This window comes from Pelorhabdus sp. sgz311002, assembly GCF_056134285.1.
Genome location: NZ_JBWBCL010000010.1, coordinates 1 through 57,671 on the forward strand (window position 1 = coordinate 1; position 57,671 = coordinate 57,671).

Consider the following 57,671-nt stretch of genomic DNA (forward strand, 5'->3'; position numbering starts at 1 on the left):
TTGTTACTTATCCATCGTTTAGTTTTCAGAGAGCCGCTACCGAAGCAGCTTAGATAGTTTATCATCTTTCGAACCAGTTTGTCAAGCACTTTTTTCAAAGTTTCTTTTTTAACCGTTTCGCCTTCTTTTCAGAAGCGATGATTCTTTTCTGTTTTCGTGCCGCCCATCGGCGACTTGTTTATAATAACATAGGGGTAAACTTATGTCAACACTTTTTGTGAAACTTTTTATTTTTATTGACTTTGGAGACTCTTGGCGTATTTACAATAATCGTTCTTATAAAAAAAACATGCTCTACTCTTAGAAAATCAATTGACACTTTTTCTATTTCGCATCTATAATAATCATAAACAATCATATTCAATCATATTCAATCAATTAAACTCATTATTTTGAAATAAATCGACCAAAAACACGCAACTATTCCATTTTTAAGGAGGTATCTTATGTTTGCCGAAGAGCGCAAAGCGGAAATCTTACAACTTATGAAAATTGGACAGACAGTAAAAGTAATTGAACTGTGCCAACACTTTGATGTATCTGAGTCAACGATTCGCCGCGACCTACAGGAGATGGAAGATGAAGGGTTATTGCAAAGAACCCACGGCGGCGCCATATTGGCGCAATCGGGTTACGAGTTCAGTTTCCACGAAAAAGAAGTACGTCATTTAAATGAAAAACAACAGATTGCAAAATATGCTGCATCGCTCGTCAAAGATGGAGAAACAATTTTGCTTGATGCCGGAACAACGACTTTAGAAATTGCTCACTTCTTACAAAATAGATCTATTACGGTTGGTACAAATAGTATGGATATTGCCCAAAAGTTTGCCGATGACGCTACCGTCGAAGTTCTGCTAATCGGCGGAACCTTTCGTAAGTCCCCTAGATCGCTTGTCGGCTATCTCGCCAATGAATCACTGAAACGTCTACACTTCGATAAGGTTTTCTTAGCTGCTAACGGAGTGGACTTACTAAAAGGCGTAACAACTCCTAACGCAACGGAGGCTGAAACAAAACGCTATATGATGCTAGCCGCAGAAGAGCGGATTTTAGCGGTTGACCATAGTAAGCTGAATCAAAAGAGCTTATGCAAGATTTGCGACTTAGCTGAACTCAGCTTTATGATTACAGATCAAACGGTAAAAGCAGAAGTACTAAAACAATATGAAGGAAAAGTCAAAATTCATCTAGCTAAAGAGGCCTAACAGTAAACCCTGCGCAATAAAGGCTCCTCACCCTTATTACTTTCTATAGAAAGGAGGCTTCTCTAATGGTAGAAACAGCGAATATCATCACGGTCACCTTAAACCCAGCCTTAGATCATTCGATTTATCTCCCTTGTTTTCAAATAGGTAAAGTAAACCGTGTTCAGGAAGAACGCCTGGATCCCGGCGGCAAAGGAATTAATGTTGCGAATGTTATTCGTTCACTCGGCGAAAAGGTAACTGTCACTGGCTTTTTAGGACAAGACAACGTCAAAAAGTTTCAAGATTTCTTCTTAATGAAAGATATTGAAGATCATTTTATTACTTTACAAGGCGCCACGCGTAGCAATATGAAGCTCATTGATCAAACAAGCTGCACTGTCACAGAAGTAAATTTTCCTGGCCTAGCTTTTCAAGCAACTGATTATAAGCGCTTAGAAGAAAAAATCGCCTTTCTGGCCTCACCGAATTCGACATTTATCTTATCAGGCAGCCTGCCGCCGAATGCCCCCTCAAATATTTACGCTCAATTGATTGCTCAAATTAAAACAGCTGGGGGTCGCGCTTTCCTTGATACAAGCGGCGAAGCTTTACAACAAGCCCTGACAGCCAAACCGTATGCCATCAAACCGAACGTAGAAGAACTTAGTCAACTCTACGATCTAGACTTAACAAATCCTAGCAACTTACGAAAGATTATTGATGAACTCCTCCATAGTGGAATCGAACTTGTTGTAGTATCGCTCGGCGCTGATGGCGCAATCTTTGCTAAAGGGAAAGAAAAGCTTTTAGTCAAATCACCTACCATTTCGGTAAATTCTACAGTCGGCGCAGGCGATGCCATGGTAGGCGGAATTGCAGTCGCAACGTTACGAAACTTCTCCTTACAAAATCTAGCACGCTTGGCGACAGCCTCTGCGGCTGCCGCAGTTGCCACAGAAGGAACACAGTCTGGTTCCTTGACGGAAGTCCAAAACTTAGAGCCCCTTGTTCAAATCACAAACTGGGAGGAATCATAAATGAAAATCACAGAATTATTGAACGAAAGCTCCATTCTACTGGATATAAACGCTGTCACAAAAGAAGCTGTTTGGGAACAACTAGCCGATACTTTTCATGCAGCAAATGTCATAACAGATAAAACAGCTTACTTACAAGCTGTAGCCAAACGAGAAGAACTTGGTACAACCGGCGTTGGCTTCGGGGTTGCTATCCCTCACGCTAAATCAGACGCTGTCGCCAAACCGGCGATCGGCTTTGCCCGCATAAACGAGGGAATTGACGTAGCTTCCCTTGACGAAACAAAGGCGGATCTGTTCTTTCTCATCGCCGCACCACAGGCTGGTGACGATATTCACTTGCAAGCTCTATCCCGCTTAGCCAGGATGCTAATGCACGAATCCTTCCTTGCCGAACTCCGCTCCGCTCAAAACAAAGCAGACATCTTTGCTGCAATTCGTTCCCGCGAGGCCTGATCATTTTACCGAAATAAAAATTGAACGATAAGAAGGAGGAATTACCATGAGCAAACTGATTGCTGTTACATCCTGCCCGACCGGAATCGCCCATACCTATATGGCTGCTGAATCGCTTAGCAAGGCAGCTGGAGAAATGGGCCACACGATCAAAGTGGAAACACGCGGTTCCGTAGGAATCGAAAATGCGTTAACGCCGGAAGATATTGCCCAGGCTGACGCTGTCATTATTGCTGCTGATACAGCCATTGACACCACGCCTTTCGCTGGCAAACGTCTATATAAAATAGGCGTAGGCGCCGCCATAAAAAGTGGCAAAGATGTTATCAATGCCGCTTTAGCCTTAGAGACTCCTACAGTGGCTGCTACAAAAGATCAAGATTTTCTCAGCAAAGTGGCTGATGGCAAACAAGAAAAGTCTGCTGCTCGCACCGGCCCTTACAAGCATCTCATGACCGGCGTATCTTATATGATTCCGATGGTAGTCGCTGGCGGTCTTCTCATTGCTCTTTCTTTCGTATTCGGTATTGAAGCGTTCAAAGAAAAAGGAACTCTAGCTGCAGCCCTTATGGATATTGGCGGCGGTGCAGCCTTCGCCCTTATGGTGCCCGTCTTAGCTGGCTTCATCGCTTTTTCCATTGCCGACCGTCCCGGCCTGACACCGGGTCTCATTGGCGGTATGCTTGCTGCCAAAATTGGCGCCGGATTTCTCGGCGGAATCATTGCCGGATTTTTGGCAGGCTATACAGCTCATTGGCTCAAAGAATCGATCCGCCTCCCCAAAGCCTTAGAAGGCCTAAAACCCGTTCTTATCATTCCGCTTTTCGCTAGTGCAATTGTCGGCCTTCTCATGGTTTATGTAATCGGCACTCCTGTAAAAACCATTATGGACCTTATGACCGAAACGCTAAAAAGCATGTCTTCAGCCAACGCCGGAGTCCTGGGACTTCTACTTGGCGCCATGATGGCCTTTGATATGGGCGGCCCCGTTAACAAAGCCGCTTATGCTTTCAGTGTAGGCCTTTTAAGCAGTAACATTTTTGAACCAATGGCTGCAGTCATGGCTGCTGGTATGACGCCGCCCTTAGGCATTGCCTTAGCCACCTACCTTAGCAAGAATAAATTTACGCCAGACGAGCGGGAAGCAGGTAAAGCCGCCGCTGTCCTCGGAATCTCCTTCATTACAGAAGGTGCCATTCCCTTTGCCGCCGCTGACCCCTTCCGTGTCATACCCTCCATCATGGCTGGCTCTGCCGTTACAGGCGCTCTCTCCATGATCTTCGGCTGCACGCTTCGCGCCCCCCACGGCGGCATCTTCGTCCTTCCCATTCCCCATGCGGTTGGCAATCTGGGCATGTATATTGCAGCCATTCTTGCCGGAACAATTATCACCGCTCTCTTGCTTCACATTACCAAACCGGACCTCAGCAAAAAAACGAGCTAAATAGCTGCCTAAATAGTAAAGCCGCTAAGAAAAAAAGCCTGCAATGACTAAGCAGAAATTGCTCAGTCTTGCAGGCTTAAATTTTATCGATTCAATTCACCTATTTACTTTAGCTATCTGATTCGGTTTTCTTCTCGACAGCTGCTAAGGCAATCACTTTATCGTCTTCGCCAGTCTTCATCAGTTTCACGCCTTGCGTGTTGCGACTGATTAAAGAAATGTCTTCAATATCGATTCGAATGACAACGCCATCAATCGTAATGAGCATTAATTCCTGGCCAGGACGAACCACTTTAAGACCCACAACTTCACCAGTCTTATCAGTTACTTTAAAGTTAATGATCCCTTTGCCGCCACGAGTCTGCAAGCGGTAATCTTCAATATCAGTACGCTTGCCATAGCCGTCGGCTGTAACAGTAAGAACTTCACCATTTTTATGCGCCGTATCCATACCGACTACTTCATCATCAGTATTGAGCGAAATGCCTTTTACACCGTGAGCAGTCCGGCCCATCATGCGCACATTGCTTTCAGAAAAATGAATGGCCATGCCGCTACGTGTACCCATAATCATATTTTGCTCACCATTTGTCAGCTTCACGCCGATCAGATCATCGTCTTCATCAAGATTAATGGCGATGAGTCCACCCTTACGGGTTGTATCAAATTCAGTAAGCTCCGTCTTTTTCACGATACCATGCTTCGTTGCCATAAACAAAAAGCGATTTGGCGAGAATTCTCTGAGCGGAATAACTGCCGTAATCTTTTCATTTTGCTCAAGCTGCAGCAAATTAATAATCGCTGTACCTTTCGCCTGACGCGAAGCTTCGGGAATTTCGTAGCCTTTCAGGCGATACACCTTCCCGCGCGAAGTAAAGAACAACAGATTATGATGAGTTGACGTCACGAATAGATGTTCTACGAAATCGGATTCTTTCGTATTCATACCATTCACACCGCGGCCGCCGCGTTTTTGACTGCGGTAGGTGTCAACTGGAAGCCGTTTGATATAGCCGAAATGCGTCAAGGTGATCACAATATCTTCTTCAGCGATCAAGTCGGCAATATCGAGTTTCGACACATCGCTCGTAATCACGGTGCGGCGGTCATCGCCAAAACGACGTTTTACTTCCGTCAGCTCTTCTTTTACGATCTGGTAAACTTTCGCTTCATCAGCCAATACACTTTCTAAGTAAGCAATCGTTTCCAAAATATCTTTGTATTCCTGTTCGATTTTCTCACGTTCTAAGCCTGTTAAGCGTTGAAGGCGCATTTCCAAGATAGCCTGCGCTTGCTTTTCGCTTAGGGAGAAACCTTCCATCAATGCTTTTTTGGCAATATCGACAGTCTGCGATTGACGAATTGTAGTAATAACAGCATCTAAATGATCTAAGGCTATTTTCAAGCCTTCCAAAATATGAGCCCGCGCCTTCGCTTTCTTCAGTTCAAACTGCGTCCGGCGAATAATGACTTCCTTCTGATGCTCTAAATAATGCCATAAGGCCTGTTGCAAATTAAGCACTCGCGGCCGACCATTCACAAGAGCCAGCATATTGACACCGAAGGTTTCCTGCATCTGCGTATGTTTATAAAGCTGATTTAAAATAACGTCAGGATTCACGTCACGGCGCAGTTCAATAACAATCCGCATACCGCTGCGATCACTTTCGTCTCGTAAATCGGTAATACCCTCAATGGCTTTATCGCGCACTAAGTTGGCAATGTTTTCAATCAATCGCGCCTTATTTACCTGATAAGGAATTTCCGTAACTAAAATACGTTGTTTGCCGTTGGCCATATTTTCAACACGAGCCTGCGCTCGCATTTTCACACTGCCTCGGCCAGTGAAATAAGCCTGACGAATTCCTTCACGGCCTAAAATTAAGCCCGCCGTAGGAAAATCAGGGCCTTTTATGGCTGTCATGAGTTCTTCAATCGTCACATTCGGATTCTCAATCATCATGACAAGACCGTCAACGACTTCCCGTAAATTATGAGGCGGAATATTCGTTGCCATACCTACAGCAATCCCGGAAGACCCATTAACCAACAGATTAGGAATCTTAGCAGGAAGCACCGTAGGCTCTTGCAAGGACTCATCATAGTTCGGCGTATAGTCGACTGTATCTTTTTCGATATCTGCCAGCATTTCTTCGGCTATGCGCGACATTCTTACTTCTGTATAACGCATAGCTGCCGCCGAATCGCCGTCAACCGATCCGAAGTTACCATGACCGTCTACCAAAAGATAGCGTGTGGAGAAATCCTGCGCCAAACGAACCGTTGCATCATAAACGGAACTATCACCATGCGGATGATACTTACCGAGCACTTCGCCGACGATACGAGCCGATTTCTTGTATGGCTTGTTCGGCGTCATCCCCGCTTCATGCATTGCGTACAAAATCCGCCGATGCACTGGTTTAAGACCATCTCTAACATCTGGCAAGGCGCGCATGACAATAACGCTCATTGCATAGTCAATATAGGAGTTCTTCATTTCCTCTTCGAGACGAACAGGCAATACCTTACCTATACCTAAATCCACATTCTCACCTCAAAAAACATAAAATCTCGAATTATATACTTTCCCGATCCATGCAAAAAATTCCTGCTTGTCTTTCAAAGAAAAGCAATTTATATGCCAAAACGTCCCGTATGATGGAACGTGCAGACATTTTCCTGCCCCTCTTCAATAGGCTCACCATGAATTCCTAATAAAATCCGACTAATATAATCTACCTCTTGCTTACTAAATACAGGTTCCTTGCCGCCAGTAAAATCAAGGGCTGCCAAAGTTTCTAGTTTTTTCACTGGAACCCCATCGACAAAGAGTGGTAGCTTCAGTTCAATGCTTTCATCCGAAAAAAGCACTACCGAACGAATCGGAATGTATTTATCAAGATGAAAAAGACTAATGACTGATTTAATCGCCGCCTCATGCCCTCTAGCCTGCAGCGTTGGACTATAAAACTGTTTTGTATCATAGCGTTTTTCTTGCGCCCAATATTGTTTATTATCGGTTAGGGAAATACGGCCCTTCACATTTTTCGTTTCAATTAACACAATGCCATAAGGTCCCACAAGCAAATGATCAATCTGGGCTGTCTTTTGATTTGATTGAACTTCCAAATCATTTAAAATAACCCAATCATTCGATAACTCTTTTACTAAAAAGGCGGAAACGCGCCGTTCTCCCTCGGCTCCCGACATACAGGCGCCATAATGCTGCAGAGCCAACCGATTTAAGAGAATACCAATACCAATACCGACTAAGGAGCCATATTTGAGGATAGCAGGAAGATCCCCGTGCATTAGAGTGATGAAATGACAAATTACAAATACTAAGGAAAGCGCAATCCCGCCATTCATTAGGCGCTTTCCTTTCATAGCCTCTTTTTCCAAGAGAGAGTCTGCTTTTAATAAATACGCCATATATTACTCCTTTACTTTACAGCAAGCTTACGTTCTGACCGTTCATTGCGACGCTGTTCATAGAGTTCTAACAATTTTGCTGTATTCTCTGAAGCAAACATGTAAGAGGTATACTCCGGCGCCTCACGGCATTTTTCTATAGCTGCCTTTAAATCATAAAATACGTTCCATTTTGCTGTCACCAAAGGCTTCCCGGACAATCGCAGTAAATAAGCGGGATGAAACGTGGGAATCGCCCAAATTCCTGCTTCTGTTTGAAACCATTTTCCCCGTTCTTTCGTAATCTTTTTATCAGCTCCGTAAAGATATCGCAAAGCCACGCTCCCTAAAGCCACGATCGCCTGCGGCTTTACTAAAGCGATCTCTTTGGCGAGCCACAAGTCCGCGCAAAAACAGCCCTCTTCTATCGTCGGCGTTCGATTTCCTTGAGGTCGGCATTTGACTACATTGGTCGTGTATACCCGGTCCCTAGTCACGCCCACACTCCATAAAGCTTTATCAAGCAATTGACCTGACGGCCCCACCAGCGGCACGCCATACTCATCCTCGACGCCGCCTGGCCCCTCGCCGATAATCATTAAGGGGCTTTTAGCCGTACCAGTATAACTTGTCGGTCCACGATTCGTCGTATTGCACAAGTCACAGCTGCGACATGTTAATAAGCCCGCTTCTAATTCTTCTATTGTTGCATAGTTTTCCACTGTAGCCACCTGCCACAACTTAAGCATTCGCACTTAAGCTTTTCCTTTTATTGTGACATAATTTAAAATAAATGTACAGATTCTTTCATAGCGACACGACTTGTGGATAAACCTTGTGTTTTTTGTGGATAATAGCGCTTTTTCGTGGATAAGTTGTGGAAAATTGCAATAGTCTATTTCCTTATATTGCAGTTTTGTGCACAGCTCTGTGTACAAACTGTTGATAACTCTGTTTATAACTGCGTTTTTTTGTGTATAACACTGTAGATAAGAGAAACTTCGGACATCAGAACTTTTGACTTCCTTGGAATAGTTGTGGACTGGCCCATTAATAAATCTACTGCTAAGAGTTGACAGGGCAAAGAGAGTATGGTTTTATGTACAAAAGACACTTTCTAAAATGACTGAAAGGAGCTTTCTTATGCCAAAACGCTTGCTATTGCTCTTTTTCGCAGCCTTCTTACTCCTAGGAACCCATCCGGTCTTTGCCGCCATCTATATAGATAAGGACAATGCGTTCCAAATGACAACACCGCCAAACTGGACTGTCATGGAGCAATATACAGTAACAGGTAAAACGATCGTGCTCACGCCTTCTGGTTTTGGCACAACGGCAATCATTGCCAGTGTTGCTCCCGTTGACCCGCTGGATGATTCCCATAAAAGCTTTGCCGACTATAACGAGGCTGAACTCACAGAGCTTATTGATGGAATCAAGCAAGAAATTTTTCATACGATTCCCTCTGTCACTTTTGAAAAATCGCAAATCCGCCTGTTCGGAAACAACAAAGCTCTACTGCTGAATTACCGCGATAAAGAAAAAAAATATTGTTTAGCCGAATTTTTGCAACAAGATCGACTCTATATGTTCATTTTTTCGGCACCGCCGCAGGAATACCAAGAAACAGTGCCGCCCTTCTTCCAAATGCTTACAAGTATCCAATTTCTTGCCGAAGCTGGGCCTAACCAGCCTTCCCAAGACATTCCGTTAATTTAAAAGAAGCCTCATAATGCGTTGCGTTTCCCTACTGTTTCTTGTTTTCTTTCTTGCCTCGCCCCCCGTCTTTGCTAACTCTTTAACGGGTACAGCAAGCTACGAGTATACCAAGCAAGCCGGTCAATCAAAGCAGCTGACCCAGGACATTACAGCAAGTATGACGATCAATGCCACCCCCTCGCTTTGGCTTGGCACTACCGTAGAGTCAAATCATACTAATGGACAAAATCCCGTGAATACAGTAAACGATTTTTATCTCCGCTTTCATCCCGCTGACAATGAATATACAATTGGTAAACAAAGCTGTATTTTAGGCAATGGCCTAATCGCCAGCATCAGCGGCGCTACCGGAATTCAAACCTATATTAAAACTGCCGACCACCAAACAATTTCTCTCTTCTATGGTAAAAAAAGTCGACCGTTTACAGCAGTTGAAATTTCCCCTGACATAGCGCAGTCTTTAACCATGGAGCTAAGCTACTTTCGTGAACAAAACAGCTATGTGGGACTTACGGCACAACAACAACTCTCTCCCCGACTATCCCTTACTGTAGATGTAGCCGCAAATCTTACGCAAGGCTCCAAAGGCTATCTTATTACTCTTGCCCAAGGCGATTTACAAGGTCCTGGCAGCACCCTCTTGTCTGTGGAGTATCATAACATTGCCGCAGGCGCCGTATCAGCCTACTGTACTGATTCCACTTATGATAATTCTACTGGCCTGCATCTAGAATTGAATCGCAAAATAGGAGCAAACAGCATCCTAACAATATATCGCGATTTTTCTCGCTCCTTTACAGCTAGCCGCAACGCTAAAACCTATCTTGCTTTATCGAATGTCTTCTAGTTATAAAACGCCGTTGAATCACGCTAAGACAAAAATCCTCTAGAGATTTTGCCATTTGGCAGTATCTCTAGAGGATTTTTATTTTAGATTAATTTCCCGAAGAGGCAATGACAGCACCAATCAAAACAGCAGCTATAATCCGCATTTCTCGTTCATGCCGTTCTCTTTCCTGCTCCTGCCGCCTATGCCATTCTCGTTCGCTTTCATGAGGATGACGCCGCATTTCATGCTCATGTCGTTTCTGCTCTTCCCGCATTCTGCGATCATGTTCACGCTGTCTTTCTTCATGCTCGCGCTCTCGTTCCATGTGATGCCGATCGTCTAATTGAATCACTGAGCGATTCTCCTGAGTGAGCGGCGATGCCTCAAGTACTGAAACGCCCCAGCCGATCTGCATCATGCCAACAAGCGAATAAATCATTATTTTTTTCCCCACTCTTTTCATAAAGTAGCCTCCCCTAAAAATTCCTTGCTTATAAGATAACAGGAACGTATGACAAATTAATGACACCTTAATAGTCCCAAAAGAACCGTCCTTTCAGTAATTTTTCGCTTAAAAGATTCCATTCATCAGCAGGCAAAGTGGTTTTCATTTCAGTAAGCAGCGCCTGTTTATCAAAACGATCATGAACCATTGCAATATGAGCCCCAGATGCATCGGCGTCAAGTTCCAAGAAAGCGCCTTGCTGTTTATTTTTCGGCCACATTTCCCATTGTACGAATCCCGAACTATTAGGGTTGCCTGTATAAAGAAAATTCTTCACATACGCAGCCAAGGCTACACTTAGTTCATCTCTCCCTGGTTTATTGGCCTTGGTATAGTAGATATTCGGAAACAGCTTTTGAAAAGGAAACTCTTCATGCCCTGTATAAAAATCAATGTCAGCAGCATGGGCTGCGCCAAGCAGTTGATTCCACGGCGCAGCAATGGCAGCTTCATTTCTTCCCCAAGCAAAACGATAGACATATATAGGCGGTTGTTTAGCATTCCCCCTTAATAGATCGGCTGCTCGTTCCGACACAAACCCAGAGAACATTTTACCGCCAAATTCGACGCTAGCTTGATACAATTTAAACTTAGCTTCGTCCTGCAAAATACTGCGATCTTTTAGCGCTGCCGCAAAATAAGGCTCAACGACAGTATAGTAGGCAAACTCACGAGCCATGCTACCTAGCACTAGCGGAACTTGATTATAGTTGCCGCTTGTAATAACGGCGGCGCCGTCTTTAGGAATGACATAGCCATCGGCAAACAGATGGGGAAAAGGCGCCATGCGAATATTATCAGGCCTTGGTGGCGTTACTGACGCCATATCAAGACTACGCAGGTAGTTCGCAGTTTCCGTCGCCGAATGTGCAACAAGCCACTTTTCAGCCGCAGCTTCGTCAGCGGCTTCGCCTGTTTTCACTAGAATCTTTTTCACATAAGCCTGACTAAATGCCTCTCCCTGCTCCGGTTTAGCAAAGGTAAAGCCGCCGCTCAAGGCCATGGCTTTTTGAAATAACCCCTTGCCTAAAGGAGAAATCAGAGCCGCCATCACATCGCGCGCACCGGCAGACTGACCGGAAAGAGTTACATTATGGGGATTACCGCCGAAACTTTCAATCGATCCTTGTACCCATTCCAAGGACTTCAAGATATCTAGCAAACCGTAATTCCCCGAGTCATCTAGCGGATCTCCCGTCTTTAGGGCGCTGTAATTTAACCAGCCCAAAGCTCCCAACCGATAATTCACGGAAACAATAATACTATTTGTACGCGTCGCTAAAAGATCGCCTTTAAAGGTCTCACCTGATCCATTGAAATTCCCACCACCATGCACAAAAACAAGGACAGGTAGATTTTGCTCGTTCGTAGCTGGACGCCATATATTGAGATACAAACAATCTTCGCTACCAAGCAATTTTGCTCCCGCAAGCTGCGCACTAGCCTTTGAAAATTTCTTAGTCGACAAAACGCCGCTCCAAGCGTCCACAGTCTGCGGCGCCCGCCAGCGAAGCTCGTCAATTGGCGGTTTCGCATAGGGAACCCCCAGCCAGGCAAAGGTTTTCGTTGTTTGATCTTCGACGCCTTCCACGCTGCCATATTTCGTTGCTTGCAAAACTTTTCCCTGATAGGCCAAAGTACTAGGGCTTGTCTGACCCGCGCCGTAGGCAACCGTACCAAATAGAGCAATGGAAACCATGGTCATCAGCAAAGTGCGGATTTTTTTCATAAGGACCTCCTATTATCACCGAATCAGCAATCTTTTTTTCAGTATAAAATAAGGCTAGGAAATAAGCCACTATTTTTACCTTTTCCCGCCCCCATAAAGGAATTGACTGAAAAAAGCGGAAATAGTAGCAAGAAAGCAAATGGAACCCGTAAGGGAAAAGGAGATGGTGAAAGTATGTTTCGTGGAATTATTACACCAGTCATTACCCCATTAAAAGAAAATCGAGAGCTTGACTTTGCCGGCATGGAAGCCGTCATTGAACATCTAATTGGCGGCGGCATGAACGGCTTGTTATTTTTAGGAAGCCTTGGCGAATTCTTTGCTTTGACAAGCGCCGAGAAAAAAGAACTCATTCGCTTTGTTGTAGCGAAGGTGAATAACCGAATTCCCGTTCTTATCGGCACAGGCGGCACTGTTGTATCGGAAGTAATTGAACTCACCCAATTTGCTAAAGAAGCAGGCGCTGACGGCGCCGTGCTGATTTCTCCTTACTATTTCAGCCTCAACGAAGCAACGATTGCCGCTTATTATGAAGAAATTGCGAAAAACACGAGTTTACCTTTACTTATCTATAATTTTCCTGACCGAACCAGCGTGAATCTCAGCCCGCAGTTAATTGCTAATCTGGCCAAAAACTATCCTCAAATTGTGGGAATGAAGGACACGGTAGATAATATCAGCCATACGCGTGAACTAATTCAAACGGTTAAAACAGTTGCACCGGACTTCTCCATCTTGTCAGGCTTCGACGAATATTTACTTCCTAATCTTATGGCAGGCGGCGACGGTGTCATCTGCGGTCTGACTAATATCGTCCCTGAGCTGTTCAGCGCTCTGTTAATTAACTACCAGCAGGGGAACTTCGCCGCCATCGGCCATGGTCAAGAAAAAATCAATATTCTGATGAATCTTTATAAAGTTTCGCAGCCCTTCATCTCAGGAATCAAAGCAGCAACCGCCCTACGCGGAGTTCCCGTGACTTCTCTCTGCAAGGCGCCATCCTTGCCACTTACGACTGAGCAGGAAACAGAGGTCAAATTGTTGCTGAACAAAGCGCAAATTCTCTAAAGTGGAGGAAGTCTGTTTATGGAGACCACTATAAATGCCTTAATTGTCGATCCGAAAGACAGCGTAGCTGTGGCAGTGACACCCCTTATGGTCGGCGATCAAGCCTGTTTTCTCGTAAATAATAGCAAACAAGAGTTGCCGCTAGTAACGGCGGTTCCCATCTATCACAAATTCAGCCTCATATCCATTGCGAAAGGCGAAAAAATCTATAAATACGGCCAAGTCATTGGCCGAGCTACTTGCGATATTGCGCCAGGCACGCACGTCCACAGTCATAATCTGATGAGTATCAGAGAAACGCTTGCCTCTCAAGAAGGAGGGCAAACCAATTGAACTTTTTAGGTTATAAACGGCCCGATGGAAAAGTAGGCATCCGCAATCTCGTTTTACTTTTGCCTACCTCAGCCTGCTCCAGTGAGACTTGCCGCATGGCCGCCAGTCAAGTTCAGGGAGCGATCAGTATTGTCAACCAAAACGGTTGCGCACAGGTAGAAGGCGATCTAGCAATTACCAAAGAAGTTCTGTCAGGCCTTGCCGCCAATCCAAATGTATATGGAACCATCCTCATCGGCCTCGGCTGTGAAAATGCCCAACCTGATGATATGGAAAAACTGATTCAAAGTAAAACGAACAAACCCTTGCACAAACTTGTGATTCAGCAGGAAGGCGGCACAATTGCTACCATAAAAAAAGCAGTAGAACTTGCTCGGCAGCTTGCCACGGAAGCATCCTGCCTGCAGCGGGAGTCTTTCCCTTTATCAGAATTAATTGTCGGCACAAACTGCGGCGGCTCTGATCCAACGTCAGGGCTGGCAGCAAATCCGGTTGTGGGAAATTTAAGTGACCGCCTTGTTGACCTTGGCTCAACTTCGATTCTCTGTGAGACAACCGAGTTTATCGGCGCCGAACACATTTTAGCGAAACAGGCCGCTACGCCGGAAATCGCCGAGCAAATATATACCATTATCAAACGCTATGAACAACATTTAGCCAACGTAGGAGAAAGCTTGCACAATGGCAACCCTTCCCCAGGCAATAAGGCCGGAGGGATTACTACGTTAGAAGAAAAATCACTTGGCTGTATTCATAAGGGCGGACACCGCCCGATCAGAGAAGTTTTCGACTACGCCCAGCGCCCTACTAAAAAGGGCCTTGTCATTATGGACACGCCGGGCTATGACATCGCTTCAGTAACAGGCGTAGCGGCAGGCGGAGCACAAGTTATGGTCTTTACGACAGGCCGCGGCACGCCAACAGGCAATCCGATTATGCCAGTATTAAAACTCACAGGAAACAAGGATACCTATGAATGTATGAAAGACAACATAGACTTTGACGCCAGTCCAGTTTTTCAAGGCGTAGCAATTGAATCCCTGGGTGAAAAACTTTTGCACGAAGTACTAGCCGTCGCCAATGGAAAAATAGTAAAAGCAGAAGCCTTAGGATTTAATGATATTGCCATCAGCCGCCTCTGTAACTACGTGTAAAAAAAGAGCAAGAGCCGATTGGATTCGTTCCAGTTGACTCTTGCTTTTTCACCATTCCCGAGAAAAAACGACTCAGCTATTAAGAAATCCCTGAAAATAGTCGATATTTACTATATAAATATTATTTTAATTGGAGATGACGAATGAATGGACTTATCAGGAATTTCTTCGTTGACCGGATCTCAGTCGCTAGAAAATCAAATACAAAACAACTCATCGCAAGATGACAGCAGCAACGCTTCCGGCTGGAGATATGTAACGATTCAGGAAGGCAATAAGATTTGTACATATATTATGATTGGCAAAAACATGAAGATTCTCGTCGGCGAAACTGCTGCTAAAGACAAAGACGATGATCCACAGAAAGCAGCAAAAGATAAGCAACAGACCGAAAAAACGGCCGATCAGTCAAAATCCACAGAACAAGCAACTGCCACAAACCAGGCCAAAAGCAAAACAAAAAAAGCAGAAGAAGTAGTGCCTTTTCTTGCTGATACGAGAATGCTTGGCTTAACAGCGTTGCATCAACAACGAATGTGGGAAATAATGGCTAACCTGGGAAACCAGACCGACACTGACAAAGTAGCAAAAACAAGTGAGTCTGATACGAACAGTACCCTTAAATAATCAAGAACAGCCAGATAACGGGTGGAATTATCTTTTCCATCAGCCCCTATAAAGGGGCTTTTTTTTATGCTTTACGCGAACAAGGATCCAGTGTCGTTGCATGATCTTTCACTGTAGTTTTTCGGTCAAAAGACCAGCTTACTAAGGTGATCATTAGTCCCGCAAAAGTAACGGATGCTGCCGCCATTGGAATAGCATTTAGACCCAGGCTGCTATTGATAACAAGCCCACCGAGAAATGCCCCGCCGGCATTGCCAAGATTAAAAGAACTAATATTCAATGCTGCCGCAATACTTGGAGCTGTCTTTGCCACTGCTAATACTCGCATTTGCAATGCTGGCACGATAGCAAAGGCTGCAATTCCCCATAAGAATATGGTAAGAAGCGCCGCCCATTTTTCATGACTAGTAAAGGTGAACCCAGCTAATATGGCAGCTAGTAGTAGTAGCATCCCCGCCAGGGACGGCATCAATTTCCAATCCGATAATTTACCGCCAATCAGATTTCCGATTGTCATTCCCAATCCGAATAAAAGCAAAATGGGAGTAATAGCCGCTTCGCTAAAGCCAGTAATGTCGGTCAATAGGGGAGCGATATAGGTGAATGCGGTAAAGACTCCGCCAAAACCTAGCACGGTCATTAATAAAGCCAGGATTACCTGTTTATTATATAGAACCTGTAGTTCCTGACTCAGACTCGCTGGTTTATCCGGCTCTAAGTGGGGAATGAGCAGGGCAATGCCTCCTAACGAAATACCGCCTAACAAGCTCACAAAACCAAAGGTCATCCGCCAGCCCCAGTTGTGGCCAATATAAGTACCCAGTGGAACGCCTAAAATATTGGCTAACGTGAGGCCAGCAAACATCATTGCTACTGCCCGGGATTGCTGTTCTTGTTTGACTAACCGTGTGGCGACAACAGAACCTACACCGAAAAAGGTGCCGTGAGTAAAAGAAGCGACAATTCGAGCCGCCATAAGTACAGTATAGTTAGGAGCGACTACAGCTAATAAGTTTCCTGCAACAAAGACTAGCATCAATCGGAAAAGCAATTTTTTGCGTGGTAATTGCCTTGTTAAGGACGTAATCACCGGCCCGCCCAGCGCTACTCCAATGGCATAACCGCTAATTAAAAGACCCGCAGCACTAATAGATACTTGTAAATCGGTTGCAACATCTAACAATATCCCCATAATGACGAATTCAGTGGTTCCAATGGAAAAAGCACTGATAAGCAGAGCAACAATTGCCAACGGGATTTTGGGTCCACTTTTATTTTCAATCATAAGAATCTCTCCTTTATTGATGTATTGTTCGTTTGCCGCTATTATAAATCGATTTATTCTTTTTAGGAAGAAGTGATATTTTTTTCATATAATTTCCCGAAGGAAAGTTTAGCAATATTGTTAATAGAGAAACAACAATTTGATGAATTGAAAGGACCGCAGCAAAATAAATAAGCAAGGTCCTTATAACTATCTTTTCGGAAATCATATGAATTTAAATACACTACTTCACAAAATGAAGTTAAACCATTACAATAACCTCAACAGCCCGCAAGGGTATTTAAAGGAGGTTTTTCTAATGTTACAAAGTAAACGAGTTGTTATAATTGGCGGAAGTTCAGGAATTGGTTTAGCAGCAACAAAACTGACTCTAGAACAAGGCGCGGAAGTGGTTATAGCAAGCCGTTCTGCGGAAAAACTGGAAAAGGCAAAAGCAGAACTTGGCGGACAAATCAAAACTTATCGTCTAGATATTAGCAATGAAGATCAGGTGAAATCATTTTTTGAAATTGTCGGTACTATAGATCATCTAGTAGTTACGGCTGCCGAAACATCCGGTGGACCCTTTCTTTATGCAGACACAACAAAGGATCATACGATGTTTGAAAACAAATTTTGGGGACAGTATTATGCAGCAAAGTATGGGGCCTCAGCAATTTCTCCTGGTGGGTCGATTACTTTGTTTTCAGGTATTGTAGCCTATAAAGCCCTGGTTGGCTCAGCTACTCTTAGCGCAATTAATGCAGCAGTGAGTGCGCTGGGGAGAACTCTTGCGTTGGAACTGGCCCCCATTCGCGTCAATGTGATTTCACCGGGAATTATTGATACTCCGTCTCGAAGCAAAATGCCAGAAGCAGCACGTAACCAGTTCTATACAGACCTAGCCGGTAAGCTGCCGCTAAAAAGAGTCGGAGCAGCAGAAGATGTTGCAAAAGGAATTGTTTATTTGCTAAATAACGACTTTGTTACTGGCACGGTATTGCATGTAGATGGTGGCCATAGACTGATTTAAGATAGTGATCGGTCTACTATCTCAAGTGGTATTCACTGAAATATTGGCTATAAAAAAACGTTGGCGTGCTGCCAACGTTTTTTTACTATTCCTCTAGTTATCTCGTTATTAAAGTTTGCACAAAATTTGAGATAGTTCCTGCACGTTCTTTGTTTTCTGCTTAAAAGCTATGACGAATTCCCATATTAATAAGCCATGGTGTTTTCGTTTTGTCGCCAGTAGCCTTCTCTATTTCGATATAGCTACTTGTTTCGCGATTTAATCGATTAGTAAATCCTACAATAAATTCTAACCAAGTTCCCTTGAGATTTTGTTCCAAAGTGACAGGCCTTAGTATCCCATTAGACATCGTAATTCTACTTCCCGCCTGAAACTCTCGCAACACCGATATCTTCCCATAAAAGCTGCTTTGGGCTGTTTGTCGTCCCAGGGCTAACCCCAACCGACCTACTAAAGAATGCAGAACACCATTTTGCACATTTGTCTGATCACTTGTCACATAACTCGCTCGGCCAATCCGTCCCAAAGTCCACTCTGTCTGCGGCTCTATATACCATTGATTCGGCAGTTTTTTGCGATAACCATATTCTACAGACAGACTGCTCGTCCAAGCTGCGCTACTGCCGCTTACCTTCGTATTTGCAAGGTTCTGTAAATAGCTATCATAGTTATTCCGCTCTTTCCCGCCCTTGACTATAATGTCGAGATAATTCCCTTTCCGTCCCAGCCAACTGCCATAAAGACTAAGGCTGCTATTGCTAGCCTTGCCGCTTCCTCTCGCCAGCGTTATATCGGAAGAAAGATATCCGACGGCATAACCGCTATACCAAGCGCCAGCTTTGACCGTATGCTTTGCATCATATCCCCCTTGAATGGCTGTGTAAGTTTGCGTCAAGGACCGTGCTTCATTATCTTTAAGTTCTTGCGCCCCGCGATAGATTCGAGTCCAAATCCCCTGCTTGCCCTGGCTACCGCGTAGTTCTCCCAGGCGTTTTTCCAAGCTGTTCGTTGCTGCTCGCCACAAAACCAGCGAACCAATTCCCATATCGCTAGCTGTATAGAGGGTTTCACTTGGCTTCACTGGTGTAGGCGTTGATGGTTGCCCTGAGCTATCTTGATTACTAACCAAGGCATTAATGCTCCAGGTTGTCCCAGCATTACTAACCGAGAGGCTTGGCGTATAGCGGTAAGCCCCTACATCGGTCGCCACTGCTGTAAATTTCGTTTGGCTGCTTGGCACATCGGCAAAGATAGCGCTCCCTGTAACCGTTTTTCCACTGGCAAAACCAGGATCATAGGCTACCTGGACTGTATTTACATTCGTCCCATTTGCGCTTTGAATCGTAATTCGATCAGACTGCCCCTTCGCTAGATTGGTATTAATAGTAAAAGCCGCATTCCCAGTCAGCTTGCCGATAGTCAGATGATTTCCCACCGTCTGGCCATGGGCTAACTGAATCAGACTGCCTTGATCTACCATAAGATCGTTTACAGTATATGTTCCCGCGCTTCCTGTTAACGCCAATTCTGCTTGCGTTAATGTCGTTGTGCCGCCAAGCACTGTCCCATCCGCTAAATAGATAACTCCACCGGAACTCACCCTAGTGCCGCTGGCTATGCCGCCGCTCGCCAAAGTCATCGTACCGCCTTCTAGCTTAGTGTTGATAGCCGATCCGCCCTGATTCACATTTTGATCGCCGCCACTCTGGACCTGCGTATTACTGGCTGTCCCGCCACTCGTAATAGTTTGTGTCCCCCCACTGACCACTGTCGTCGAATCAGCTTGGCCTGATATGATCTGCGTTCCCGAAATGATCGTGCCAGTAGCTTTGCCGCCAGATGACGCTGTCTGTGTGGCCCCGGAATTGATCGTGCTGCTTGTATCACTACCGCCAGGATCTACAGTCTGCGAACCAGCATTTTGAATTCCAGTAGCGCTACCACCGCTATCGACAGTTTGAACGCCGCAGGGATAAATCGTAATGCCCTCTGCACTGCCGCCGGAGTAAACATGCTGCGTTCCGCCAGCAGAAATCGTAGTGCTTACTGCCCTACCGCCGGAAGACACATTTTGCAAACCACTGCGGTTGATCGTCGTACTCGTTGCCGTGCCGCCCGATGAAATCGTTTGCGTACCGCCACTATTAATGATCGTAGAAGTCACCTTGCCATCACTACCCACTTCTTGGTAGCCGCCCGCAAAAATCGCTGTACTCACCGCCTCCCCGCTAATATATACCTTTTGCCGCCCGCCAGCAGAAATCAGCGTATTTGTCGCAACGCCACAGCTATAGACAATCTGCTGACCACCACTTAGCAGGGTATTCAGCGCACTGCCACTCGTATAAACATACTGCTGACTACCGCTATGAATCGTGGTCCCCATTGCAATGCCATCGCCATATACAGACTGTTGCCCACCGCTCAACAGCGTCGTGTTGATGGCCTGACCACTACTATAAACCACCTGATTGCCATAAGAGATGGTCGTATTTTCGACTGCCCCACCCCTTACCTGCTGCTTACCATTACTGACTATCGTACTCTTTGCATTGCCACCACTACACACGATCTGAGTTCCGCCAAGATCCACTTCTGTACTTGTGGCTATCCCGCCACCAGAAATAACCTGTGTCCCGCCAGCAATAGTTGTACTTCTGGCACTACCGCAGTCATATATGGTCTGACTGCCACCATTATAAATCATCGTATGTATTGCCTGCCCGCCACTCTCTATCGCTTGATCCCCCCCTGCCGATACAGTATGACCGCTAAAGCTATAAACATTACCAATTACTGTGCCGCTGGCTTGACCGCCATTTGAAACAAGCTGCGTACCACCACGCAGCAGCGTGTCCTTTGTTGTGCCATGATCGACACTCTGCGTACCGCTACTTTGAACTGTCGTACTTGTCGCACTGCCGCCATCGTGAATCTTTTGCGTTCCACCACTCACCGTTTCTCCCGAAACCTGCGCCCCTGAACCGCTTACCTCTGCCGTAAAAGCAGCATGTACAGTGCTAAAAAACAAGCTATCGACCACCTCGCCGCCGCGTTCAACCAGATTCGCCATGATATAAGGCTCTTTCTCTGGCACGGCTCCTGCCAAGGGCAACAGAGTTGCTGCATTCACTTGCACACCGTTCACCATAGCTAAAACTATAGATAGGGCTTTTTGCTGCTGCAATGCGCTCTTTCTCTGCTGTTTACGCATTATCTTTGCCTCGATTTTTTGATTTCTTCCAATCTCCTTCTAGTTCATACCAGCAAATTTCTCAATCATATCGTCTGACTACGTTCTGCCCGCTTACCGTTTTGTATCAAGGCTTAGTAAAATAGCCGATCCAAGCATGCTGTCTCAGAATGGCTGGATCCCCCCGCTAAATCAAACTGTAAGCCTGCGTCTAATAATTGGTCCAACATCGCTGGCGATATCGCCGTAAACGCCTCTACCATCACCTCCTCATTAGCAAACCTGCGCATATTCTCCGATGCATCGACGCCGACTACAGAATGTTCCAATGCGACTAAAGGTTTCGCCATTCGCCCCAGTAAGCACTTCCTATCTTCTTATAGTGCAGACTTATTTCAAACCTCAAATAAATTGTTAACATTTGCGACGATTATTCATCATGGAGAAGTAGGGCCTTCTGGACACTTTCTAGTAAAGAACCGTCTTCAAAGGGCTTAATAAGAAAATTGATTGCACCAGCTTTCAAGGCATCAAAAAAAAAGGCTTTCTGTCCCATAGCGCTAACTACAACTATTTTCGCCAAAGGGTCGCGCTCAATAATTTTTTTTCGTAGCCGCAAGTCCGTTCATGGTAGGCATCGTAAAATCCATAAGAACTAGATCCGGTCGATATTGAAAATAAAGCCGAATCGCCGCTTCGCCATCGCCAGCTTCGCCAACAATTTGATACCTGCCGCTTTTCTCAAGAATATTCTTTTCATGCGTACGCACAAACAAAGAATCATCACAAAGTAAAATATGCTTCATGTATAACTCCTCTGCATCATCTTTTTAGCCCTTTACAGAAACTGCCCGTTAAAAACTGCGACGATTGCTTACTAGCGAATTGATACTCCAACTTGGCTCATCGCTACTGTACGATCATCAGCGATTTGCGTACCTCCATGATAGATCGTTGTACTCGTTGCACTGCCTCCATCAAAACGAGTTGCGTGCCGCCATTAACTGTCGTACTATTCGCTCTGCCGCCACCATATACAAACTGCCATCCGCCGCTATTGATCGTCGTACTCGTCGTACTGCCACTATCATGTACACCCTGCACCCCGCTAACTGTCTCTCCCGATACAATAGTCCCTGAACCGCCTACATCTCCCGTATAAGCAGCATGCACAGTGCTGAAAAACAAACTATCGGCCACCTCGCCGCCGGGTTCGACCAGAGTCGCCATGATATAGGGTTCTTTCTCTGGTACGGCTGCTGCCAAGGGCGCTAAAATCGGTGCATTGACCTGCACGCCATTTATCACCGCCAAGGCAATAGATAAAGCTTTTTGCTGCTTCAACGGCTTTTCCTTATGTTTCTTTTTCATAGTATTCATCTCTTTTCTTCTGACATTTTGCTACTTTTTCTATTTGCTTTTTCCCCATTATTCATTCATAATCCAAGCCATAATCACGTCGCAACTTTTCGATCGCACGAATCACCTGCTGAGACGTAATCAGGCGGGTACATTCAAATTGCTGTGGTGTCTCTTGCCAACGGGGACACCAATCAAACTCCTGATTGCTAAACTCAATCTTGCTGTCATTGAAACAACTGTTACAGACATGATAATTGATCACCCGATAGGGTGTATAAAATTCATTAATTGGCAAGGTAAACCCACTGATCATAACCACAGGCTTGCCGACTGACCAGGCCAACCAAGAGAGCCCGCTTGACAGGCCGACAAAAAAATCCGCATAGTACAAAAGATTAACTCTCTCGATCAAGGGACGGTCTCCCGTAAAGTCTTCGGCGCCATAGGGGATCGTGTTCCAGCGGTTTCCTATGCCATGGCTGTTTTCTTTATCGATGCAAAGCACCCGATAGCCCTTAGATTTGAGATAGGCGACAGTTTCCAGCCACCCGGTCGGATTGTTCCAGTATTTCGCCTGACTTGTCGCCTGCGCGGCAATACAGACGTAGGGCTCTGCAATCAATCGTTTTATCGCCGTCGGCGCAATCTCAGTTCGTACTGGCGCGACGTTGAGACCAAGAATAGCGGCAATCGCCTGCTGCAATCCCACGACCCGCCAATCCACTGGATGATAAATACGCTCATTGCAGGGAAAAAAGTAGCCGATGTAATAAGTGGCATAAATTCCATTAGGTCGCTCATCCACGTCGATAAAGTGAATATCCGGATAGCTTGGCTGAAGCAGCGCCGCCAGCTTTCGATCCATAGCGCAGTAAACCTGACAATGATGTAGATATTGAAAAACCTGACCGTAAGCAAAGGCGGCCAAGGTATCGCCGATAATACTTCGCTTCGGATATTGCAGTAGGATTTTCCGTTTCATCGGATTAAAATTATGTTCTAACACGAGTCGGTCATCACGATATATTTCGAGCCGAAAGTTGACATAGTATTTTTTCGTACTTGTTACCATACTGTTATCTACTTTGTCATCATACAGTGTCAATTCGTCATCACGGTCAATGATTTTAACCCGCCAGTTTCCTGGCGGCACCTTAATTCTTGCCCCATGGTTAAAGTCAAATTTCAGACCGTCAATGTCGGTTTTACAAGTGAGCGGTCCATTGTAAAAGATCATATAAGAATTCATTTCGCTTGCGTCACCGCCGCTTCGGCCAAGGCTTTAGCCTGTTCTGGCTGCAAGTGATAGTCCGCCATGAGCTGATCAATGGCTTTTTGCACCTGCACCTCCGTAATAAAGCGCGTACATTCAAATTGCTGATCGGTATTCTTATGACGCGGACACCAGGCAAAATCATGATGTTCAAATTCAATGCTACTATCGTTCCAACAGCCATTGCAAATATGATAATTGATCACGCGATAAGGCGTATAAAACTCGTTAAGCGGCAGCGTAAAGCCGCTAATCATCACAACAGGTTTTCCTACCGCCCAAGCCAGCCAGGAAAGGCCGCTTGATAGCCCTACAAAAAAGTCAGCATGATAAAGAAGGTTGACTCGCTCGGCTAGCGGTCGATCTCCTGTAAAATCTTCCGCGCCATAGGGAATGGTGTTCCAACGGCTACCAGAGCCATGGCTGATTTCCTTGTCAATACAAAGCACCCGATAGCCTTTCTCTTTCAGATAAGCAATCGTTTTCAGCCACCCCATGGGATTATTCCAGTATTTCGCTTGACTCGTCGCCTGCGCGGCAATGCAGACATAAGGCTCGGCGATCCTGCGACTCTGATCGGTTGGCCTAATTTCAGTCGGCACTTCCACTGGATCAAGACCCAAAATGTAGGGGATATTCTTTTGCAAGCCTACAATCCGAAAATCAACTGGCTGATGATGCCTGTCATTACATGGAAAAAAAATCCCCATATAATAGCTGGCATAAAGGCCCTCGGGCCGCTCATCAGGACCGACAAAATGAATTTCAGGATAGCTAGCTTCAAATAGCCCTGCCAATTCTACCGCCATAGAGCAGTAAAGTTCACAGCCGTGGCGCGCCTGAAACAGCCGCGCATAGGGAAACCAGGCGATAATATCGCCAAGCGTCCCCACTGGATATTTTATAAGTACTTTTTTCCCGCGAAGATCTAAATTATGTTCTAAAAAAAGCTTGTCATCTTTATATACTTCAATGCGAAAATTGACGTAGTACTTTTTCGTACTTGTGACAACGACGCCTGACGCTGGAGCTTCATATAAAATAATGGCCGCATCGCGATCCATGATTTTTACTCGCCAATTTCCTGTTGGCACCTTAATTCTCGCTCCATAGTTAAAGTCAAATTCCAACTCAGCAACACCGGTTTTTCCCGTAATCGGCCCGGCATCAAACACCACAGGCGCTGCTTTCTTCCCGCTAGATTCTTGTACCTTACTTGACTGCACTTCGCCATTCGCTAGTTCCGTATTCGCTGCGTCATTCATTGGTTTCGCCCCATTCTATTTATTGTTTTCTAGCCCGTCCAGGCGATCCATTCACGATTTCATCGATTCTAATAGAATTTGGAGCAGTTGTTCCCCCGAAGTAATCGTTTGTTCCTGACAAGAAATCACTGTTGCTCGATCCCGCTCTGCTTCCAAACCAATCAGCTTAATGGCGGGAAATTGCTGCATAATACTTGTAATCACCGTTTGGCTGGCCGATCTATTTTCAAATAAGATGATATGCGGCGATAACATTACAATCTCCCATAGAACTTCCTCTAAGGTATTGCCCAGCCAGCACACTCTGATTCCTTCCTGCTTCTTGAGTACGGCTTCAATTCCCAGTAAAAATACACTGCGGCCATAAACTCCGACCTCTAAATACGGCTTCAACACCCTCGCCTCGCTTTTATCCGACACTTTCGGTTGTATCTCTCTTCTAGACTACCAAAATTTTCTTGTCCTGACCCCTACCTTTGGGATAGTCAAAAAAATAAAAAATATAGCTGAGACTATACTTTCGGATAGTCTCAGCTATATTTTTGCTAAACTCATATTGTTTTATATTTTGTTAGAAACAGACGATGACTTTCGTTCCTTCGCCCGGTTTCGTAGCAACAGTCAGTTCGCCGCCCACTTCTTGGGCGCGTTCCGCCATAATCTGCAGACCAAAACTTTTATCTTTTCGCTGAAGCGCTGCTTGATCAAAACCGCAGCCGTCATCAGCAATGGTCACCATAATTTGGCTGCCGGCTTTCTCAATGGCTACCTTGGCCTTGTGAGCTCTGGCATGCTTGCGAATATTCGTAAGGGCTTCTTGGATGATTCGCAAAAGCTGCAGCTTCACTAAATCACTAAACAAACTATCAAGCGATTCTTCCGGTAAAATCAGCTCTACGGCAATCCCGCGATGCTGTTCATACCAGCTTACATATTCACGAAGTTGCGTCATGAACTGACAACGAGCTGTATTCGTCTTTTTCAGCCCCACAATGGACTCGCGAATATCCGTATTGAGCCCTTTGATGATGTCCCGCAGCCGATCCACCTTTGCCAGTGCCGCTTCGTCCTGACTTGTTATCAGGAGATGTCGCAGATTCTGTAGCTCCAGCCCCAGGAAATTACTAACCTGAGCCTTATCATCATGCAATTCTCGCCCGATCCGATCGCGCTCATTCAGAATTGATAAGGTCTTTTCTTGTTCTAACAGTTTTTTCTGCTGTTCCCTTTGTTCCGTAACATCTTTAAGTACAAGTACGCGCCCAAGCCACCGCTTACGACTTTGTAGCGGCGTCATTGTCAAACGATAATAGCGAAGTCCTTGCGGCTCATGGCGAAACAGCTCCAATGTTTTGACGGCGTTACCAGTGCAGACAGTAGCCAATTCCGGCCAGAGTGAGGTTAATCGCTCAAATTTACCGCCTATTTTTACCGGAACATCTCCGAGAAGGCCTTTCATGGCTGGATTCATATCGGCAATATAACCATACTCATCCACAACGACAAGCCCGTCGATCATATCCCGAACAACCACTTCCTGCCCTAGAGCTAGGACGGTGTAGGTATGCCACCGATAAAAGCCCCACGTAATAAGCAGCGCACTAATCAAAAAGCTTACGGGCAGTGGCGAAAAGGGCGCTCCCTTTGGTAATAACGCGACGATAGAACCGATTGCTGAAAATCCCCCCGCGATGGTAAACCAAAGCGCTTGCCGCCGCCGTAACCCGCCGGTAATCACTACCCACCGGATACTAAAGCCAAAAGCGAGCATACATAATACATAGCTATTCAACCGCGACAACCAAACACCAGGTCCCAACAAAACCTGGAATCGTTCCCCCTGCAAAATCGCTTGCTGCCAAAATAGTCCATGCCATGAATTAGACACAATAGCCGCAACAATACAGCCCGTTAGGGCAATCAGACTATACTGCAGCGTCTGCGGTACCTTATCTTGCTGACGGCTAATTCTTATCACAAAACGAAACCAGAAATACGGCGCAATTGTACTGGCAACTTGTACTACCTGTGCCCAAAAAAGCTTATAAGATGCCCCAGTGCTCACAGTAATCATCACAAGCCCTGACAACCAAATGCCTTTGAAAATTTCGATGTAGACTTGTTCCTTCACGCCTGGAGCTTTGCGAAATTGCCAAGTGTACGTCGCCATAGCAATAAGAGAGCCTACGACTAATAAGTAGAACCAACTATTGGTAATCAGACGATATTCATGAACTGACACTACGAATCATCCCTCGAAAAATACTATAATTGCAGCACAAAACAATGTGAAATTATTAAAAAGATTCGCTGCAAAGAAAAAAGAAACCTTTATTTTCTGAGGGAAGTTCTACGTTGAAACAGCCAGGCTGCCAGCAAAGCGGTCAGCGGAATAGAACAAACCAGACCAATGCTGCCGGTTAAAGCCCGCACTATCTCTGTGGCGATCATATTAAAATTCATCAATTTTTCCATGCTCATATTTTTTTGTACAGAAATAAGTAAGAGCAGCGGTAAAGACGAACCGACATAGGCTAAAATCAATGTGTTGGCCATTGTGCCCATAATATCACGTCCCACATTCATTCCCGCGCGAAATAGCTGCCGAAATGAAGAATCAGGCAGACAGCTTTTAATTTCAGCAACAGCCGATGCGATCGAAATAGTCACATCCATAACCGCGCCTAAAGCTCCGAGCATCATTCCCGCGAAAAGGACTCCCTGAAAATCAACATTCGGCAAAGCTGTCGCTTTCAGCATCATCGCTTCTTCACTTTCAAGGCCCGTCAAATGCATCAAACTGATAGCTATGTGCGCCAAAATTCCGGCAATCGCTACGCCGCCAATAGCCCCTAAGATGGCCGACCGTACTTTCACATTCCAGCCGCTAATAACAGTCTGCGTAAAAAAGACAATGACACTGCACAGCAGAAAAACCAGTAAAATAATGTGATCTTGCCAACTAACAAGCAGGCTTATAAAGACCTTTAAAATCAAGCCACAGGACAAAGCAATGACTAAAAGCGCCTTTAAGCCAATTTTCCCGCCAAACAAAATAAGGGAAAGAGCAAACAATGCCAGCAGCCCATATAAATAGGGTTCTCGTTCGAAATCACTGATATGATAGACTGTCTCGCCCGAATCCTGAGAAACAATAACAACCACCCTGTCGCCCACAGCCACATCAACCGCAGAAAAAACGGAATGCAATGGCAAATGATGCACCGTCGTAACGGTTTCCCCTTGGTGCGGACTTGTTTTCAACTCCAAGGTAACAAGTTCCAACTTTTCTGGGAAAGCTGCCTTTTTTTCCGTTTGCGGCAAAATCATCACTTGTCGTACCACTGCTTTTTCGTACTGCTCAGGTGCGGCTTCCACAGTTTGATAGCTCATTGTAAATAAAACCGCCAACAGCAGCAATATAGCAATTCCTAGTCGCATAAATAGCCCCGCCTTTTTATCATTTGCTAAGTTATGATTTACTAAAAAGCTTCACTGTTCTTTGATTTTGACGATCCACTTTTTCAGGATAAATATAGGCAATCGTCATCCCCGCTGGCATAGTATCTAATTGAAGCTGTTTTTTCTCCAGGTGATCCGCTTCACTCCAAAAACGATATTTCACCTGCTTAGCGTCAGCATTACAAACAACTCCCACTTCCATCACCTGCCCTTGTTGCTTCACTAAAATAATCGCACCCTGTTTTCCTTCGCGCGCCTGAGTTTTTTCAACCCAGCCTTGTCGTGCCGCCTCTAAAAACCACTCCTCCTTATCACCAGACCAATCCACGCCTGGTGCAGGCGCTGTCTTATCAAACTCCTGTGCTGCATAGGCCAGCGCTTTCGTCGCAAAGTGTTTATAATACGTGGCTCCTGCTTCATCACAATCACAAGCAAAACAAGTGAGCGGTGTCAAACAAAACAACCCTATCCATAAACAAACTAACCATTTCAATACTTTCTCCTCCTTACATACCTTCAAATTAACTTAAATCCAAGATTAATAATACAATTTGTAAATAGTAATATTATTATTTACGTGATGAGACAGGAAAACCCTGCTAAAAAGTTGAGTAAAAATAAAAGGTAAAGCTCTGCGGTAAAATCCCGCAAAGCTTTACCTATGAAAGCGTTATTAAGAATGAAATAAAGTATTCTCATTCTGTTGTCCCCATGCTAAAATCGGACGAATTACGTATTGCGCTATTAGAAAACATAAGATCAGCGAGCTAATTGACACGCTGCTATATTTTATCCAGATATTAATATCTAATTTTTGTACCATACAGCTGATTGGAATATAGATACAGGGATGAATGAAATAGATGATATAAGAGTTAGCAGCGAGTCTGCGCCACAAGGAATGATTCTTGTTAAAGTAACGTTGAAATATAGCAATGAGCGCAAAGGTTACAGTTAAGCAGAACGCAGCATGAGTCAGCGCATGACCAGCTTTGAAGAGTGTCGGCACATCTGGCACAAGTGTAAAGGCCACACGATAACTTAGAAAAACAAATAACATAACCATAGCAGCCGTAGCCCAGGGAATCAGACGAGGGTTATAGCCACCAGAGGTAAACCAAGCATGCTTCCAAGCATATACGCCTAGCCCAAAATAACAAAAGTGTAGAATCAACCGTACTGGTTGAACCATGAAGAGAAACTTCACATTAAGCCAAGTATCATTCCAAAAAAATAAATTACTACAAAAAAACGAGACTGCCGTAACTAAAACAAAGGCAACGAAAAAAGACGTCGACGGTGTAGTTTTTACCGTTGCTTTTGCAAGATATCCAGGATTGTTACGATGGAATATTGTGAGTATTAAGAAAAATAAAGCCAAAATTCCCAAGAACCAATAGGGACCTTGCTGGTAGTAAGGACCCCAAAAACCTTCCCGCCAAAATACAAAATAGTTAGGCGGTATCTCCATGCGACTAAAAAAAGTGCTATAGGCAATAAGCGGTGCAAGAAATAGCGTACCACCCAGCCAAGGAATCACGATGCGTCTTACTTTGGCCCGCCAAAAAACGGAGATTCCGTTCTTAATTAATACATGAGGCGCGAAATAGCCCGCAATCATGAACATAATTGGCATAATATATACGTCTGTTTCCAATACAAAATAATCAAAGAACGTACTTTTCTTAATGTCGTTTACGCACCACCATGCTAAGTCCCATGTGGTATAGCACATTCCAATATGAAACACAACTACAAGTAGAATAATAAAAGCCCGTAGATTATCAAAGAAATAGAATCGTTGCTTACCTAGGGGTTGCCCTTCCATGTATTCCACCTCCACTACCATTTTATGTCTTTCTTCACCATCGGTTGAAAAACACCTGCAATAGCTTGGTAAAATATGTATTGCTATTTTACGCAATAAAATTTTGCATTCCCTAATTTATGACCTACACTCAATATTATTAATCCGAATCCATTTATTTTCTTATTGACCTAAATTCTGCGGAAAACCACTCATTATCCCAGCTTAAATCGCAGATACTTAATCTGTAAGGGAGGTTGTAAAATTGAAAAAAATAAAAATGCCAAATAGACCCGCTATGCCTTTTCCGACGGTCCTCGTAGGTGCGGATGTTAACAGCAGACCAAATTATTGCACAGTTGGCGCTTGTGGGGTAGTGAATTTGGAGCCGATGCTGTATGTCTCTTTGAAAGAAACGCATTATACGACTATCGGTGTTAAAGAGAACGGATTTTTTAGCGTAAATCTACCCTCATCGGACTTGGCAAAGAAGACTGATCTCTGTGGCGTAATATCAGGGAAAACAACAGATAAATCCGAATTGTTTACTCCTTTTTACGATGAGGCAGGCAGAGCGCCAATGATACAAGAGTGTCCAATCAATATGCTTTGCAAAGTAAGCCAAACGATTACATTATCAGGATTTGCGATGTTTCTAGGCGAAATAGTGTCCGTTTATGCATCTAAAAATAGCTTAACAAACGGGCAAATCGATCCTGTAAAAGCAAACCCGATGGTCATGATGTTTCCCTCATATTTTGAATTTAGTAAGGTTGTTGGCACGGTATTCAAGGATGGAAGTGATTATAGAAAGACCCTGGACATATGACACGCCAGGTAACCTAAACTTACGCAAGAGGGCCTATCGTGTTTTGTCCTTCTTGCGTGTTTAGGTTATAAAGTCTATTATGATCCTATCAATTTGCGATTCCTTCTTAAATAGAGGATATGTGGAGTCCTAAAGGTTTACAGCTTCAGTGTAAATAGGGTATACTTTAATGTAAATAGTAATTTATTTCAATATACTAGCAATTCCAGTTTAATTGACACACATTTGTCATATATTTGCTGTATACTGAGAAAAAGCTACTAAAATCCCATTCAAGGAGGCGGTCTTATTGATTTTACTGTGTTTCCTCGTTGCAATTCTGTTACTAGATTTTCGCTTTGTCTATAAATAAACTAAACTTCCCAGTATACTGCTAGGATTGCTTCTATAGATTTACTTATGGGTTCAACCAGTTATAAATTGTTGAAAATATAAGTTCGTCTATATGCCCTAAATAATACGGCAAGAGTACGGACAAAGTCTTGACAGCAAAAAAGGGCTGTCGCACTAACAGCAGATTTCCTTCTCTATTGTGCTTGCGTAATACGCAAACTTCACAGTAAAGAACCGAAAAATGCCTCAGTGCGACAGCCCTTTTTGTTACTGACAATCTCAGATCTCAATCAATTCGTACTGCTGCGTACCAAGCCCCAATTTTTCCGCATGTTCCAGGCAGCCTTGCCAGTTGGTCGTCGGGTGCGCATGAGTGAAATGATCGCCAGATTGCAGCTTTTTCGCATCGTCAGCAAGCTTTTCACCTAAGAAGCTTTCCGCGATGACCGGAGCGGCCATGGCTTTATCAGCGCAGGCCATATCCAGCGCTACGGGGTCAAACGAAGCAAACATGCCTACATCAGGGATAATCGCCACATCATTTTCAGCGTGACAGTCACAGAAAGGCGCCACATCAATCACCAAGCTAATATGGAAATGCGGCCGTCCATTTAAAACAGCCCAAGCGTATTCCGCCATTTTCTTGTTCAAAATATCATTGGAAGCATCCCAAGCAGCGCCAATCGCATTGAAATGGCAAGTGCCAATGCAGCGACCGCAACCCACGCATTTGCTATGGTCAATCGAAGCTTTTTTATCGGTTAGCGTAATAGCGCCATGAGCGCAAATCTTCGCACAGCTGCCGCAACCAACACAATCTTTTGCTCTTACACGCGGCTTGCCATCACTGTGCATTTCCATCTTGCCAGCGCGAGAGCCACAGCCCATACCCACATTTTTCAAAGCGCCGCCAAAGCCAGTAAGCTCATGTCCTTTAAAATGAGTTAAACTGATAACAATATCGGCGTCCATAATAGCTCGGCCAATCTTAGCTTCTTTCACATGCTCGCCAGCCGGAACGGGAACATAAGCTTCATCAGTTCCCTTCAGCCCGTCGCCAATAATAACCTGACAGCCTGTCGTAAAGGGATTATAACCGTTTTCATAAGCAGCCTCCATATGTTCGATCGCGTCTTTGCGACGTCCCACATAGAGGGTATTACAGTCTGTCAAAAATACTTTGCCGCCAAGACTTTTTACTACATCAGCAACGACTTTGGAATAGTTTGGCCGAAGATACGCTAGATTACCAGGTTCACCAAAGTGAATTTTAATCGCCGTAATCTTCTTATTAAAATCAATGTTTTCAATGCCCGCCTTGCGAATCAACTTTTCGAGTTTCTGCAACAGATTCATATTCTGCGTTGCCCGCAAGTTCGTAAAATAGACTTTCGACTTTTCCATGTAGAACCTCCTCAATAATATGTGTTGTCATAAAAACAAGAGTGCTTTCCTCAAAATAGCATTCTTCCCTAAGACAGTGTTAACAAGCAATTAATGCTGATTTGTCCATCCATTCTTTGCACCAAGCTTACAGCAAATACCGTTAGAGCTTCCCGCAACCACTTCATCATAATAAGCTAATTTTTGTTTAATGCGGATCAAGCAAGTATTCATGTGAGAAATTTTTTCTTCTACAGCTTCTTTATGATCCACAATAATTTGACGCCGTACTTCTGTTGTTGCGTCCCCTTGGCGATACAGCTCGACATACCGCTTAATTTCCTGCACAGGCATTCCCGTGCTGCGTAAACAGCGAATCAGCGTAAGCCATTCCAGATCTTTTTCGGTAAAAACACGATTGCCCTGGGCGTTTCGATGGAGATCAGGCAAGAGCCCTGCTTTTTCATAATACCGGAGCGTGTAGGCTGTAAGCTCCAATTTTTCTGCAGCCTCTTTAATTGTATAAGGCACTTTTTCATCACCTGCTCACTTTGTAACACTTTGCTCCATCATACACCCTAGAGTAAACTCTAAGGCAAGTCTTTCATCAAATTCTTCAAAAATCACTTATGGTTTTATGGTAAAACAAGATTGTCCTGTTTCTCTACTATAGGGAAATTCAAAAGTTAGAATTCCGAGCGCCCCAGCGCCAAGGCTGTATTTTTGAAAAATAATCCCCACCTTGTTATCGCCAGTAAGATAAAAATCAGGTTGATCGGCTACGCCTTTATAGGGAGAAAAAATATAAAGTTTGCGCGCTTGCACCTGCTCTAGTACTTTTTGGCTAAGCTCTTGTTTCGCCGCATCATTCCAACAAAAAAGATCGCCAAAAGCAAGCTTCTGCCCTGTTGTTAAATCAAAAGTATAGCCAGAGGAATAGGGCGAACCATGAGCCCCACCGGCAAACACGTAAGTATTCAAGGTAAGGCTAAGCAGATTTCCTTCATTACGATACACCTGGTACTGCATCGTTGCTGAAAATGAAAGGCCGCGCGCCAAAGCCTCTTGATTTTGATCAAAGGTATTTTGGGTTTCCGCAATAAACTCGTCTACTTTTGCTTCAATTTGCTGATTGATTTTCGCTTGAACTGCTTGATTTTCCAGCCCGTCAATATGGGGATACTTTAAAGAAAACCAGCCGTCCTTATAATCGTATTGATCCACGATGACGGCTGGCGCCGCCTCAACTTGAGACAAACTCGGCGAAAAACTCCAAAGCGCGCCTAATAGCAAGAAAAACCACACCATAACCATTTTTCTAAGCAAGAAACTCCCTCCCCTTCTATCCGCAAAATGATCTTGTCTATCTTTACTATATACGGAGTTTTTTCGAAAGAAAAGAGTTTTCGCCTATTCTTTAGCTAATTTTTCGGTCGAATTAATAGCGTAAAAAATCCGCCGACAAAACAAAGCAAAGCCATCGTAAAAAACACATCTTGAAAGGAAAGAATCGATGCCTGTCGTGTTACCATCTGACTTAGCATTGCTTTAAGCAAGGTGTACTGCTGCGGTAAAAGTCCGCTGCCTGTCATCCAGCCATGAGTTGCTTTCGCAATCTCGCCGCTTGTCATGCCCTGATCTCCCCATAAAACCTGTAAGATGCGAAAAATATCCTGCGGGGCGCTCACTGCCGCATTTAAATATTCTTTCAGAACAGCCGTATGGTAAATTTCCCGCCGGGTAAGTAAGGTTTCGGCAAAAACAACGCCCATACTGCCGCCGATAATTTTAGACAAATTAAAAATCCCGGCGCCAACGCCAATCTTGTCACGCGGCAACGATGAAACGGCACAGTTACTCAACGGCGACATGGTAAGACCCAGCCCAACGCCGAAAACCATGAGTCGCACAAAAAAATCATTTGTCGCAAAGTTTTCGTTAATCGAGTCAAGCCAGTATAAGGAAAAAGCTACAAGCATAACGCCAATAAAGGCGGGAATCTTTGAGCCAAGTCGATCAGCCAACCGTCCGCCGAGCGGCGAAAAGACCACCATCGTCGCTGTCAACGGAAGCAATACAATCCCTGCCGTAATGGAATTATAATTCAAGATCGATTTAAGAAAAAAGGGCAACAGAAACATGCCGCCATAAAGCGTCACAAAAGTAACAAACCCTACGATATTGGCTGCAACAAAATTGATATCGCGAAACAAATCTACTTGAATCATGGGCTTTTCAACACGAAGCTCCACCACAATAAATAGTACTAACATGGCGAACGCTGCATAGAAGAGCGTAGAGATATAGAGAGAATCCCACCCTTCTTTCTGACCCTGATTTAGGGCGACAAGCAGACAGCTAATACTAGCAATCATAAAACCAGCGCCAATATAATCGACGCTAGCCCCTTTTCTTTGCTGTGAAGCCGGAATGACAACAAGTCCTAAAATAAGGCTTACAATACAGGCAGGCTCCACTGAAAAAAAGACAGATCGCCAATCAAACTTTTCCAGTAAAAGTCCGCCAAGTGTCGGCCCCATAGCACTGCCGGCTGCAGCCATGGCGCTCCAAATTCCCAAAGCCGCACCACGTTCCGCTACAGGAAATGTTTCAGCTACTATGGTCATTGCATTCGGCAGTACCATACCTGCGCCGATGCCTTGTAGAATGCGAAAACAAATCATCATGGATTTACTTGCCGCTATCCCGCAAAGCAACGACGCTGCCGTAAATAAAACAATTCCGAAGAGATAGATTCTTTTCGCGCCAAACCGATCACCTAGTTTACCGGTCAATGGCAGTGTCGAACCATAAGGCAACATATAGGACAGAGATACCCACACAATGGAATCCATATTAAAGTTCAGCGCCGCCATGATATTGGGCAATGCAATATTGACGCAACTGCTTACGTAGGCAGTCAACACAGTGCCCAGGCAAACTGTGCATAATACAGCGTATTTATTCATAAAAGCCCCTTCTGACTACATTCATTCTTAGCGTACCTTGATCGTGATCAGCGCCGACATGCCTGGTTTCAACACGCTATCACTGGCATCTGCTTTGATTTTAATGGGCAAACGCTGCGTCACTTTCGTGAAATTAGCTGAACTGTTTTCCGTTGGTAGTAAAGCAAACTGCGAACCCGCAGCTGGTCCTACTTCGCTTACATGACCGGTAAATTCCTTACCAGGATACGCATCGATGGTAAAATCAACAGCTTGACCGACTTGAACTTTGCCGATATAGGTTTCTTCGATATTGGCCCCAATCCAGACATCAGCAAGATCACTGATGCTAAAAAGCTGCTGACCATACACGATAATTTCACCGTCTTCCACAGATTTCAGCCCAACGACGCCGTCAACAGGGGCTTTAATTTGCGTATCTGCTAACTGAATCTGAGCATTTTTGAGCGCTGCCTGGGCTTGCTTTACTTGTGCTTGCGCCAGCATAATATCTTCTTTTCGCGCGCCTTCGGCGCTTAAGCTATATTGCTCGTTGGCGGCACTATGCTGCGCCTTAGCGACTTCATAAGCAGTTTTGCTAGCGTCGCGCTGTTGCACTGAAATGGCCCCTTGCGCATATAACGCTTCATCACGCTCACTGTTCTTGCGGTAATTTTCCAGACTAGCCAGTGTCTGAAGTACATTAGCATTGGCCTGAGCTACCTCTTGCGGCCGATTTCCGGCTTGCAGCGCTGCAAGTTTCGCCTGTGCCATAGCCAGATTGGCTTCGGCCTGCTCAACTTGCATTTCAAATTCCGCTGTTTCTAAGGAGGCAATTGTTTGCCCAGCTTTCACCGGATCGCCTTCTTTCACAAGCACTTTCGCAATCCGACCATTTACTTTTGCACTGACTGCCACAATCGTTCCTTTCACGCGAGCATCGTCAGTTGCTACAATGCGACTGGACCGCACCCACCACCAAGCACCGCCAATCAATGCAATGACAATAAGCAGACTGGCAACAAAGGCCATCTGCCGATTATTTAGTTTCGTTTTTCCCTCACCCATAAAAATACCTCGTCCTCTACGCAATCATTATTTTGGTTGATTCTCATAGCTAATTTTTATAATTCATTCTTAAGCCCAAGTAGATCTTCCCGTAACAAAGCGATTTTTACCTCAATTTGCTTTAACCGTTCAGCCAGCATCGCTTCAAGCTCTGGGAGTCGTTTTATCCCACCGGCAGTAATCTCATAAATTCGCTTGCTTCTCGTATTGGGATTTTGCCAGTGTCCTGTAACATAGCCCTTCTCTTCCATACTTCGCAGCAACGGGTAAAGAGCATTCGTATTCGGACGATAGGCCCCGCCAGTGCGAATCACAATTTGTTCAGCTAACTGGTTGCCATGCATTTTTTCCTGCTCCAATATTTTCAAAATATACAATCCTAAGACTAGTTTCATATAACTGACATACGCTTGATCTGGCATCAATGATTCCTCGCTTTCCACTTTATAAATGAACGTTCCTAACCATATATTTATCATAAGTATATGTACTACGCTTTTTATATTATAGTTATTATTATTAATAATATCAACTTTTACTTTTGTTTTTTATTCTTTGAATTGCCTGCTTTGAAAAAGCAGGCCTACTTACCCTCTGTTTTTTCAAAGGTTCCCCTTTGTAAAATTTCTCCTTGCGCAATCATTTGCTGACCGCGCGCCCATACTTGTTCAATGGTTAAGTCAGGCGTAACGACTAAAAAATCAGCGTCAGAACCCACTTGAATTTCCCCTTTTTGCGGCCACAGTTTTAAAACTTTTGCTATATTGCTTGTCGCCACCGCTAAGGCCATTGCTAACGGAAGTCCTTCGTTCTGCCATAAATCACGGATCTCTTCCCACAGAGTTTGCGGTGTTGCCACTGCCAAGCTGATGGGAGCGCCTGCTTCATCAAAAACGGGCAAACTGCCATTTCCGTCAGAACTCATGGTAATTCTGTCTAAGGGGACTTTTGCAGCAAGCGCTCGCATGATCGCCTGGCTCGCCCGTAGTGCTTCCCAACAGCCTTCCGACGGATATACGCCTGAAGTCATGTCAATTACCCCGCCAAGTCGGCCCCAACGAAAAGCTTCCTGCAATAAGTAGGGATTACGATTCACATGAGTGGGCACCAGTTGCGTAATTGGAATTTCGCCGCCTTTAATGATCGCAAAAAGTGGCTTGAGCGCTTCATGGCCATCGCCAATATGGCAATGAACAATTCCTGCCTTGCCGCTAAGCAGGCCGCCATTTCTTGCTTCTGCCGCTAATTTCAAAAGCTCCGTTACGGTTGGCTGTGAAGACCGATGATCGGAAATAGCTACTTCGCCAGCACCAAGAACCTTATCGATAAAGAGTAAGTCAGAGCGCACCGAGCCAGTAAGCGTCGGTCCCGGCACTTCATAGGCGCCAGTATACAGATATGCCGATAAGCCCTCTATTTCTAAGGCTCGAACCTTAGCTAACAGCGAACTCATATGACGCATCGTTCCATCTGTGCCAAGACAACCTACGACCGTCGTAATGCCAGCTCGTGTAAGATCAGAGAGAACAACTTCCGGCGTCCGCGTGTGATATCCGCCTTCGCCGCCACCGCCAATCAAATGAATATGACCATCAATTAATCCGGGAACCAGCCACTTGCCTGTTGCATCAATTCGCCGACAATACTTTTCTGGTAAAAAGTTAAGATTTTGTCCAATTGCCGCCACTTTTTCCCCAGCGAGCAACAAATCTTGCCTGCCTAGCTCTTGGGGTGAAAAAATCCGAGCGCCTTGCAGTAACGTGAAAAAGAAAGTTTCCTCTGGCAAAGTGATGCACTCCCTTACCGTTTTTTCTTAGCATGCGCCAAATTGAGTTTTTTATCGATCACATTAAATCTTGTAATGCAGAGTAAACCTGGCTCGCACGCCAGAACGAACGGGGAGACAAATTGCCACCTATCCTGGGAAACAGTATAATAGAGTTAAGTATAATAGAGTTAAATCTACAAGAAAGCAGAGGTGCTAATATGAACTACTTGCCCAAAAGAATTTTTCTCTCTGTGTTGCTCTGTCTATCACTTATCCTTTTCGCGATTCCAGCTCTTGCCCATGAAGGACGAGAAGGCCACGGCGAGGGCTTAAGTTGGGAAACTACGAACGTCCATTTTCGCGGTGATCGCTTAGTTGTCGAAGGCTATTTTCAAAATAATACGGACAGAGAAATTATCGATAATATCAATGAATTCTATGTCAAAGTAAAACTGAAACATCGTGGCGAATGGCGTCAGCATATGTCTGTCCGCTATGACAATATTAACGTCTTTATCCGTCCTGGTGAAAGTCATCCCTTCCGCTTTGTTATTGAAGGTGTAGAACCTCACCGCATTGACGACTATCGCGTCTGGACCACAGGCAGCTATCACTATCATAACCATCATGGTTGGGAATATCACCGCCACGAAATCGATTAAACCCTTCTATAAATGAAACAGCGGCTGCAGGGAAATCCTGTAGCCGCTGTTTCATTTATAAGTTACTCTATGTAATTTTTTCCTGATCGAAAATAGCCCTCTTTATTCGGCTTCCATCGCCTTTAATCGTTTCAAAAGTTGATCATATCGTGTTAAAACGTCAGCCTCTTCTACCTTTACTTTAGAATGATAATATTCAATCTTGCCGCTGCCGTCGCCAACTTTTCCCGTGGCCTGAAGTGTGCGAGCCAAATTTTCCGCAGTCCCGATCCCCCCATCTAAAATGGCCACGTCAGGCGGCAGAACGCTTGCAATGATATCACGAAACAAGGGAAAATGGGTACAGCCAAGCACCAGCGCGCCATACTGACTTAGATCATAGGGAGCTAGCTGCGCTCTCACATAGGGCGCCACCACTTCCGGGCGAAACTCAAAGCGTTCGGCAAACTCAACTAACCCAGGCATTGGCAGTCCGTCTACCATGTGACATTCATCAAGATTTTCTACTAAATGATGATATTTTTCTTCGCGTAGCGTCAAAGCCGTCGCAAAAACCATAACTCGCTTGCTGCAAGGTACACTCTGCAAAATAGCTGGCTTTACCGCCGGTTCAATCCCGATAATAGGAAAATCATACCGTTCACGCAGTTCTTTCGCCGCAGCGCTTGTCGCTGAATTGCAGGCAAGTACAATGGCCTTAACGCCCCGCTTGGCAATAAAATCTATGGCGGAAAAAACAAGCTCACGCACTTCCTCTGTTGACTTTTCGCCATAGGGTACGTGAAGCGTATCAGCAAAATACACATAATCTTCCTTAGGCAGCAAGTTTAATGCCCGATATAATACGGTCAATCCGCCAATACCAGAATCAAATACACCGATTTTCATATTCTGTCCCTACCTTTTCTCGATGGTCAATCATGATTTTTATCATACACCTATCTTTTCCCCCTGCCAAGACAAAAAAATTCCCCTTAGACGTTACGTCAAGGGAAATTTACTTTCTTTTATAAGATGAAATAATTTCTCAAATCAGCATTAATTCCTTCAATGTATCAACGCCTCGTTCAGTAACATGAGCTAGGCTAATATTGGCCCACACAGGTCCTAGACCGTAAGGACCATCCTGTACTAAAGCCCCTTTGATGAGGCACTCGCGTTTTAAATGATCTACTTCCAAAGCGTAGCTTTTTGCATCGCGGCTAAAATCAAAGGCGTCGACATCAGCTAATAACTGCTCGGGATTTTGATCAGCTTTGTACACCTCTAGTAAGATAGCCGTGCTTAATTCGTTTAGCAAGATCCCCATCTCCCTTTTGCCATTTTTAAAATTTTTTCGGCAAAGTGAACAGTTTTCCTGCTAAAAAAGCCCCTTCCTAGCGCAAGTATACAATATATTCAAAATTATCGTTAAAACGATCCTCGTTAAAGAGCTGTAGCAACTGTCGACTGATCCGCATCGCCGCTAGGAAAACGTACGGTAAAGATCGTTCCCTTCCGATTTGTCTGTACTTCAATTTTAGCCTGATGATGTTCTGCAATCCGATAGCAGACCACAAGGCCAAGACCCGTACCAGTCTCTTTTGTTGTTACAAAAGGTGTCCCAAGCTTTTTCAGTACAGCCGGATCAATCCCCTTGCCTTGGTCAGCAACGATAAGGAGTACCTCATCTGCTGCTTGCTTCAACTGAATCGTTACAATTCCGCCAGACTCCATGGCTTCGAGACTATTGCGGACAAAATTTAAAATGAGTTGGCGAATTTCATTTTTATCAAGTAACAGCGGTGTCGCTTCGTCTAATTCAAGCGAGATCACTTTTCCCTGACGAAGAGCATCAGCTTGCAGGAGCGGCAAAAGGGTCCTAATGATCTCCTGTAGGGGCATTCGTACAAAATCAAGGCGCTTATTTTTAGCAAGTGACAGAAATTCCGTAATAATCCCATTGGCTCGATCAAGTTCTTCAATCATCAAGCCAAGCTGTTCTCTTTGCTTCGTATATTCAGACTTATGCTGAAATAATTGCAAATACCCTCGCACAGTTGTTAAGGGATTGCGTACTTCATGACCAATACTTGCCGCCATTTCCCCGATCAAACTTAATCGATCCAAGCGGGCCATTTCCATTTCTACTTTTTGCTGTTCCATTTGGGATAAACAGTGTCGCACTTTTTCATGTTCGATCGATAAAGCTTGCTCCGCTTTGTTCTGACGATAACGCAATAGTTCTACTAAAAGTCCAGCAACGATCAGTAACGAAAAAAAGGACCCCGCCCAAGTACGGTATAAGTTTTGTTTTTCTTTTATACCGTTTAAAATCATGGATTCCTCAATTGATACAAGGAGAAATGCCGGGTAATCGGCTAAGGCGGAAAAAGCTCCGACTCGATTCACCCCTTGAAAATCCACGGCTTTATAATTGCCGCTTTTTTCACCGTCTTTTATCGCTGCAAGCACTGGATGATGCTTAAAAAAATTCGCATGATCGAAATTCTGGACTTCTGGAACACGCGTAAGATAAGTGCCATCACTACGCAATAAGACAATAGAATTATTGGGGCCAAGGTCCATTTTGTAAAAAATCTGCCGAAAATAATTCTGATCAATTCCAATACTCACAATGCCATTAAACTTCTCTGTCGCATCATTGAGGCGTCGGCTAAGGAAAATGACTGAGTTTTGACTCACTTCCGTCAAACGCGGTGATGCTAGAAAAACCCCGCCGCTCTGTCCCTGTTTATGGACAAGAAAGTGCTCTCGGTTGGCAATATTAATAGGCCGCTGCAAGGGCACCGCGCTAAAAATCAAGTTTCCATCCCGGTCAGCTATGGCAATCTGATCGAAAACCCCTTTTTGCCGCATCATTTTCAAAAGATCTTCCTGCGACGGCGTAAGCCTGCCAGATTCTTCAATCGCTGCCTTCATAAAGAGTAAGGTACTGTCCGCTTCATCAAAGGTCCTGTTCACCGTAGTGGCCAGAGAATGAGCAATATTCTTATTTTGTGAGTACACCATTTCGTACCGCGCTTTTAAATCACGGTCAAAGAGAAAATCAGCACTGGCAAAAGCGCCATAAGAAAGACCAATTACAAGCACCCATAACCAAATTCGAGTATTGTGACTCCAGTGAAAAAAATTCTGTCTATATTTGAATCTGTATTTCAACAAGGAACGCACCTGCCTTCTGGCTTTTCCCAAGGAAATTTAACCAGCACAGCAGTCCCCCACTCCCCTGTATCAACAATAAACTTCGCTCCGTGCCGTTCAGCAATACGAAAACAAACCGGAAGACCGAGCCCAACACCATGCGCTTTGGTCGTCACAAAGGGCATCCCCAGTTTATCAATAATCGACTGGGCCATTCCCTTACCTGTATCAAGCACAGCTAAAATAACTTGCTCTTCCTCCTGATACGTTTTTACAGTGACAGTCCCGCCGCCTTCGGCGACGGCTTCAAAGCTATTACTCAATAAGTTGAACAAAAGTTGACGAATATCTTTCTGATCAAGCAGCAGTTCGGGCACAGGCTCCAGCTCAATCTGCAGCTTAGTTCCCTTTTCCAAGGTAGCGGCCTGCATTAAAGGCTGCAGACTTTCAATAATTTGATTTAACGAACATTTGGTCAGTTCTACTGACCGATTTTGCGCCAAAAACAGAAAATCACTAATAATATTATTAGCCCGATCCAACTCCTGAATCATCACCGAAAACTGTTCTTTTAACATAGCACAATCGTGCTTGCGGCTAAAGTGCTGTAAGTACCCGCGTACGGTTGTTAAGGGATTGCGTACTTCGTGGCCGATGGCCACAGCCATTTCACCGACAAGGTTCATGAGACTGATCCGACTCATTTCCTGTTCATAATTTTTCTGCGTCGTAATATCACGACCTTCAGAAATAAGAAACAGCACGCGTCCCGCTTCATCAAAAACAGGTTTTAAGGAAAAATCCATATAGGAAATTTTCCCTTTCTGATTTTTCACCTTCGTCTCAAAACGAACAAAAACACCTTGCGCCGCTTTCATAATCGATTCGTGAAGTTGCTCTTTTACCCCCGCAACTCCCTGCCAACAAGGAATTTCCCAAAACTTGCGTTTTAAGGCCTGTTCGTAATCACAAGCCATATAATCAAGGGCTGTTTTATTACAATCAACCAAAACCCCCTCGGGAGTCAATACACCAGTAAGTTGAAACATGGAGTCAAAAATGGAGCGAAATTGCCTCTCTTTGGCAATCTCCTGCGAACGCTGCAACTGACGCAATTCCGTCACATCATGATTAATTTCAATGATTGTTGCCGGTCTGCCTAGCTCATCATAATTCAGTGTCCAATAGCTCTCAACAGTCATTTTCGTCCCATCGCGCTTTTGATGCACTAAATCACCATGCCAATAGCCATGTTCATAAAGAAACGCCTGAATTTGGCAATAATTTTCCGTGGATTTTGTCAAAAGCACCTCATGAAGCTTCTTATGACGAACTTCTTCAAAGGTCCAGCCGTAACCGCGCTCCGCGCCGCCGTTCCAAAACAAAATACGGCTGTCAATATCCTTAACAATAATAAATTCCCGTACTGAATGGAGCAAATTCTCGCGCTGTACCACTTCGCTGGCAATAAAAGCCATATCTTCTTCGGCATGTTTAAGTTCCTGCTCGACTTGCACTCGTTCCATAATATCGGCAACTTGGCTTACAAGTAAGTCAAAAAAGTAAAATGTAACCTCATCAGGATGATAAATCTCCTGATGAAAAGTAGATAAAATACCAATAATCCGTCCGGAGCGACTTACTAAGGGCGTGGCTTGTCCAGCTTGTATTCCTTCTGCCAAAACAAGCTGTAGCAATCCCGGCGTATCGTTTACAAATCGGCTTTTTCTAAAATCACTAATGATCAGTCGTTTCCCTTGTTTAAGGGCCGAACCTGATAAAATTTTACCAATTTCCACATCATGAAATGTTTTTGTAAATTCTTCGGAAAAGCCATATTGCGCCAAAATTTCGAGCCGCTGCGACTGTGGATTGAGCAGCCGCAAAACCGCCTTATCGCCTCCGGTTATAATCATAGCTGCATCTAGAATGCGTTCATAAATCTCGTTAATATTCTCTTTGTTAATAAACCTCACACTAATATCATGGAGACAACGAATGGCAAGCATATCAACCGATACACTTCTTTGAGGTCCTTTCTTTCGCCCGCTTTTACTCTTTAGCATGTGTTTCGCTCCTTCATCGCCAAAAGCCAGCCAGCCGTTTTTATAAAATCTCTTTACCGTAACCATAAAACCTATCTTAGTTAACATTCCCATAAAAGCTAAAAAATCCTGCCCTTTTTCCAATAAGATTGAAATTTTTACTTTTTTTGAAAATCACGCTAAAAGTGCTTCCTCCTAAAAAAAGCCAGCAAAATATCTTGTATACTATATTCCAGAGAATGAATAAATATGGTATACTAATTACGCTTAAATGTATTCTATTGAAAATGCTAGCGTGAATAGCATATATTATTTGTTAAAGAGGGGATCATCGATGGTAACAAAAATAGGTATTAACGGATTTGGCCGTATTGGCAGAATGTGTTTAAGAGCCGCCTTAGAAAATGAAAATATAGAAGTCGTGGCAATCAATAGTACATCAACCCCCGATGCGTCAGCGCACTTACTCGAGTATGATTCTGTGCACGGACGGTTAAATAAAAAAATCGAAGCCACGGAAGATGGCCTGATTGTGAACGGACATTTCATCAAAATTATTTCCGACCGCAATCCAGCCAATCTCCCGTGGGGTAAACTGGGCGTCGACGTCGTTCTGGAAGCGACAGGCAAATTCAACTCTGGCAAAGACTGCGAAGTTCACCTTAAAAATGGCGCTAAAAAAGTCATTATTACAGCTCCCGCCAAAGACAACATTCCGACAATCGTATTAGGCGTAAATGAAAATATCTATAATCCAGCAAAGCATCATGTCGTATCGAATGCATCCTGCACGACGAATTGTCTTGCTCCGGTTGTAAAAGTTCTCCAGGAAAAATTCGGCATTGTCAGTGGTTTAATGTCTACAGTCCATGCCTTCACTACGGATCAAAGAAGTCTCGACAACAGCCATAAAGATCCGCGTCGTTCGAGAGGTTGTACGCAATCTATCGTTCCTACCTCGACTGGCGCCGCCAAAGCAATTGGACTTGTTATTCCTGAACTTAAGGGAAAACTGAACGGTGTCTCCTTACGCGTGCCTGTTCCCAATGTTTCACTCGTTGATCTTGTCGTTGAGCTAAACCAAGATGTTACCGTAGAAGCAGTAAACGCAGCGTTGCAAGAAGCCGCCGCCGGCCCTATGTCGCACGTTCTTGCCTACTCGGAAAAACCGCTTGTTTCCATTGACTATTTAGGCGACAGTCATTCCTCCATTGTAGATGGTTTATCCACGTTAGCAATTAATAACCGTACAGTAAAGGTTTTAGCCTGGTATGATAATGAATGGGGCTATTCCTGCCGTGTCGTCGATCTAGCCGCTTATGTAGGAAATAGCTTAAGCGCGAGTGACGAAGTCATAGCAACAGTAAGAGAAAAAGCCGCCGTATAAGTGGCGGAATAGAAGCTATAGATAGAAAAAAAACAAGACTGTTTCCTCCTAACGCGAAGACGCTCTAAGCACTTTCGCAAGTGAGGTGACAGTCTTGTTTTTTTATAGTCTAGCGTAATAAACTGAGCGAACCGGTCAATTTATTGATCTTTTTCGTAGGTCCATAGACGCAGACGCCAAGATAATATAAATCAGAACTGGCCTGCGCTGCCAAAAGTTTTGTATAGTGATCATAATCTAAACATTTTTGCGCAACTTCGCTGAAATCAATAACCGTAACATCACTATAAGCGCTATCATAAATCTTATCGCGCAACGCTTTAAGCTGTTCGCGCGCCGCACTTAAAACAGGAATCGCCTGCGACGTAATGCCACGATGAATCTGTCCGCTGCCATCGGTTATATCAGGGCCAATAATCGTCTCCTTACACAATTGACTTAAACTCATTCCCAACACCGCCGCCGTATTGGCGATTAAACCTAACGGAATTTCCCGTGAAATGACCATAGCTACTTTCAACCGAATACCCACCTTCCTAAAACTTTGTTCTGTCTTAGCATAACAAAGCAGGGCTAAGCTGTATTGTAAAAAATTGACCTTGAAAGCTAGTTATACTTAGGAAAGCGAAAAATGCTGATACTGTTCTGGCGTAAGTCCTGTATAGCTTTTAAAAGTTTTCGTAAAATGGCTCTGGTCATAAAAGCCCGCGCGTAGCGCCGTTTCGGGCAAAGACTCCCCTCTCGCCAATTCCTTCTGGGCAAAATTAATTCGCAGCAAGGTTTGATAGGCATGAGGCGGAAGTTTAAACTGCTGTTTAAACAAACGGATTAAGAAAAATTTATTAATGCCCGAAGCAGCTGAAAGATCATCTAACGTAACCTTTTCCGAAAAGTACTCTTGTAAGTACTCACGGATAATCCCTACTTTCGCCGATTCATCTGGTGTTTCGATCCGTTTCTCATCTCCAGCCAAAACCAATTCCAACAGGAAAATTAAAGAGCTTTCTTTTTCCAGCGGTGTAGAGGCGCTTTGCAATCTATGTATTTCAGCAAAAATGCGTCCAATCACGGGTAAAGAAAGTACCGCATTCACTCGCGGCTGCTGCAGAGAGCCGCCACCGCGGCTGGCTTGAAACGCACGAATCCAAGTGGCAGAAAGAAACAACATTTCATATTCCCAGCCCTCACACTGCAGTGGATTACAGGCGTGAAGCAACTCTGGCGGCAAAAAAACCATGCTGCGAGGCGTCACCGTTTCGGTACGGCCTTCATACCAAAAACGACTGGTTCCACGGCGAATCAAGCCAAGCGAATAGTCTTCATGGGTATGTTTTCGGTAAGAGAAAGTGCTGGTACTACAATGTTTAAGCGTAAAAAAGGGCACATGTTCATCGCGATATAACGTAACAGGCTGACGTTTTGCCATTTTACATTTCATCCTGTCATCCCCCCAATTACAGCCGCCACTAGTAAGATAAGATTTGCCGATACTTTTCTGGTGATCGCTAAATACAAGCTGATTAAAGCAACCGCAATCATTAAGCTGCCCACTTGATTGTGAAAAAAAAGATCTGTTAAAACAACAATATTAAAACTAACGATCACGAGAACAACCCCATCGAGAAAGCCCTCAGTGGCGCTCTTGCCAGCAATCCGAGTATAGCAACGTTGCACAATAAGAATGAGTAGCGGCGGCAGTAGTAAAGCGATCGCAGCAAGTACCGCTCCCGGCACGCCAGCTACTAAGTAGGCAAGACTGACAACCCATAAACCGTTCGGTCCTGGCGTTACCTGCCCAATCGCCAGAGCTTCGGTAAATTGCTTCTCTGTAGCCCAACCATTGGCAATAAAATCAGTATGTAAACTAGGCAGCGGCCCAAAACCGCCCGTAGAAAACAACACAGCTTTTACGATCACAACAAAGAATAGGAGCCAGTCCATAGTTATTTTTCCGCTCCCTTCGTCCCAACATGGGAATATACCAAAGAAGCTGCCAGCGCTCCCGTAATATATAAAACAAAAACAGGCGGCTGCCAAACATAATAGGCGATAGCACTGCCGCTTAAAATCATGCCAGAAAGAATGAGACGGCTCTGGCTTGTCCGATAATTTTTCCGCAAAATGGGTTTTACATTACGCCAATTTGTCGCTAAGGCAATTCCGAAAATAGCGGCAAAAACGGTTCGCAACATGGCCTGTACGCGCGGATACTCGCTCATTCCCAGATAGACCGCTGAAAGCAAAACCGTAATAGCTGCACTTGGTAAAATAAGTCCCAATAGAGAAAGCGCGATGCCGAATCTGCCGCCTAGTTTCTTGCCAATCAAAATAGTATAAGCAATAATATTCATCCCCGGTGTTATTTGACACATTGCCACAATGACGGCATATTCCTCTTCCGTAACCCAATGATGCTTATAAATAAAGTGCTCTTGAATTAAATACTGCGTAACGGCGCCGCCGCCAAAAGAAGTAAAGCCAATTTGAACCCATACGCAAAAAAGCTGAAGAAGCGTTGGGCTAGCTGGTTTTGCTGGATGCTCCATTTTAAATCTCCTTTTTCTACTCCTAATTCTAAATAAATGAGTAAATAAGCTGACGTAAATTTACATCTACGTCAGCTTATTAGCTCTCTTATTCCCGTTTTCCTGTTACCGTCGCTTGTTTTTCTCATTTCATCCTACTTTGCACCTTCATAAAATAAAAAGCTTGACAAAAACTCTTGCACCTGAGAAAATGTTAACACTGTTACACAATTTTCTGCAGAGATTGTTGAACGATTGAATTTGATATAGAAAAAAATAAGGACTGAGATCAAGCAAAAAAATGCTCGCTTCAGAGAGCCGATGGCAGGTGTAAATCGGTGCAGCTTTTTTGGCGAACTCCCTCAGGAATTCTTTGGCTGAACGATTCAGTAAGCCAAAGCGCCCTCAGCGTTATCGATGTGAGTACAAATTAGGGTGGTACCGCGATTATTCGCCCCTATTGGCATAAGCCAATAGGGGCTTTTTATTTTGAGGAGGAATAGATTATGGGATTTGATAAAAGCTCTTCCTGGGGCGCGTCTTTCGCTATGGCGGCAGTCTGGTTCGCCACGCACTGCGGCGGCGGTTTTGCCACAGGAAATCAAGAAGTAAATTACTTTGTAAAATATGGCTGGTATGCCGTAATTATGCCGATCCTAGCTATGCTGATCCTGGGCTGGGCCCACCGCAACGCACTCGTACTTGCCAAAGACTATAAGACCTATGATTATAAAAGCTATGGGAAAGCCTTATTTCACCCTTACGAAAAATATTTCTACCCCTTCTTTGAAATCGGCTTTGTACTGCTTATTGCCTGCGGCGTCAGCACCTCAATTGCCGGTTCCGGTTCTCTGCTCAAAAGCACCTTAGGAATCCCCTATGAAATCGCCATTGTTGGCGTCGGTCTAGTGCTGCTAGCGCTGACGATCTTTGGCAGCAAGCTGATTATCAAAGTCCTCAGCTTCAAAACGTACTTTCTAATCATCACGTTAATGCTACTTTGCATCTTAGGGCTGCAAGCAGGCGCCTTTCAATTTCAACATGTTTGGGCAACGCAAGAAACTTTTGGCCAAAGCTTTGGTGATGCCCTTTGGTTCGCCCTAATTTACATTGGCTTTCAGTCTTTTACGGTCCTTCCGATCATTTCCGTATCGCAAGGCATTAAAACAACGAAAGACTGCAACCGTTTTATGGTTTTTGGCACTGTTTTAAACGGCGCTTTCCTCGCCGTTGTCTGCATCATGCTGCTTGGCTTTACGCCTGACGTACTCAACCAAACTCTGCCAGTCTACTTCGTTTGCGCCCAACTTGATCTTCCCTGGCTCAAAATTCTCTATAGCGTAATTTTGTTGATTGCCCTTCTCGGTACTGCCGTTTCGCTTGTTTTCTCTACGGTAGCCCGCTTCGAACCGATTTTCCCCAGAACAGGCTTACTGGAAAATTTACGAGTTCGACGCTTTGCCATCTCCCTGCTTACTGTTATTATCTGCACTGGCATTTCTGTATTTGGACTTACCAATATCGTAATTAAAGGCTACGGCTCTGTCGGCTATATCGGCCTGATCTTTGTTCTCCTCCCTGCCCTCACGATCGGCACAATAAAGATTCGAAACAATGCGAAACGGCGCCGCGAACAAGGCATCGAAGAGCAGTAATCATAATAATTTCATAAACTAAGTAAAAGCTGGCGCCCAACTTTCGGCGCCAGCTTTTACTTAGTTTATGAAATTATAGTCTTATGACGTTATGAAGCGGCAAAAACAAAGTTAATGCCCTTCGACAGGCTTCACCGGATGAGCCACCTGATTCTTCTGCGAAATTTTCTCTTTAAAATAGTTTATCACGCCAGAAACAGCCATAATCGATAGCAGCGAATAAAGCCCCTTCTCTGTTCCAATAACCGAGCAGCCAAACAGAACGATCATAAAATCACAAATAAAGGTAAGTTTTCCTGGATTCCAACCAAAGCGCCGATTTAAATATAGGACTAGAATATTGACACCACCTAAAGAAGCGCCGTTCCAAAACAAATAGGAAAGCCCTAATCCAGCAAAACCGCCGCCCAAAATCGCCCCGACTAGATTGGGCACAACAAAATCAGTAAGACTACGGTCAACTTCGGTCATAACCGAAAGCAGACAAGCCGCCAACAGTGTCGATAACGTAAAATTCCAACCCATACGAAAAACAGACAAAATGTAAAAAGGCAGATTCGCCAAAATAAACGCTACAGAAAAGGGCATTCCCACCAAATAAGAAATACTCAGGGCAAAGCCCGGCGCTCCGCCTGTAACAAGATGCGAATGTTTCAATAGTAAAATTCCCACCGTACTAATCATACAACCAATAAAAATATGAATGATTTTTTGCACATCCATCACCTTACCATTTCCAAATACTTCTTTCCCCTGCATCAAGAAAAACGTTATTTTTATGATAAAGTATCCAGTTGCTAGAGAGTCAAGTCTTATCTTGCAAGGGAATTTGAATTTCTGTCAAATAAAGCGATGAATCATGGGTAATCGATTCATCAATGAGCATTCTTTCGATGGCATCCCCGCTAATCTCGTAAGGCTGTGTAGCGATAAATTGCAATAAAAGATCATAGTAAGCTGCTGCATCTTGGCGACGGCCGCGAAAAGCAATACAGGCATAAAGCCCAGCTTCCAAATAGTCGGCTTGCTTCGACTGTTCTGCTGCTTGATCATCGGCGTCGGCGATAATAAAGACAGACCGATACTCGCCATAGTGGGCCTTCATAAAATTGTCTTTCGCAACAGCAAACCCGACCTTGCCAATAAATAGAGACGGATGATCGCCAATCGACTGTTCCAGCTTTCTCAGTGAAAATTCCCAGTCCTCGGCAGACCGACTTTCTTCTTCCATACGTAAAATCAAGCGTTGCGGCAATTTACGCAAGAAGGGTACAGCGATCTTTTTATAGTGAAGGGCTGTTTCAATCTCGCTAATCCGGCTAGTGAAGAGATTGTGAACCGACTGGAGGTTGGCGATCATTTTTTCGGTTTCGGCCTGTCGCGCCTTTAATAGCGCTAAAAACTTTTCAATATCCCGGCCTGCTAGATGACGGCGAATCTCCTCAAGCGACAAGCCGAGAAACTTAAGATATTTAATCGTATGAAGCTGTTCAAACTGCGCAATAGAATAGTAACGGTAGCCGCTATCTGCTGCAACAAAGGCTGGCTTGAACAAATCAATCGCGTCATAGTAGCGGAGCGTCCGAATTGGTACACCATGAATTTTGGCCATTTCACCAATAGAATACATATGTTTCATCGTTTGATCACCTGCCTGCTTTCACTAGATGAAGCTTAAAAAAGAAGATTTCCCGCGAATCGCTGAGAAATCTTATCGAAATTAAAGCATGCTATTTAAAAAATCTTGCGTACGCTCTTTTTGGGGATTGCCGAAAATCTCTTCGGGTCTGCCCTGTTCCACGATCTGGCCTTGATCCATAAAAATGACATGATGGGCTATTTCCCGGGCAAAAGCCATTTCGTGAGTCACTACCAGCATCGTCATATGTTCCTCAGCTAATTGACGCATGGCCTTTAGTACCTCGCCAGTCAGCTCTGGATCTAGCGCTGATGTAGGCTCGTCAAACAGCATAATATCAGGCTTCATTGCTAGCGCTCGAGCAATCGCGACTCGCTGCTTTTGCCCGCCGGACAGGCGCGAGGGGTAATTGTGACGCTTATCAAATAAGCCGACTTTCCGCAAAAGTTCCTCGGCAATGGGGACAATCTCTTCTTTTTTCATTTTTTTCACAGTGATCGGCGCTTCAATCAAATTATCAAGGACGGTCATATGGGGGAATAAGTTAAACTGCTGAAAGACCATACCCATTTTGTGACAAATGCGGCGCGCCGTTTCTTCCGGCACATACTGACTGCGCCCGCCTGCCTCTTCTGTCGCTAACATATCGCCTTCAATTTCAATGGAACCGCCATCAATTGTCTCAAGACGATTCAAGCAACGCAACAACGTACTTTTTCCTGAGCCAGACGGACCGATAATCGCTACAACCTCGCCTTGATTCACTTCTAAATCGATGCCTTTCAATACTTCCTGACCGTTAAAGCTCTTGCGAATATTCTTCATAGCAATCATTTTCATAGCAAGACACCTCTATTCATCGTAAGCAGCGTAACGCTGTTCTAATTTTTTAAAGATCCACGTAAGAACTAAAGTCATTGCTAAATAGAACACAGCCGCAACAAAAAAGGGCGTCATATCAAAATCGCGTTGGACAATGGCTCTTGCCGTGCGCAGCAAATCATTCATGGCTAAGATATAAATGAGTGAAGTATCTTTTACCAGCGTAATCGTTTCATTACTTACCGGCGGCAATACCCGCTGAATCATCTGGGGCAGAACAATTCGTCTCATTGTTTGTACATAATTCATACCAAGGGCCTTACTTGCTTCGTATTGCCCACGATCAATTGACTGAATACCAGCGCGGAAAATTTCCGCAAAGTAAGCCGCGTAATTAAAAACAAAGGCAACAAGCGCCGCCGGAAAATCAGGTAGGCGAATCCCTACATAAGGAATCAGCGGCAAAGCATAGTAGACAAAGAGGAGCTGCAGCATGAGCGGCGTACCGCGCATAAGCCAAATATAAATTTCTACAAGAAAGCTAAGCGGCCGATATTTTGAAATACGGGCAAGCGCTACCAGCAATCCCAAAGGAATTGATAGCACTAAAGTGATAAAAAACATTTGCAGTGTCAGGCCGGCGCCTTCCATCATGGGTTTAATCATGGCAATAAGTGATTCCATTTTTCGTCTCCTTTGTGGAAAATCGGGGAATTTTGAATGAGTTTAAAAGGCAAACAAGAGGCTAATGGTATTATACCATCAGCCTCAACGTGCTTGCCATACACTGTACTTATTTTACGATATCAGCGCCGAACCATTTTTTCGAGATTGTTGCCGACGTACCGTCTTTCTTCATTTCATTGAGTACAGCCTGAACTTTATCGCGCAATTCTTGATCTTCTTTTCTAAAGCCAACGCCATAAGTTCCAATTTCTCCGAGCGGCTGTTCAATCGCGATATATTTGCCGGGTTCTTTCGACATATAATATCTGCCAAGGATTTCATCAGTTACTACTGCATCAAGACGACCTGTTTTGAGGTCCATGAAAGCAGCGATACAATCAGAATAGGTTTTGAAGTCTTTTAAAGAGCTTTTCAGTTTCTGGTCTTTCGTAACAGCTTCTTCACCGATGCTGGACTGCTGTACGCCAACAACTTTTCCGGCTAAATCAGCCGCACTTTTGATTGGAGAACCTGCCATAACAAAGATCAGCTGTTTGCTATCCATATATGGATCGCTAAATAACATATTCTTCTTTCTTTCTTCGGTAATATTCATACCGTTCCAAAGAGCGTCAATGCGTTTGCCGTTAAGTTCCGCTTCTTTACTGCTCCAGTCAATCGGCTTAAATTCAACTTCAATTCCGAGACGTTTTGCCGCTTCTTTCGCCATATCCACATCGAAACCAACGATATTATTCTTTTCGTCCTTGAAGCCCATTGGCGGAAAACTATCATCCAAACCAATTACAATTTTCTTTAGAGGCGCTTTGGCTGGCGCACCGCCGCAACCAGCGATGAGCAGGCCTGCCATCATAACCGTGAGTACCAGTGCAACTACTTTTTTCATCTAAAATCCCCACCCTGCTATTATCTTTACTTTCTAAGCGTTGATCTTATTTTACTTTAACTCGCTAAAATAAGAAAGTGATAAATTGCAGTAACAGGAGACTTTTTTCCTGGGTTTCCTCTGGTTAGCTCACAAATACTCATTTTTTTGCACTTTTTAAATGACTCAGCGCAACAGCGTCCCGGCAATAACCATTTTCTGAACCTCTGAGGTTCCTTCATAGATTTCCGTAATTTTAGCATCACGGTAAAAGCGCTCCACTTTGTTACCTTTTACATAGCCATAGCCGCCTTGAATCTGCACAGCTTTCGCAGCGCATTTTACGGCCGTTTCGGAAGCAAACAGTTTCGCCACGGCTGCTTCTTGCGAAAATGGCTTCCCGCTGTCTTTTAACGCCGCCGCCTGATAAACAAGCAATCTCGCTGCCATAACATCTTTGCCCATATCGGCAATCATCCACTGAATCGCCTGATTAGCCGCTAAAGGACGGCCGAATTGCTGGCGTTCTTTAGCATAACGAATCGATTCATCAAGACACCCCTGGGCAATGCCTAGCGCCTGCGCGCCAATGGCAATCCGTCCGCCATCGAGTGTTGCCATAGCAATTTTAAAGCCTTCGCCGATTTTTCCTAACAAGTTTTCTTTGGGCACGCGGCAATTCTGAAATAATAGTTCCGTCGTATGGGAACCGCGAATTCCCATTTTGTCCTCATGCTTACCTACAGCAAAGGGCGATACGGCTTTTTCCACAATGAAGGCGCTAATTCCTTTCGTTCCGGCGCCAGGCCCGGTTTTCGCCATAACAATGACAAGTCCAGCTTTATCACCATTTGTGATGAATGTCTTAGCACCATTAAGAACATAGAAGTCGCCGTCCAGTTCGGCCGTCGTCGTCACAGCCCCGGCATCAGTCCCTGCGCCAGCTTCGGTCAAAGCAAAGGCGCCCAACGTTTGATACTCGGTCAGAAGCGGTAAAAACTTTTGTTTTTGCGCTTCTGTGCCAAACAGCACAATAGGGGAAGCTGCTAGAGTATGTACCGCTAAAATCACTGCCGTCGAGGCACATTCACGGGAGATTTCCTCGATGGTTAACGCATAACTTACATAGTCGGCGCCGCTGCCGCCATAGGCGCTGTCATAAGGAATCCCCGTCATCTCGAGTTTCGCCAATTTATCCATGGTTTCACTGGGAAAACGGCCATCGCGATCGAGTTCTTCCGCCAAAGGCGCCACTTCCGCTAACGTGAACTCCCGTACAGTACTCTGTAATAATTTGTGCTCTTCTGTAAGCATGAAATCCATATTTTCGCCTCCTATTTTAACATGCCGCTCTGCTACTACACACCTCTGCATCTATGCCATTTCGTAACTATATTGCCGCTACACTGATCATCCGTTCGCTGTCCCTCACTACAGCCACGCCTATTATATATAGCCTTTTTCTTTCAACGCCTGAATCTGTTCCGGCGTATAATGGAGGATTTTTGTTAAAACGGTTTCCGTATCTTGTCCCAACGAAGGCGCACCCCGCCACACTTTACCAGGTGTTTCGCTCAGCTTCGGTATAATACCTAATGCTTTAATGTCTTTTTGCAACGTCTGATCTTTATAGTTAATAAAATCGCCTCGATCTAACCAATGGGGATCATCCACAACGTCTTTCGCTGTATTTACTTTGCTGCAAGGAACCTTGTATTTAGCCATCTGCTCTACAACTTCCGGGGCCGTCCTTGCTGCCACCCATTCCGTCAGGTAAGCATCAAGAGCTTTTCCCTTGGGTGATGCTAACGCCTCTGGCGTGGCCGCACATTCTTCATATTTATATTCCTGCGGATCTACGCCAAGAGCTTGAATGAAACGCTTATATACCCCAGCGCCGAAAGCGCCGATCGCCACATAATCATGATTTTTATCTAAGAACAGACCATAAGGCTGAAAAGCTGCTGACTTAGAGCCAGTGCGAGTCCGCACAATATCCGCTTCTGTATAGGAGACAAAAGTATCCGCCATAATACGAGCCTGCGCCTCAAACTGGGCGACATCGACAACTTGTCCCTTGCCAGTTTTCAAGCGATTTACATAGGCAGCAAGCAAACCAAAAACGCAATGCAGACCGGAAATATAGTCATTTAGCCACGGTTTGCTCAACGCGGGCACCGACGGCTCAGCATCCCCGTTTAAATGCATAAAGCCGCTATAAGCCTGTCCCATCATATCGTAAGAAGCACGATCGCACACTTCCGGCAAACCGCCAAATTGAGGTCGACCAAAACCGCTTACATGAACGATAATCAAAGCGGGATTCACACTTAGCAGCTCTTCATCGTTAATTCCATACTTATCAAGCCAAACCATATTCTCCATAAACACGTCAGCTTCTTTAATCAAGCCAAGAAACATTTCTTTCACTTCAGGAATATTCAAGTTAAGTTCCACCGTCATACTCAGTCTGTTCCGGGCATCCTGAGCCCAACTGGTACTGACTTGACGGCCTTCATAATTAGCGAAAGGCGGCATAAAACGCCAGGTATCGCCTACATTCGGGCGTTCAATGTGAATTACTTCTGCACCAAAATCAGCTAACAGATTGGCGGCATGAGGCATAGCCACCAGTGAACCAGAAGAAATAATGCGCATACCGGCAAAAGCGCCAAACTCAGGAACAATGTACTCGCGTTTACTCATTTGTTAAACCTCCTGTACGTGAATTTACTATATTTAACAAGCATAAACCATGCCAAAAAATAGCCCTTACTTTTATATTGATTTTACTGCATTTCTATGATTTCCTGCCAACTGCACATGCAAAAATGCCGGAATAACACCGGCATTTTTGCATGTTTCCGTTATTTCCGCATGGAAGCTACTAGCTGCAAACTTTTCCCGCGCCGTCGTTTCCGCGTTAAAGTTGACTCATCAATTCCTAGCTGTTTAGCCGCTTCCTTAATTGATGGATATTGAACAATTGCCGCTTCGATAATATCAGTTTCGACTGAGGTCACAGCTTCTTTTAATAAGACTCCCGGCTGCCAAAAAATGTGTCCGGTTGCTTTAGCTCCTGTCCCCATATCATAGCTGTCACCACAGAGAGAATCACATAAGTTTGCCACCATTTCAAGCGGCAAATGGCGCGGTTCAATTGAATCGTCATTTATGAGCACCACAAGGCGCTCTATTACATTCATAATTTCGCGGATATTTCCCGGCCAATCGTAAGCAAGCAGCACATCTATCGCATCACGCGACAACGTTTTATGTTTTTTATGGCGTCGATTCATAATTGCCAAATAATGAACTACTAATGAGCCAATATCCTCTTTTCTTTCTCTTAAGGGCGGAATCATAATGGGAATCACGTTTAGACGGAAATAGAGATCGCGGCGAAACAATCCCTGTAAAATTAAATCCTCCATATTCTTGTTTGTAGCCGCAATGATGCGAACATCCACCTGGACAGGCTTTGAGCCGCCGACACGATAAAAACTCTTTTCCTGAAGAACATTCAACATTTTCGCCTGCAAGGCAATCGACATATCGCCGATTTCATCAAGCAAAATCGTACCGCGATGAGCAATTTCAAAAAGGCCAATATGCGATTTATGAGCGCCAGTAAACGCACCAGCCTCATAACCGAAAAGCTCAGATTCCAGCAAATTCTCCGGTATGGCACTGCAATTAATATGTACGAAAGTTCCTGTTCCATTGCGTTCACTAAAGGCATGAATA

At 44.5% G+C, this 57,671-nt stretch carries 55 protein-coding genes and 1 other annotated feature (1 of these 56 running past the window's edge); of the genes, 15 read left to right on the forward strand and 40 right to left on the reverse strand.

Annotated elements, in window-relative coordinates; translation table 11 throughout:
* Positions 1-446: 446 nt before the first annotated feature.
* The 4 genes from AC0NJP_RS13840 to AC0NJP_RS13855 all read left to right on the forward strand — a co-directional run bounded on the left by AC0NJP_RS13840 (position 447) and on the right by AC0NJP_RS13855 (position 4,127).
* Positions 447-1,208 (forward strand): DeoR/GlpR family DNA-binding transcription regulator, encoded by a 762-nt coding sequence (locus AC0NJP_RS13840; RefSeq protein ID WP_474040726.1) that lies wholly within the window; start codon positions 447-449, stop codon positions 1,206-1,208.
* Between the two features lie 65 nt (positions 1,209-1,273).
* The gene (gene pfkB / locus AC0NJP_RS13845; RefSeq protein WP_474040727.1) at positions 1,274-2,227 is read left to right on the forward strand and encodes a 1-phosphofructokinase; all 954 of its coding nucleotides are present in this window, start codon (positions 1,274-1,276) and stop codon (positions 2,225-2,227) included.
* Positions 2,228-2,683 carry a PTS sugar transporter subunit IIA gene (locus tag AC0NJP_RS13850; RefSeq protein WP_474040728.1) on the forward strand — a complete coding sequence of 152 codons (456 nt, stop codon included), beginning with the start codon at positions 2,228-2,230 and terminating at the stop codon, positions 2,681-2,683.
* A 46-nt stretch (positions 2,684-2,729) separates the two neighbouring features.
* Complete coding sequence (locus AC0NJP_RS13855) at positions 2,730-4,127, forward strand: PTS fructose transporter subunit IIC (protein ID WP_474040729.1); 1,398 nt, start codon at positions 2,730-2,732, stop codon at positions 4,125-4,127.
* Between the two features lie 109 nt (positions 4,128-4,236).
* Here the strand turns inward: AC0NJP_RS13855 and gyrA are convergent, their stop codons facing one another.
* From gyrA to AC0NJP_RS13870, 3 genes are all read right to left on the reverse strand, one after another.
* The gene (gyrA, locus tag AC0NJP_RS13860) at positions 4,237-6,675 is read right to left on the reverse strand and encodes a DNA gyrase subunit A (RefSeq protein ID WP_474040730.1); all 2,439 of its coding nucleotides are present in this window, start codon (positions 6,673-6,675) and stop codon (positions 4,237-4,239) included.
* Between the two features lie 89 nt (positions 6,676-6,764).
* Positions 6,765-7,562, reverse strand: a complete 798-nt coding sequence (locus tag AC0NJP_RS13865) for a nuclease-related domain-containing protein (RefSeq protein ID WP_474700190.1) — start codon at positions 7,560-7,562, stop codon at positions 6,765-6,767.
* An 11-nt stretch (positions 7,563-7,573) separates the two neighbouring features.
* Positions 7,574-8,290 (reverse strand): uracil-DNA glycosylase, encoded by a 717-nt coding sequence (locus AC0NJP_RS13870; protein ID WP_474040941.1) that lies wholly within the window; start codon positions 8,288-8,290, stop codon positions 7,574-7,576.
* Between the two features lie 394 nt (positions 8,291-8,684).
* Between AC0NJP_RS13870 and AC0NJP_RS13875 the strand changes: the two genes are divergently transcribed.
* Both AC0NJP_RS13875 and AC0NJP_RS13880 read left to right on the forward strand, forming a co-directional pair.
* Positions 8,685-9,260: a hypothetical protein gene (locus AC0NJP_RS13875; RefSeq protein ID WP_474700191.1), complete on the forward strand. Its 576-nt coding sequence runs from the start codon at positions 8,685-8,687 to the stop codon at positions 9,258-9,260.
* A 13-nt stretch (positions 9,261-9,273) separates the two neighbouring features.
* Positions 9,274-10,107, forward strand: a complete 834-nt coding sequence (locus AC0NJP_RS13880; protein WP_474700192.1) for a hypothetical protein — start codon at positions 9,274-9,276, stop codon at positions 10,105-10,107.
* Positions 10,108-10,195: 88 nt separating this feature from the next.
* Here the strand turns inward: AC0NJP_RS13880 and AC0NJP_RS13885 are convergent, their stop codons facing one another.
* Positions 10,196-10,552, reverse strand: a complete 357-nt coding sequence (locus AC0NJP_RS13885; protein WP_474040734.1) for a hypothetical protein — start codon at positions 10,550-10,552, stop codon at positions 10,196-10,198.
* Positions 10,553-10,619: 67 nt separating this feature from the next.
* Positions 10,620-12,323 carry a carboxylesterase family protein gene (locus tag AC0NJP_RS13890; RefSeq protein ID WP_474700193.1) on the reverse strand — a complete coding sequence of 568 codons (1,704 nt, stop codon included), beginning with the start codon at positions 12,321-12,323 and terminating at the stop codon, positions 10,620-10,622.
* A 174-nt stretch (positions 12,324-12,497) separates the two neighbouring features.
* On the opposite strand from AC0NJP_RS13890, the gene dapA reads away from it, so the two are divergent.
* From dapA to AC0NJP_RS13910, 4 genes are all read left to right on the forward strand, one after another.
* Entirely contained in the window at positions 12,498-13,391 is an 894-nt protein-coding gene (gene dapA, locus AC0NJP_RS13895) for a 4-hydroxy-tetrahydrodipicolinate synthase (protein WP_474040736.1), read from the forward strand.
* Between the two features lie 18 nt (positions 13,392-13,409).
* The gene (locus tag AC0NJP_RS13900; protein WP_474040737.1) at positions 13,410-13,724 is read left to right on the forward strand and encodes a UxaA family hydrolase; all 315 of its coding nucleotides are present in this window, start codon (positions 13,410-13,412) and stop codon (positions 13,722-13,724) included.
* Entirely contained in the window at positions 13,721-14,878 is a 1,158-nt protein-coding gene (locus tag AC0NJP_RS13905; RefSeq protein ID WP_474040738.1) for a UxaA family hydrolase, read from the forward strand. Before AC0NJP_RS13900 ends, AC0NJP_RS13905 begins: the two co-directional genes overlap by 4 nt.
* A 147-nt stretch (positions 14,879-15,025) precedes the next feature.
* Complete coding sequence (locus tag AC0NJP_RS13910; RefSeq protein ID WP_474040739.1) at positions 15,026-15,505, forward strand: hypothetical protein; 480 nt, start codon at positions 15,026-15,028, stop codon at positions 15,503-15,505.
* A gap of 64 nt (positions 15,506-15,569) precedes the next feature.
* On the opposite strand, the gene AC0NJP_RS13915 is transcribed toward AC0NJP_RS13910, so the two are convergent.
* Positions 15,570-16,790 carry an MFS transporter gene (locus AC0NJP_RS13915; protein WP_474040740.1) on the reverse strand — a complete coding sequence of 407 codons (1,221 nt, stop codon included), beginning with the start codon at positions 16,788-16,790 and terminating at the stop codon, positions 15,570-15,572.
* Between the two features lie 298 nt (positions 16,791-17,088).
* Here AC0NJP_RS13915 and AC0NJP_RS13920 point away from each other — a divergent pair, with 298 nt between their 5' ends.
* Positions 17,089-17,802, forward strand: coding sequence for an SDR family oxidoreductase (locus tag AC0NJP_RS13920; RefSeq protein WP_474700194.1), 714 nt, complete (start codon positions 17,089-17,091; stop codon positions 17,800-17,802).
* A gap of 160 nt (positions 17,803-17,962) precedes the next feature.
* Here AC0NJP_RS13920 and AC0NJP_RS13925 read toward each other — a convergent pair whose 3' ends face one another.
* From AC0NJP_RS13925 to AC0NJP_RS13975, 11 genes are all read right to left on the reverse strand, one after another.
* On the reverse strand, positions 17,963-21,016 hold the full coding sequence (locus AC0NJP_RS13925) for an autotransporter outer membrane beta-barrel domain-containing protein (protein ID WP_474700195.1): 3,054 nt from the start codon (positions 21,014-21,016) through the stop codon (positions 17,963-17,965).
* Positions 21,017-21,425: 409 nt separating this feature from the next.
* On the reverse strand, positions 21,426-21,578 hold the full coding sequence (locus AC0NJP_RS13930; protein ID WP_474700196.1) for a response regulator: 153 nt from the start codon (positions 21,576-21,578) through the stop codon (positions 21,426-21,428).
* 10 nt (positions 21,579-21,588) lie between these two features.
* Positions 21,589-21,801 (reverse strand): response regulator, encoded by a 213-nt coding sequence (locus tag AC0NJP_RS13935; RefSeq protein ID WP_474700197.1) that lies wholly within the window; start codon positions 21,799-21,801, stop codon positions 21,589-21,591.
* Positions 21,802-21,904: 103 nt separating this feature from the next.
* Complete coding sequence (locus AC0NJP_RS13940) at positions 21,905-22,366, reverse strand: hypothetical protein (protein WP_474700198.1); 462 nt, start codon at positions 22,364-22,366, stop codon at positions 21,905-21,907.
* Between the two features lie 61 nt (positions 22,367-22,427).
* Positions 22,428-23,606, reverse strand: coding sequence for an autotransporter strand-loop-strand O-heptosyltransferase (locus tag AC0NJP_RS13945; RefSeq protein ID WP_474700199.1), 1,179 nt, complete (start codon positions 23,604-23,606; stop codon positions 22,428-22,430).
* A complete protein-coding gene (locus AC0NJP_RS13950) occupies positions 23,603-24,895 on the reverse strand; it encodes an autotransporter strand-loop-strand O-heptosyltransferase (protein WP_474700200.1) in 1,293 nt (430 codons plus the stop codon). Before AC0NJP_RS13950 ends, AC0NJP_RS13945 begins: the two co-directional genes overlap by 4 nt.
* A gap of 51 nt (positions 24,896-24,946) precedes the next feature.
* Positions 24,947-25,288: a hypothetical protein gene (locus AC0NJP_RS13955; RefSeq protein ID WP_474700201.1), complete on the reverse strand. Its 342-nt coding sequence runs from the start codon at positions 25,286-25,288 to the stop codon at positions 24,947-24,949.
* 178 nt (positions 25,289-25,466) lie between these two features.
* Positions 25,467-27,137 (reverse strand): histidine kinase N-terminal 7TM domain-containing protein, encoded by a 1,671-nt coding sequence (locus AC0NJP_RS13960; protein WP_474700202.1) that lies wholly within the window; start codon positions 27,135-27,137, stop codon positions 25,467-25,469.
* Positions 27,138-27,226: 89 nt separating this feature from the next.
* On the reverse strand, positions 27,227-28,336 hold the full coding sequence (locus tag AC0NJP_RS13965; protein WP_474700203.1) for a YibE/F family protein: 1,110 nt from the start codon (positions 28,334-28,336) through the stop codon (positions 27,227-27,229).
* Between the two features lie 31 nt (positions 28,337-28,367).
* Positions 28,368-28,850 carry a hypothetical protein gene (locus AC0NJP_RS13970; protein WP_474040750.1) on the reverse strand — a complete coding sequence of 161 codons (483 nt, stop codon included), beginning with the start codon at positions 28,848-28,850 and terminating at the stop codon, positions 28,368-28,370.
* A gap of 180 nt (positions 28,851-29,030) precedes the next feature.
* Entirely contained in the window at positions 29,031-30,185 is a 1,155-nt protein-coding gene (locus tag AC0NJP_RS13975) for an acyltransferase family protein (protein WP_474040751.1), read from the reverse strand.
* Between the two features lie 244 nt (positions 30,186-30,429).
* Between AC0NJP_RS13975 and AC0NJP_RS13980 the strand changes: the two genes are divergently transcribed.
* The gene (locus AC0NJP_RS13980; RefSeq protein ID WP_474700204.1) at positions 30,430-30,993 is read left to right on the forward strand and encodes a flavin reductase family protein; all 564 of its coding nucleotides are present in this window, start codon (positions 30,430-30,432) and stop codon (positions 30,991-30,993) included.
* Positions 30,994-31,605: 612 nt separating this feature from the next.
* On the opposite strand, the gene AC0NJP_RS13985 is transcribed toward AC0NJP_RS13980, so the two are convergent.
* The 7 genes from AC0NJP_RS13985 to iadA all read right to left on the reverse strand — a co-directional run bounded on the left by AC0NJP_RS13985 (position 31,606) and on the right by iadA (position 38,511).
* Positions 31,606-32,730 (reverse strand): DUF362 domain-containing protein, encoded by a 1,125-nt coding sequence (locus AC0NJP_RS13985; RefSeq protein ID WP_474700205.1) that lies wholly within the window; start codon positions 32,728-32,730, stop codon positions 31,606-31,608.
* 90 nt (positions 32,731-32,820) lie between these two features.
* The gene (locus tag AC0NJP_RS13990) at positions 32,821-33,240 is read right to left on the reverse strand and encodes a MerR family transcriptional regulator (protein WP_474040757.1); all 420 of its coding nucleotides are present in this window, start codon (positions 33,238-33,240) and stop codon (positions 32,821-32,823) included.
* A gap of 96 nt (positions 33,241-33,336) precedes the next feature.
* Positions 33,337-34,035 (reverse strand): DUF3298 and DUF4163 domain-containing protein, encoded by a 699-nt coding sequence (locus AC0NJP_RS13995; RefSeq protein WP_474700206.1) that lies wholly within the window; start codon positions 34,033-34,035, stop codon positions 33,337-33,339.
* 95 nt (positions 34,036-34,130) lie between these two features.
* Positions 34,131-35,678, reverse strand: coding sequence for a DHA2 family efflux MFS transporter permease subunit (locus tag AC0NJP_RS14000; RefSeq protein ID WP_474700207.1), 1,548 nt, complete (start codon positions 35,676-35,678; stop codon positions 34,131-34,133).
* Between the two features lie 27 nt (positions 35,679-35,705).
* Positions 35,706-36,725, reverse strand: a complete 1,020-nt coding sequence (locus tag AC0NJP_RS14005; protein WP_474700208.1) for an HlyD family secretion protein — start codon at positions 36,723-36,725, stop codon at positions 35,706-35,708.
* 56 nt (positions 36,726-36,781) lie between these two features.
* A complete protein-coding gene (locus tag AC0NJP_RS14010; protein ID WP_474700209.1) occupies positions 36,782-37,147 on the reverse strand; it encodes a PadR family transcriptional regulator in 366 nt (121 codons plus the stop codon).
* Between the two features lie 161 nt (positions 37,148-37,308).
* Entirely contained in the window at positions 37,309-38,511 is a 1,203-nt protein-coding gene (gene iadA / locus AC0NJP_RS14015) for a beta-aspartyl-peptidase (RefSeq protein ID WP_474040762.1), read from the reverse strand.
* 200 nt (positions 38,512-38,711) lie between these two features.
* On the opposite strand from iadA, the gene AC0NJP_RS14020 reads away from it, so the two are divergent.
* On the forward strand, positions 38,712-39,155 hold the full coding sequence (locus AC0NJP_RS14020) for a hypothetical protein (RefSeq protein ID WP_474040763.1): 444 nt from the start codon (positions 38,712-38,714) through the stop codon (positions 39,153-39,155).
* 102 nt (positions 39,156-39,257) lie between these two features.
* Here the strand turns inward: AC0NJP_RS14020 and murI are convergent, their stop codons facing one another.
* The 4 genes from murI to AC0NJP_RS14040 all read right to left on the reverse strand — a co-directional run bounded on the left by murI (position 39,258) and on the right by AC0NJP_RS14040 (position 44,458).
* Entirely contained in the window at positions 39,258-40,043 is a 786-nt protein-coding gene (gene murI, locus AC0NJP_RS14025; protein ID WP_474700210.1) for a glutamate racemase, read from the reverse strand.
* 139 nt (positions 40,044-40,182) lie between these two features.
* Positions 40,183-40,455, reverse strand: coding sequence for a hypothetical protein (locus AC0NJP_RS14030; protein ID WP_474040765.1), 273 nt, complete (start codon positions 40,453-40,455; stop codon positions 40,183-40,185).
* 125 nt (positions 40,456-40,580) lie between these two features.
* Positions 40,581-42,317: an ATP-binding protein gene (locus AC0NJP_RS14035; protein WP_474700211.1), complete on the reverse strand. Its 1,737-nt coding sequence runs from the start codon at positions 42,315-42,317 to the stop codon at positions 40,581-40,583.
* Positions 42,314-44,458 carry a PAS domain-containing protein gene (locus AC0NJP_RS14040; RefSeq protein WP_474700212.1) on the reverse strand — a complete coding sequence of 715 codons (2,145 nt, stop codon included), beginning with the start codon at positions 44,456-44,458 and terminating at the stop codon, positions 42,314-42,316. The genes AC0NJP_RS14035 and AC0NJP_RS14040 overlap by 4 nt, the downstream gene beginning before the upstream one ends.
* Before the next feature lie 220 nt (positions 44,459-44,678).
* Here AC0NJP_RS14040 and gap point away from each other — a divergent pair, with 220 nt between their 5' ends.
* Positions 44,679-45,731 carry a type I glyceraldehyde-3-phosphate dehydrogenase gene (gene gap, locus AC0NJP_RS14045; RefSeq protein WP_474700213.1) on the forward strand — a complete coding sequence of 351 codons (1,053 nt, stop codon included), beginning with the start codon at positions 44,679-44,681 and terminating at the stop codon, positions 45,729-45,731.
* Between the two features lie 109 nt (positions 45,732-45,840).
* Here the strand turns inward: gap and AC0NJP_RS14050 are convergent, their stop codons facing one another.
* The 4 genes from AC0NJP_RS14050 to AC0NJP_RS14065 all read right to left on the reverse strand — a co-directional run bounded on the left by AC0NJP_RS14050 (position 45,841) and on the right by AC0NJP_RS14065 (position 48,277).
* A complete protein-coding gene (locus AC0NJP_RS14050; protein ID WP_474040769.1) occupies positions 45,841-46,251 on the reverse strand; it encodes a DUF2000 domain-containing protein in 411 nt (136 codons plus the stop codon).
* A 96-nt stretch (positions 46,252-46,347) separates the two neighbouring features.
* Positions 46,348-47,169: an AraC family transcriptional regulator gene (locus AC0NJP_RS14055; protein ID WP_474700214.1), complete on the reverse strand. Its 822-nt coding sequence runs from the start codon at positions 47,167-47,169 to the stop codon at positions 46,348-46,350.
* On the reverse strand, positions 47,166-47,672 hold the full coding sequence (locus AC0NJP_RS14060) for a chromate transporter (RefSeq protein ID WP_474700215.1): 507 nt from the start codon (positions 47,670-47,672) through the stop codon (positions 47,166-47,168). The genes AC0NJP_RS14055 and AC0NJP_RS14060 overlap by 4 nt, the downstream gene beginning before the upstream one ends.
* 2 nt (positions 47,673-47,674) lie before the next feature.
* Positions 47,675-48,277, reverse strand: a complete 603-nt coding sequence (locus AC0NJP_RS14065; protein WP_474700216.1) for a chromate transporter — start codon at positions 48,275-48,277, stop codon at positions 47,675-47,677.
* A 249-nt stretch (positions 48,278-48,526) separates the two neighbouring features.
* Positions 48,527-48,718 (forward strand) — a binding site (T-box leader).
* A 44-nt stretch (positions 48,719-48,762) separates the two neighbouring features.
* Between AC0NJP_RS14065 and AC0NJP_RS14070 the strand changes: the two genes are divergently transcribed.
* Positions 48,763-49,911, forward strand: coding sequence for a YkvI family membrane protein (locus tag AC0NJP_RS14070; protein WP_474700217.1), 1,149 nt, complete (start codon positions 48,763-48,765; stop codon positions 49,909-49,911).
* Between the two features lie 111 nt (positions 49,912-50,022).
* Here AC0NJP_RS14070 and AC0NJP_RS14075 read toward each other — a convergent pair whose 3' ends face one another.
* From AC0NJP_RS14075 to AC0NJP_RS14110, 8 genes are all read right to left on the reverse strand, one after another.
* A complete protein-coding gene (locus AC0NJP_RS14075; RefSeq protein ID WP_474040774.1) occupies positions 50,023-50,628 on the reverse strand; it encodes a YitT family protein in 606 nt (201 codons plus the stop codon).
* A gap of 88 nt (positions 50,629-50,716) precedes the next feature.
* The gene (locus AC0NJP_RS14080; RefSeq protein ID WP_474700218.1) at positions 50,717-51,550 is read right to left on the reverse strand and encodes a MerR family transcriptional regulator; all 834 of its coding nucleotides are present in this window, start codon (positions 51,548-51,550) and stop codon (positions 50,717-50,719) included.
* Positions 51,551-51,631: 81 nt separating this feature from the next.
* Complete coding sequence (locus AC0NJP_RS14085; RefSeq protein ID WP_474700219.1) at positions 51,632-52,390, reverse strand: amino acid ABC transporter ATP-binding protein; 759 nt, start codon at positions 52,388-52,390, stop codon at positions 51,632-51,634.
* 12 nt (positions 52,391-52,402) lie between these two features.
* Positions 52,403-53,056, reverse strand: coding sequence for an amino acid ABC transporter permease (locus AC0NJP_RS14090; RefSeq protein WP_474700220.1), 654 nt, complete (start codon positions 53,054-53,056; stop codon positions 52,403-52,405).
* A gap of 109 nt (positions 53,057-53,165) precedes the next feature.
* Positions 53,166-53,945 carry an amino acid ABC transporter substrate-binding protein gene (locus AC0NJP_RS14095; protein ID WP_474040778.1) on the reverse strand — a complete coding sequence of 260 codons (780 nt, stop codon included), beginning with the start codon at positions 53,943-53,945 and terminating at the stop codon, positions 53,166-53,168.
* A gap of 165 nt (positions 53,946-54,110) precedes the next feature.
* Positions 54,111-55,247, reverse strand: coding sequence for an acyl-CoA dehydrogenase (locus tag AC0NJP_RS14100; protein ID WP_474040779.1), 1,137 nt, complete (start codon positions 55,245-55,247; stop codon positions 54,111-54,113).
* A gap of 123 nt (positions 55,248-55,370) precedes the next feature.
* Positions 55,371-56,630, reverse strand: a complete 1,260-nt coding sequence (locus AC0NJP_RS14105) for a CaiB/BaiF CoA transferase family protein (protein WP_474700221.1) — start codon at positions 56,628-56,630, stop codon at positions 55,371-55,373.
* A 161-nt stretch (positions 56,631-56,791) separates the two neighbouring features.
* Positions 56,792-57,671, reverse strand: partial view of a sigma-54 interaction domain-containing protein gene (locus AC0NJP_RS14110; protein ID WP_474700222.1) — the 3' portion only. It continues 884 nt past the right edge of the window; the window shows 880 of its 1,764 coding nt (coding positions 885-1,764); its start codon lies beyond the right edge, outside the window; the stop codon is at positions 56,792-56,794.

Excerpts from the sequence above, each read along its gene's own strand:
- AC0NJP_RS13935 (WP_474700197.1), bottom strand. The coding sequence starts at position 21,801 with ATGAAGCATATTTTACTTTGTGATGATTCTTTGTTTGTGCGTACGCAT.
- AC0NJP_RS14000 (WP_474700207.1), bottom strand. The coding sequence starts at position 35,678 with ATGAATAAATACGCTGTATTATGCACAGTTTGCCTGGGCACTGTGTTG.
- AC0NJP_RS13985 (WP_474700205.1), bottom strand. The coding sequence starts at position 32,730 with ATGGAAAAGTCGAAAGTCTATTTTACGAACTTGCGGGCAACGCAGAAT.
- AC0NJP_RS14095 (WP_474040778.1), bottom strand. The coding sequence starts at position 53,945 with ATGAAAAAAGTAGTTGCACTGGTACTCACGGTTATGATGGCAGGCCTG.
- AC0NJP_RS14105 (WP_474700221.1), bottom strand. The coding sequence starts at position 56,630 with ATGAGTAAACGCGAGTACATTGTTCCTGAGTTTGGCGCTTTTGCCGGT.
- AC0NJP_RS14070 (WP_474700217.1), top strand. The coding sequence starts at position 48,763 with ATGGGATTTGATAAAAGCTCTTCCTGGGGCGCGTCTTTCGCTATGGCG.
- AC0NJP_RS14020 (WP_474040763.1), top strand. The coding sequence starts at position 38,712 with ATGAACTACTTGCCCAAAAGAATTTTTCTCTCTGTGTTGCTCTGTCTA.
- AC0NJP_RS13965 (WP_474700203.1), bottom strand. The coding sequence starts at position 28,336 with ATGCGACTAGGAATTGCTATATTGCTGCTGTTGGCGGTTTTATTTACA.
- AC0NJP_RS14055 (WP_474700214.1), bottom strand. The coding sequence starts at position 47,169 with ATGAAATGTAAAATGGCAAAACGTCAGCCTGTTACGTTATATCGCGAT.
- AC0NJP_RS13890 (WP_474700193.1), bottom strand. The coding sequence starts at position 12,323 with ATGAAAAAAATCCGCACTTTGCTGATGACCATGGTTTCCATTGCTCTA.
- AC0NJP_RS14085 (WP_474700219.1), bottom strand. The coding sequence starts at position 52,390 with ATGAAAATGATTGCTATGAAGAATATTCGCAAGAGCTTTAACGGTCAG.
- gap (WP_474700213.1), top strand. The coding sequence starts at position 44,679 with ATGGTAACAAAAATAGGTATTAACGGATTTGGCCGTATTGGCAGAATG.
- AC0NJP_RS14090 (WP_474700220.1), bottom strand. The coding sequence starts at position 53,056 with ATGGAATCACTTATTGCCATGATTAAACCCATGATGGAAGGCGCCGGC.
- AC0NJP_RS14040 (WP_474700212.1), bottom strand. The coding sequence starts at position 44,458 with ATGGGAATGTTAACTAAGATAGGTTTTATGGTTACGGTAAAGAGATTT.
- AC0NJP_RS13870 (WP_474040941.1), bottom strand. The coding sequence starts at position 8,290 with ATGCTTAAGTTGTGGCAGGTGGCTACAGTGGAAAACTATGCAACAATA.
- AC0NJP_RS13855 (WP_474040729.1), top strand. The coding sequence starts at position 2,730 with ATGAGCAAACTGATTGCTGTTACATCCTGCCCGACCGGAATCGCCCAT.
- AC0NJP_RS14005 (WP_474700208.1), bottom strand. The coding sequence starts at position 36,725 with ATGGGTGAGGGAAAAACGAAACTAAATAATCGGCAGATGGCCTTTGTT.
- AC0NJP_RS14010 (WP_474700209.1), bottom strand. The coding sequence starts at position 37,147 with ATGCCAGATCAAGCGTATGTCAGTTATATGAAACTAGTCTTAGGATTG.
- AC0NJP_RS14080 (WP_474700218.1), bottom strand. The coding sequence starts at position 51,550 with ATGAAACATATGTATTCTATTGGTGAAATGGCCAAAATTCATGGTGTA.
- AC0NJP_RS14065 (WP_474700216.1), bottom strand. The coding sequence starts at position 48,277 with ATGGAGCATCCAGCAAAACCAGCTAGCCCAACGCTTCTTCAGCTTTTT.
- AC0NJP_RS13940 (WP_474700198.1), bottom strand. The coding sequence starts at position 22,366 with ATGAAAAAGAAACATAAGGAAAAGCCGTTGAAGCAGCAAAAAGCTTTA.
- AC0NJP_RS13875 (WP_474700191.1), top strand. The coding sequence starts at position 8,685 with ATGCCAAAACGCTTGCTATTGCTCTTTTTCGCAGCCTTCTTACTCCTA.
- AC0NJP_RS13850 (WP_474040728.1), top strand. The coding sequence starts at position 2,228 with ATGAAAATCACAGAATTATTGAACGAAAGCTCCATTCTACTGGATATA.
- AC0NJP_RS13910 (WP_474040739.1), top strand. The coding sequence starts at position 15,026 with ATGGACTTATCAGGAATTTCTTCGTTGACCGGATCTCAGTCGCTAGAA.
- AC0NJP_RS13885 (WP_474040734.1), bottom strand. The coding sequence starts at position 10,552 with ATGAAAAGAGTGGGGAAAAAAATAATGATTTATTCGCTTGTTGGCATG.
- pfkB (WP_474040727.1), top strand. The coding sequence starts at position 1,274 with ATGGTAGAAACAGCGAATATCATCACGGTCACCTTAAACCCAGCCTTA.
- dapA (WP_474040736.1), top strand. The coding sequence starts at position 12,498 with ATGTTTCGTGGAATTATTACACCAGTCATTACCCCATTAAAAGAAAAT.
- AC0NJP_RS13950 (WP_474700200.1), bottom strand. The coding sequence starts at position 24,895 with ATGAATGACGCAGCGAATACGGAACTAGCGAATGGCGAAGTGCAGTCA.
- AC0NJP_RS13865 (WP_474700190.1), bottom strand. The coding sequence starts at position 7,562 with ATGGCGTATTTATTAAAAGCAGACTCTCTCTTGGAAAAAGAGGCTATG.
- AC0NJP_RS13920 (WP_474700194.1), top strand. The coding sequence starts at position 17,089 with ATGTTACAAAGTAAACGAGTTGTTATAATTGGCGGAAGTTCAGGAATT.
- AC0NJP_RS13880 (WP_474700192.1), top strand. The coding sequence starts at position 9,274 with ATGCGTTGCGTTTCCCTACTGTTTCTTGTTTTCTTTCTTGCCTCGCCC.
- AC0NJP_RS13915 (WP_474040740.1), bottom strand. The coding sequence starts at position 16,790 with ATGATTGAAAATAAAAGTGGACCCAAAATCCCGTTGGCAATTGTTGCT.
- AC0NJP_RS13975 (WP_474040751.1), bottom strand. The coding sequence starts at position 30,185 with ATGGAAGGGCAACCCCTAGGTAAGCAACGATTCTATTTCTTTGATAAT.
- AC0NJP_RS14060 (WP_474700215.1), bottom strand. The coding sequence starts at position 47,672 with ATGGACTGGCTCCTATTCTTTGTTGTGATCGTAAAAGCTGTGTTGTTT.
- AC0NJP_RS13925 (WP_474700195.1), bottom strand. The coding sequence starts at position 21,016 with ATGCGTAAACAGCAGAGAAAGAGCGCATTGCAGCAGCAAAAAGCCCTA.
- AC0NJP_RS14100 (WP_474040779.1), bottom strand. The coding sequence starts at position 55,247 with ATGGATTTCATGCTTACAGAAGAGCACAAATTATTACAGAGTACTGTA.
- AC0NJP_RS13945 (WP_474700199.1), bottom strand. The coding sequence starts at position 23,606 with ATGAATTCTTATATGATCTTTTACAATGGACCGCTCACTTGTAAAACC.
- AC0NJP_RS13900 (WP_474040737.1), top strand. The coding sequence starts at position 13,410 with ATGGAGACCACTATAAATGCCTTAATTGTCGATCCGAAAGACAGCGTA.
- murI (WP_474700210.1), bottom strand. The coding sequence starts at position 40,043 with ATGAAAATCGGTGTATTTGATTCTGGTATTGGCGGATTGACCGTATTA.
- AC0NJP_RS13840 (WP_474040726.1), top strand. The coding sequence starts at position 447 with ATGTTTGCCGAAGAGCGCAAAGCGGAAATCTTACAACTTATGAAAATT.